Origin of the sequence: Ferrovibrio terrae, assembly GCF_007197755.1 — a bacterium.
Lineage (GTDB): Bacteria > Pseudomonadota > Alphaproteobacteria > Ferrovibrionales > Ferrovibrionaceae > Ferrovibrio > Ferrovibrio terrae.
Map to the genome: position 1 here is coordinate 625,474 of NZ_CP041636.1, position 57,671 is coordinate 683,144.

Here is a 57,671-nt window from a genome sequence, read left to right on the forward strand (position 1 = left end):
GCACCTCACCCCACGAAATCTCGGTGGCCGGCAGCATGTAGCGCAAGTCGACAAAACGGGAGAGGTCAGGGCCGAGCTTCCCTGCAGTGTGGTCGCGCCAATGCGGATTGCTCTCGATCGACACCATAGTCGCGGAATGTCCGCTCTTTTCCAAGGCTTGTAATGCGGCAGCGATCACCACGGTCGAACACCCGCTGCCATATTCCAGGACCAGCCCCGGCTTCTTTGCCAGCACCAGCCGATACAACGTGCTCAAATCATCCCAGTGCGGCGGCAGCGCGCCACCCTTCAGGTCAACCAGCCGCTCGGCCAAACCGAGATCCTGGAAAAGCCGTTTGCCTGCGGTTACTTCGTCGGCGTTGCGGCGAATCGCCAGATAACGCCCCACAGTCTCAACGGCATGAAGAAGGATATCAGCTCCGCGTTGCAGACCGGCGATCACGCGATCAGCGAAATGGCGTTCAGCGAACTTGACCGGCATTGCATATCCTCTGGTTATCGCCCGGCGGCGAATTCAATGATCGATTCGGCGCGGCGGGCCCAGGTGTATTTCGCATGGAACTCCCGGTGCGCTTCATGGCCCAGCGTGTCACGCAATCCGCGGTCTGCCAGAAGCAACCGCAGAGCCGACTCCCATGCCGCAATGTCTGCAGGCGGCACCAGCAGGCAGTTTCTACGATCCGACAGCACTTCATGTAGTACCGGCAGATCGGAAACGATGAATGCCTTCCCGGCGGCCATGTATTCAAAGATTTTCAACGGCGACATCCATTCGGTCGTGACATGGCCGCCAGGCACCGAGGCATCAGCCTGGTAGGGCGCTAGCAGAATATCGCAGCCCAGCCGTATGGCGGCAGCTTCCACCGGCGGCATGAAGCCGGTCAACGTAACATTTGGCAGATCCGCCGCGACACAGCGCCAATGCGCGACATCCTTCGGTGTTCCGCCGATCAGGTGGAAATCCGCTTCGGGGATACGCTGCGCCAGTGCGAAAATCACCTCGACACCGCGCCCGGCATAGAGATGACCAACATAGCCGATCTGCGGGCGATCCACAGGCCCGAGCCGCCTCGGCACGAGATCATCGACCGAGCTAGCGGCGTCATGAGCGATCAGGATGGCTGTCTTTTTCGCATCCACCTCGGCACGCAGATATCCAGCCAGAGGTTTTGAGATCGTGACAAGGCGGCGCAGAACTCGTCGTTTCAGTGCCGCGTCAATGAACAAACGGTCTGTCGACGGATACAGGCGCAGCGGCTGATGACTCTCGAATGCCACCGGCAATCCCAGCAGCGCCGCCGCGCTGCAGGCCTTCGGATGACGCCCGATCACCAGATCGACGCTTTGCACCCGGCAGGCGATGGCTGCGGCAATACTGCCGATGCTGTTACTGCCCGGGATCCCTGGCTGGGCGTAATACCGTAACCCGAAGCCTGAGCGCACGCCAAAATGCGCGGCCACACCGGCGGCATCGTCAGCCTCGCTCCACGGCGTTGGGCCGGTACCGCGATAGACCCACAAGGTCACGTCATGCCCCAGGTCGCTCAGGGCAGCGGCCATGTTCACGACATGGACGCTGTTCGCCTGGTCAGACGGGATACGCGAGTTGGAGAGATAAGCAATGCGCATCGATCAGGATGCCGGTGTAACCCGGTACAGATGCGGGTGAAGCGCCGTAAACGCGGTCGGGTTTCCGGCCGGCATAGCTCCAACAATCGTCTTGTAGCGTTCGCCCACAATCGACGGCTTGAGTTCCTGTAGCTTGTTCCGGTTCAGTGGTGAGAGGATTTCTCGGCCAAGTAACTGCTGCTTCCAATAACTGAGACGACGACGCCAGACCAGTGGCGTCAACGAGCCCGAAGCGCCCTCATGCAGGCGGCGGCCAGCAAGCTCGGAAATAGCGTCGATGACCTGCGGGGTGGCATCGCGATCATACGAGAAGAAATCATGAAGGATGCCGGCAAGTGACGGCGGGGGCTGTTGCCAGTCCCTGTTGGCCACGAAGGCTACAGCCTCGTCTTCGTGCTCTACTCTGTGACTGCAGGCAATTGGAATCCAAGGGCAGAAATTCTCTTCCGTCGGGATCGGAGTATAGGCAAGCGACGCATGCCCGAGCATCGCGGCTTCAAGCCCGGTGGTCGAATGATTGTGAATCATCAATTCTGCCGCAAGAATCCAGTAATGTGCGGAATCCTCGTAGACCGCGTGAACATTCGGCATGTCGGCGAATGTGCGGCGGTAGACCTCGATATTCTCCTCGGGATGCGGTCGCACCACCACAGTTTTCTCGATTTCGGTCGCAAGCCGCCGGATCAGGGCGATATTTAGGGCCAGCCGCTGATCGTCATAGGCCAGACGCTCGTCAAGCCCGCGCACCGGGAGCCGTAGTTGCGGATCACGGCTTCGCGGCCGTTGATGTTGTTCGAGTATTTGGAATTCGTGTTGAACAGGATGAATTCGCCATATTTGCGACGAATGCCATCCACCTTCTCGTGGTACAACGAATGATAATATGGCTTCAGCAGGTCGAAACGCGGATGTCCGGTGATGCGGATACGATCCGGATTATACTGCTTGCGTTTGGCGCGCAGATGGGCGTCCTGCGCCACTCCCCACAACAAGATCAGATCCATCTGCGGCAGGAAGTCGTCCGGCATCCGGTTGTCCAGCATGTGGAAGTCGCGGAAATCAACGCCGTTCTCTTCATCAAGGCTGACCACAAGACAGCCGGCCTGCTTAAGCTGCCGGTATACCGGCTCGGATGTGCCGCGATGGAAGCCCTTGTCGAGATAGATGACATTACCCATCCGGACCGAGGCATCCAGGATAAAATCCTTGGTTCCGAAATAAACGGTAAAGCCTTTTCGCGCCAGCGCCGTCGACAGCATCAGCTTGGAATTCAGCTCTCTGGCTGTGGTTTCCAGCGGAATAGCGACGTTGGTGAACTGTCTTTGCATTCTCAATTCTCTATGCTCTGGTCGAATCCTGAATGGTCATTAACGCGATCTGCCGATATCCGGCATGCGCTGTGTCGACGGCAATCATGTCGCCCGCAGGTGACCAGCGCGGATGCAGGTCGCAGCGCGTCTCGCCGGAAAGGCCGGGCGGACTATAGAAAGCTGCCAGCTGTCTGATTGTCCTGTCCTGAAGATCGCCGATGAGGAGGCGTCGCTCGGAAACGTGGTCCGGCAGCGTATCGGTGACCAGCCAGCGACCATTCTTGGCGATACTGGGATGGCCGTCCTCATGCGGGAGGAAGTCGCCCCAGAAGGCAACCGGCGGCGTCTCATGTGCGTCGCGATGCAGATAATATCCTTCCGGACGATCAATCGGCGTGCCGTAGAGCAGGAGATGATCGTCGTCGGCCCACCAGTAGTGCGAAACATGACGGCTGTTGCTGACCGCGCGGATATCGCCGGAAGTATCCAAGGTCAGGGCCCGGCTGTGGCGACGGCCATTGCTATCCCGCCAGAGATGGAAGACCAGAAAACGGCTACCCGTGGGATTCCATTTCACATGATTGAAGTAATGTTCAGCGTTCCGCATCGAGTCGTGCGGAGCGAAGTGTACGGCTTGCGCCAGCGAAAACAAAAGACGGTCCTGGCCGCTCGCCATATCGATGATCCAGAGGCCATCTGCTTCCGGAGCCGGCTGGCCGGCGGTCGGGTCCGCCTCGGGTTGATAGCCATAGCCGGGACGCAAGCGCTGCAGGCGCGAGAAATTCAGCGCAATCCCGATGCGGCCATCCTGCGTGATATCGTAGACTGGCCGTGCCATCTGCTGCTGCACGCTGCCGTTTGCGCCATCCAGCACCAGGCCACGCTGGATATTGCCGCTGATGCCGTTGCAGAACACCAGACCATCCTGGCCCGGCAGCCATTGTAGCCTGCTGCCCTGCTGCCAGCACCAGGTCGCCGTCTTTCCGAGCCGGACGAAGTCTGCTGCGCTGCCGGTGTCGAGGCGGAAATAGCCGATTTCAGCCTCAACACGGGCTGGCACTGCACCGAGCGGAACCGCATGCGCCAGAAGTTTTTGCTGCGTCTGGTCAAAGGGGCACAGATCGTAATATCCGAAAAAACTGTGCTTATGCGGTATGCCGCACAGATGCAGCGCGGCTGCCGCATCCGCGTTCACGCGTTGGCGACGCCGCGCATTGCGTCGCAGGGCCAGCCTTGCACCCTGAAGCCGCCGCAGGGCCGGCGCCGGAAGAGCGGCAGCGATGATCTGCCTGATACTAATGACCCGCTCCTGTCGGCGTGGTGATACGCAGCCATTGATTGCCGAGGTCGGCCACGTCGGCATCGGCTGCACCGAAGATCCGCAACGCCGCTTGCGCCTCACCGGCATCGACGCCGGCAAATTTCTCCAGCGCATAGCTGTCGAGTAGGGCGGCAGCATCCAGCCCCTCGCCATTCGCCTGCGATGCTTTCCGGCGTTTGCACCAGTAGTCGAGGCGATATTTGACCGAGAACAGCATGTCCTTGGCTGATCTGTCCGGCCAGGCCGTTACACCCTGCAGCACATCCAGCACGATCGCGGTGGCATTGGCGCTGCCACCCATCGCCGGGCCAATCAGCCCCTCCAGCCGCTTGCGGGCCGCGGCTGAGTTGGCCTGCATCTCGGCAGCGCCTGGGCGGGACATTCCGCGCACCACCGAAATCAGCTGCTCGACCTCTTCGGTCTGTACGCTGACCTGATTTGGCAACCTCACATCGTACAGATCGGAGCGCACCGGGCAGTAGGCGACGATATTGCACCCCAGCAGCGCTGCCTCGATCGCCGTGGTGCAGCCGTTATGGATCGTAGCGTCCGCCACCATCGACCAGGCCGTCGCAGTATGGCTTTTCGACACCATGACGTTGCTATGCCTGGCTGCCATGGCATCCCACGGGTCCGGACTTTCCGACGGATGCGGCCGAATGACGATCTGGTGATCAGGGAAAGCATCCGGCAGCCGCTCGACCATGGCGTGGAAGCTTTCGTACAGCCGGTCGGTGTGATCCATATACCCGACCTTGAAGTCCAGCGCCTTGCCGGTCAGGTTGGAACGTCGCAGCAGTCCATCGCGAAACGACTGGCGGTCCATATGATACGGGTTCGAATGGCTGAAGCGCGAATTCACCAAGATGATGCGTCGGCCGACATCGATATCCTGAATCTGGTGTATCGCACGGTATTCCGGCGCCAGGATGTCGATACGAGGATTGCCTGCTGGAATCAGATGGCCATCGAGATCGGGGTATCGCCGAAGCAACGATGCGCGATCGCCCTCGCCGCGCGTGAAGAAGCGATAGCATTCCTTGATGTGCGAATACGGAACACGCTCGTCGACATAGAAATCATCATTCTTCACTACCAGGGCTTCTTCATCCCATGCCGTGACGGCGAAGCCCAAGCGGCGCGCCACCGGCAGGATTGATCCCATGCCCTTGCCCACGTCATTCTCGATCAGGATGCCGCGAGGGAAAAGCGGCATATTCTCGTGGAAATATTTCGCGAATCCGATCCAGACCTCGTAGCCGCGACGAATCGCCTGGCTAGCGAAGTATAGCTTAGCATTGAACTCGCGGCTTTTGATCTCGATGGGGAGAAGTATGATGTTCTTCTGAATCATCCGCCAACCATGTTCTGCGCGGACCGCCACCAGGCGATGGCCTTGTCCGCCATGAATGCTTCCGCGCGCGGCATTGCATCCGTCGCGCCACCGATATGAGGCGTGATCAGCACCGGATAGCCCGCCTCCGCCTGCGCCCGCAGGCGGCGCGAGGCCTCCTGCTGTCCACCTGTTTCCTCGTTGAGAACATCTAGACCGACGCCACCGATTCGCCTTTGCTCTATCAGGTGGGCAAGTGCGGCTTCATCGACTACGTCGCCTCGCGCGGTATTGATCAGGATCGCGTCTGGCAGCATGCGGCCGAGCAGATCCTTACCAATCAGGCCACGGGTTTCGCCTGTAGCGGGCAGATGAATCGAAATGATGTCGCAGCTGGCAAAGATATCGGCCAGTGTCTTGCGCTCGATGCCATCGGGCAGAGGCTGATCACGGATATCGTTGGCCCAAACCGACATGCCGAAGGCAAGGCCGTAGCGCCCCATGATCTCACCCAGCCGGCCATATCCCACAATGCCAAGCCGCCGCCCCCGCATTTCGCGACCGAGGAAACGATAGCGATCCCACTCTCCGCGATTGACGCTGGCCGCCGCCGGTGGAATGTGCCGCATCAGGCTGATCGCCAGGCCCCAGGCCAGTTCGGCGGTGGAATGAATACTGCGCAGAAATGCCTCCTCGCCTTTCAGTGAGAGAATGGCTATATCGCGGCGCTGCGCAGCTTCAAGGTCAATATGGGTCAGTCCGGTCGTAGAGGTAGCGACGAAACGCAGTTGCGTCGTTCTGGCCAGTAAATCTGCATCGATCCTGTGATGCAGCCGGATCAGCAGGCCGACGGCATCCGCCGCCGCATCGGCCAGTGCATCAGCTGATGCCAATTTCTGCACCAGAAAATGCTCCGACAGCCGTGCCTCCGCATCGGCGGGGAAACCGTCGGGCTCGGTGATCAGCAGCTTGGGCTGGTTCTCCATCTACACCATGCCATGCGCCTGGGTCCGGACCGCATGATCCCTCCAGGCGCCGCCGACAAACAATTCGCACCACAGGGCGACATTCACCCATTGCCAGACGAAGAAGCTGTTGTTGGCGCCATTCTGGACGAAAACGCGGAAACGATCCCGCAACCGGTCAACATCGAACAATCCGCTGTCGAGCAGCCAGGGACTTTCCAGACAATCTTCGACGAAACCCGCGCCGGCCCCCCGCAGCCAGCCGGTCTGCGGCGCGACCACGGCGCGTTTCTCGGACCAGATCGAGGTCATCGAGGGGTGGCGGCGCTGGGCAATATCGCGCAGCGGACGTTTCGACATGCCGCCGGCGATCTTGGCGAGGCCGGGAATGCGGAATGCCGCTTCCACAAGGCGGTGATCGAGGAACGGCACGCGCAGCTCGATGCTATGCGCCATAGAGAGGCGATCATTCATCCGCAGAACGCGCGGCAGCTTGCGCTGGGTGATGTCGACGAACAGGGCCTGGTTCACCGCATCATCCAACGCCGGCACCCGCCAATGCCAGGCTTGCCCGGCATCGCGCAGGGATTGCGACAGCACATCCCGAGCCAGCGGCGAAGTGCCATCTTGATACAACCCCTCCGACAGCCAGCCCTGCAGTGACTGGCTGCCATCCGTCAGGCCGCGGTAATAGGCATAGCCGGCAAACATTTCATCTAGGCCTTGCCCTTCCAACTGCACGGTCAGGCCCGCCGCCCGGATTTTTTCGTGCAGATTGTGATAGGCTAGCGTCGCGATGCCGCCGATCGGTGCCTCCTGGTGACTGAGCGCCACGCGTGCCGTACTGCGCAGCATATCCGGCCCTTCGGCCGTCTCGAGTGGCAACCAGCGCGTGCCGGATATCACCTCGCGCGCATAGCCACGTTCGTCATATCGTGAATCACTGAAGCCCGCGGTGGCCGCATGCAACTTCTGTCCTGGAGCAGCAAGCTGGTCGACCATACTGGCGAGCAGCAGGGAATCGAGGCCACCTGAAATATTGACGCCGAGCGGCACGTCAGAGCGCAGACGATAGCGCACCGCGTCGACCATCAGAGCCTCGAGCTCATCACTCTCGAGCGGCGCGGCACCAGCCGTTTCGACGATCTGCTTGAGATCCCAGAATGCGTTGATACTGCTGGTACCGTCCGGGCGGCAATACATGTAGCAGCCGGCCGGCAGCTGTCGGATTCCCCGGAAGAATGTGCGATCATGCTGCTCGTAGATGCCATAGGCCAGATAGTCGGACCAGGTTTCCGCATCTGGCGTGACGGCATGTCCGGCCGTCAGGATGGCCTTGATCTCGCTGGCAAAAACCAGAGTGCCGTCAACATATCCGTAATTGAGCGGCTTGATGCCAAGACGGTCGCGCGCCAGCAGCAGTTCCTGCCGCTCGCCGTCCCAGAGGGCAAACGAGAACATCCCGATAAACCGCTCCAGGCACGCAACGCCCCAACGCGCATAAGCGGCGAGAATGACCTCGGTATCGCTGGAAGAGCGGAATGAATAATCGCCGAGTTCCCGCCGGAGCTCGCGGTAATTGTAGATTTCGCCGTTGAAAACGATCCAGTTACGGCCGTCGGCCGAGGCCATCGGCTGGTGCCCCAGTGCGGAAACATCAATGATGGCCAGACGGTTGTGGCCCAGGCAAAGTGGTCCCTCGGCAATCTCGACCCAGCCCGTATCGTCCGGTCCGCGATGCTGCTGCACCGCCAGGGCACGCCTGGTGGTCTGCAGGCTCGCCTGCCGTCCCAACATGCCGAAAATGCCACACATGTCTATATCGGCTCAGTTTGGATAGTGGAGGCGTTTCTGCACGGATATTTTACAGGTCGCCAGAATGTCGGCGATCTGACGGCCGGCAGTGCCGTCGCCGAACAGCTCGTCCGGCACATACTTCCCATGCGTGATTTGCGCCCGCGCGGCAGCCTCGATGGCGACCGCATTATAATCGGCATGCATTACATTGGCGCCGTGCTCTCGCGTCTGCTGGCGCGATCCGACATTGACCACAGGTACGCCCAGCAACGACCCCTCGCGTAGAGCGGATGAGGAATTTCCGATCATGCAGACAGAGTTATCGATCAGGCGGATGAAGTCCTCCGACGAGAAGTTCTTGTAGAAGGTAACTTTCTCGCCACCCTGGTTCTCATGGAAAACGCGCAGGCGCTTGGATATGGCATCCGAACCGGCGTCGATATTCGGCCACATCCATATCGTGCGCATGCCTAGGGCACGCACCGCGTGCAGAGTTTCATCAATCTGCTTGTTGGCCTCGGTATTCTCGGTCGTCACCGGATGCTGCAGCACCACGATATAAGGTTCGCTCCACCCATTCTGATAGCCGACGCCGGCATTGCGCGCCCAGAAGGTCTGATCGATGCTGCGATCTTTCATGCCGGTCACGAGATCCAGCGCAGGGCAGCCGGTCATGTAAATCGTGGCGGGATCCTCGCCCATTCGGATCAGGTTTTCGCGCGCCTTGTCGGTGGCCGGGAAATGGATATGCGCCAGCTTGGTGATGGCGTGACGCACACTCTCGTCAATCGAGCCTGTCGTCTCGCCACCCTGTGTATGAGCCAGTGGAATATTCATGTAGCTGGCCGTCACGGCGGTGGCCAAAGTCTCGTAGCGGTCGGCGACGGTCAGAACGATATCTGGCGTGATATGCATGAACAGGCTCGACAGTTCGATCATGCCCAGCGCGGTCGACTTGACCATATTAGCCGTGGTGTCGCCTTCCAGTGCCATGTACACGACAGCTTCCTCGCGGAAGCCATCGGCGCGGATCAGGTCGATCACCCGACCAAACCGCTCCAGCAATGCGGAGGCGCCGACAACCAGCTGCAACTGCAAATCAGGATGCTCACGAACCGCCGTCAGCACGGATTTGATGCGAGCGTAATTCGCTCGGCTGTTGACGACAATACAGACCTTTCTCACGCGCTTGCTCCGGGTTCATCAGCGTGTGCCTCGATCTGGTTCCATCGAAGCAGATAGCGGCTATCGGCATCCGTGAGCAGCCGGCAACCTACGATTTTGTCGATGGCATCCGGTGCGATACCGGTGCCAGGCTTCTTTAAAGTCAGCATATCACGACGCAGTACTGTGCCAGCCGGCTGATCGGCTTTCAGCGCGAGACTCTTGCCGAAAATCTCTCGTGTCGGCCGCATCTGTGCGGCCAGGGCGTCCTTATCGACCGGATTGGCGTCCATTTCCACCAAGCAATCCCGGAAAGTGACGATCCGGGCGAAATCAGCAAAAGTAACGGATGCCACGGTATCGGGACCGAAACTGCGATGGTCAAATGTGACGTGTAGCTCGACCAGATCCGCGCCGCGCGCGATCGCCGCCATTGCCGGCTCCGGCCGCCCGGAATGATCCGACAGGCCGATCGGGCAAGGAAATGCCGATTTCATCCGCGCCAACACGTTGAGGCCGACATCGGGCATCGCCGTGGGGTATTTCGTCGTGCACTGGAAGAGTGCGATCGCATTACCACGGCTGCTCCAGCGCTCATGAACTGCCGTGATCTCCTCATAACCGCTCATGCCCGTGGAGATCAGCATGGGCTTGCCCGTCCCGCTCATGCGTTCGAGCAGGTCATTGGTCACAATCTCGCCCGACCCTATTTTCCATGCCGGCACGCCAAGACCTTCCAGCAGGTCGACGGCCTCTACCGAGAAGGCGGAGGACAGAAATACCAACTTCCTATCGCGCGCGTGCTGCGCCAGTCCTCGCCATTGTTCCGGGGTGAATTCCATGCGGCGCCAGTAGTCATAACGCGTGACGTCCTGGCGAGAGAATTTCAGTCGGAAGGGCTCGTCCAGCGTCGATTCCGCCGCCGCGATATGGGTCTGGAATTTGATCGCATCAGCACCGACATCGGATGCCGCATCGATGAAGGCATGCGCGGCACCCAGTGAACCATCATGTGCCTGCGCCACCTCGGCAATCAGGAAAGCGCGGCCTCCACCGATTTCGCGCTTATCGATATGAAAGCGTTTAGCTGTCATTTCTACCTTTCCTAGCCGGCATGAATGAGTTCGACCAGTTTGTCTGCCATGGCCTTCGCGGCATCGCCCCGGTTCACCGAAAGCTCCTGCGCCACCAGTGCGCGGCGCCGGTCGCGGCGGCCGTCATCTTCACGCTGCACGAGATCCGCTAGGGTATCGACCAGATCCTGCCGGCTGTTCACGCGGTTCGCCGCATCAGCTGAACCCACTCTGCGTAGATGGGTCAGATCGAGATCGGAGATATCGAGATCGAAATACTTGTTATGCCAGCGTCCGAAGGCGACATCGATCACCATGCAATCGAAAATCGCCGCCTCAATCATCTGCGTGGATGATGCCTGCACACAGATCGTGCTGTGGCGAAAAATATTGGCAAGCTTCTGACCGTCCTTGTCATCCAGGAAATAGCTGTTGCCGCCCCCGGAGGGTATATCGACATGCCAGCGATCCGACGGCAGGTAGCGCTCGAAGACCCGCATCAGGTCACGTCGTTCGGCCTCGAATTCGAAATATACAGGATGCAGGCGGAACAGTAGGGCGGTTCCTGCCGGCAGGTCGCCTCTGGTCAATGCATCCAGCAGCGTTTCCGTGATGGCAAGGTTGCCCTCATGGTGCGCAGGGTATCCGATCGAGACATAGACCACTGACCGCGTGTCGGCCGCCAGATCGAACTCCCGCAGGAACTGGGCGCGCTCGATACCAGGATCCCTGAAATAATGGTCCCAGACCGGTGCGCCGACGATATGCACCTGATCCGGCCGCATATCGAGATAAGCCACGGCCTCTTCGGCAGTACGATCACTCCACACCAGCATATGGGCCGGCGCCACCGGCGGATATCCCTTGGTCGAGGTCTTGTCCCAGCTCTGCACCACAACAGCAGTCGGGCAGCCCTGCGCCGCCGCTTCGGCCATCACCATTCCGTCCACGCCGAGCCCGGCCGACGCAGTGACCAGCAGCACCGGCTGCGTCTCGCTATAGAGGTCTGCATGCGGCCGGAAAGGGCAAGTCCAGAGCCACATCTGCTGCAGCAAGCGCCGGAGAGTGCGGCTGCGGCAGGCCAGGTTGGCGATCGCCCAGACCGCCAGCATATGCGGGCGGTTGGCGCGACGCAGGTATTCCGCCCTGACCAGCACACCGGATTCGTTTGCGCCACCGCGGTTGCCATAGGTCAGTTCCGCGATTGCGGCCAAACGGTCGCGCAGATAGCCGCGCCAACCGCCGGTGAAGCCAACATACAGATCATCCGACCGCACCTTGCTGGTCGGGAACCGCAACGCCTCAACGCGCACCGTACCCGACACGCGCTGCCGCAATTCCGTCAAATAAACCTTCGGCACCAACAGGATGATGTCGGCCGCTTCCGCAATCCGCTCGACAATGCCGGTGGCTACCATCAGCCGGATATCCAGCGGCCTATACAGGCTGAGGATCACAGACTTGCGCAAGCCGTAGTCCCACTCAGGTCGGTTAGCGTCAAATCACCACGACCTTCTTTTTCTCGATCAGGAATTCCGCGTATTCGAAATCTTCCGGTCCATCCACGTCATGCGCATAGGCGGAATCCACGACAAAGCTGCCGCAGTTCGGGCCAAAGCATGGGGTGCCTGCCATCAGGGATTCCGAGCGGAATGCCAGTATATTGCCGTAGCGATAATGCATCGGCTTGAGCTGCTTGTTGTAGGCGAGCTTGCGCTCTTCCCAGAATCGGAAATAAACCCGGCCCTCCTTGATGATCCGCTGATTTAGCGCATGCATGTTATGCGGCAGATGGGCCAGCGACTGCGCCGTATCAAGCGTCGGATCATCCAGCAGAATACGCACGATTTCGTTGATATGCTCGGGCAGAACGAATGGCGACGTCGGCTGCAAAAGCACAACGATCTCTGGCATCGCACCATCGGCATCGGCGATCGTCTGCAGCACATGCCGCACGGCATCATCGGTCGGGGCCGCGTCGGTGGCAATTTCCGACGGGCGGTCGATTACCTCAACAGATCGGGACAGGCAGAAATCCTTGATTGCAGGATGATCGGTCGAACAGACCAGGCGGTGTACGGTTTTCGGCATTACGGCCTGAGCAACAGCGATACAGTAATCTATCAGCGGCCGACCGGCGAGCGGTGCGAGATTCTTCAGCGGGACGGATTTCGAGCCTCCGCGCGCCGGGATCACGCCAAGCACACCACCCTGTATAATCTTGTTCATCGTCATCCTTCCCGCATCGCCAGGATCACCCGAGCGCGGCATCATGTCCGGCAACCTTCGCTCAATAGCAGATCGCCTTTTGCGGCGAGAAATCGTAACTCACCAGCACTGGCACGATCTTGCCCGACGCCGCACCATCACCGTACAGGCCATCAGACTCGTAGCGGCCATGCGCCATTTGCTGGCGGACAGCCTGCTCGATCTCGGCCGCGTCGTATCCGACATCAACGACATTGCGTCCGCGGGCGCGGCCAGTCTGGCGCGAGCCGATATTGACGCAAGGCGTACCCAGATAGGCCGCTTCGCGAATTCCGCTCGACGAATTGCCGACAATGCAGGCGGCGTTCTTCAGCAGGGGGCCAAACAGTTCAATCGGCAGGCTTTTGAAAAAATGCGCATATTTGGGTTGGTATTTTTCGCGATAAACGCGGATGCCTTTCGATATACCGTCCGAGCCGGCATCCATATTGGGCCAAATCCAGAAGGTAGGAATCTGCAGGCTGTGCATTGCCTTCACCGTCTCGCCGATATGCGCAAGGTTATCGGCATATTCGGTCGTCACCGGATGCTGGATCACGATAGCATATTTACCGGGCTCGACCGAGATCGTGCCGCCCGCTCCGGCAATACCCTGATAGGCGACAACGGAGCTTAGGTCGTCCAGATCGATCTCGGCCAGGACGTCGAAACTTGTCGAACCGACGGTGTAGACTGCTTCCGGCCGCTCACCCATGCGAACGATACGTTCCGCCGCCTCTTCTGAGGCCGGAAAATGCAAATGCGCCATCTTGGTGATGGCATGGCGGATCGACTCATCAATCGAGCCACTCACTTCACCGCCCTCGATATGCGCAACCGGGATGTTCATATAGGTCGCGGCCATGGTGATGGCGAGGCACTCGTAGCGGTCGGCAATGACAAGCACGACATCCGGCCGCAGGTTATCGAAGGCATTGGCGAATTCCGTAACGGCCAGGCCGGCTGATTTCGCCATCGTCAGCGGCGTCTCGCCCTCGATCAGGAAATGGATCACATGGTCGACATTGAAGTCATCGACATAGTCCGTCTCCAGAATGCGGCCATATTTTTCAAGAATAATGCTACCTCCCAGAATCACCTGCAGTTCAAGACCGGGGTGTTTTTTGATTTCGCGCATGACGTGCTTCATTTTGGCGTAATTGCCACGCGCCGTGATGACTACACAGATTTTTCTGGTCATGCTCTCAAATCCACCCACTGCAAAACCGCATCCTCGTCGATATCGCGGCTGGCGACCTTGCCTATCACCGTCTCTACTTGATCAGGCGCGATCCCGGTGCCCGGGCGCTTCGCCGCCAGCATCTCCGGCGTGATGGTCTCACCAGCACGGATCGGCCGCGCGGCTACCAGCGACTTCCGAGCCCATTCGATGCTCGCCTGTTCGCCAGGTGTTACGGTCTTGCGGGCAGCGCCCAGCGCCGCCTCAACCGCACGCAGCTGCGTGATGAAGTCGGCGAGATCATGCGGCCCGCAGGATACTTTCCAGTCCTGCGCGTTCGGGACATTGAAGTCGATCGAGATATGCTTCTCGATGATCTTGGCACCACGCGCCACCGCAGCCAGCGGAATATGGAAACCAGCGGTATGGTCAGAATACCCGATCACACCACCCAAGGTCTCACGATAAAGATCCAGCACCTTCAGATTCACGAATTCCGGCGGCGTGGGATATTGCGTCACGCAATGCAGGACCGCGATTTCCGAATTTCCGGTCTGCGTCATCACGCGCAACGAGGCCTCTACATCCTCCATCGTATGCATGCCGGTCGAGAAGATGACCGGTTTACCATAAGATGCGATCTTCCGCAGGTAACCCCAATTGCGCAATTCGCCGGAGCCAATCTTGAAGACTGCCGGATTCAGGCCGGCAAGATATTCAAGACTCGGCTCGTCATGCGCCGTGGAGAAGAAGATGATGCCCTTCTCGTCGCAATAGTCGCGCAGCCGGCGGAAATCCTCCCATTTTAGGGCACGCGGGCTCAGGCGGTCGCGCCACTCCTGACTGGCCTTGGAGATCATCGCCTCGGGATTGAATATCTGGAACTTCACGGCATCGGCTTTTGCCTCAGCCGCCAGATCGATCAGCTGTAGCGCCTTTTCATAATTCCCGAAATGGGCGACACCGGCCTCGGCGATGACGAAACAGGGTGCGTCACCGCCAACCTGGCGAGAATCGATCTTGAATTGGCTGGCGATCATCGATTACTTCCAGGTCGTTTTCGGCATGATGATGTCATGCCGGATATCGGACTTGTAATTGACAATCTGCTCCAGAATGCGCGCCAGCACATCCTGCGTCAGCAGGTTAGGCTGCAGCCCAAGCTCGCGCAGACCGCGATGGGCGGGATTGTAATAATGCTCTTCTTTTTCCACTCGTGGATTCGGTACATGGGCGATCTCAGCCTTGATGCCGACCGCCGCCGCCGCATCCCGCACCATATTGGCGAGGTCGTTCACAGCAAAGGTTTCGGTGAACTGGTTGAACACCCGCATCTCGCCTCTGGCTGCCGGCGTCTCGACCGCCAGGGTGACACATTGCATGGTGTCCTTGATATTCAGGTAGCCGCGCTTCTGGCCGCCCTGACCGTAGACGGTCATCGGAATGCCGGCCACGGCCTGCACCAGGAAACGGTTGAGTACCGTTCCAAAGATTTCGTCGTAATTCAGGAAAGTCGTCAGCCGGGCATCATCGCCCATCTCGTCCGTGAAGAGACCGTAAACTGGACCCTGCATTAGGTCGGTGACACGCAGGCCCCAAACCCGGACGTAGAAGTACAGCAGGTCGGTATCCTGAATCTTGGTGGTGTGATACAGCGACCCGGCTTGGCGCGGGAACAGCAGGCGGTCTTTGCGGCCCTTGTGTTCAATATCGATGAAACCTTCCTCGATATCGATATTGGGCGTGCCGTATTCGCCCATAGTGCCGAGCTTGACGATATGAATGTCAGGATTGGTCTCGCGCACCACATAGGCGAGGTTGAGCGTGCCGCTCAGGTTGTTCTGCAGCGTGAACAGCGCCTCCTTCTGGCCGAGCATCGAATAGGGCGCCGATGGCTGCTCGGCATAATGAACAACCGAGTCCGGGGCAAACGCCTCGAAACAGCCCTTTAGGAAACCGTAGTCGCAAATATCGCCCTCGCACACCTTGATCTGACGCCCGCTGCGCTCATGCCAGGCCTTGGCGCGCTGATGCATATTCTGCGTCTGGAACAGGGGCGGAATGTCCTGCCGGATGCAGGCCGTACGACGAAAATAGTTGTCGATGATCATGACCTCATGGCCACGCTGCGACAGCGCCATAGCAGTGGGCCAGCCGAGAAAGCCGTCGCCGCCAAGAATGATGACACGCATATCAAAAACCCCTTTGCATTCGGCAATTACAGTCGTGCGGACATCAGTCGAGCAGTCGGTACCGTTTGAAATAGTCCACGATGTCCCGCACGCTCATGCAGGTTTCCTCGTCAGAACGGTAGGCGTGTGGCGTCTTGGCCACCTCTTTGACCTGCGGCGTCGCAGTGATCGCCGGCCGGATCACGAAGAAATCGTCGTTCTCCCTGACGCGCGACCCCTCTTCCGAGCTGAGCAGCTCTTCAAACAGCTTTTCACCGGGGCGCTTGCCCGTGATCTTGACTGTGACCGAGCCGGGATCGCGGCCCAGCTGCGGGGCATAGATCTCGATGATACCCTGGATCATGTCCCGGATTGCCATGACCGGCATCTTGGTGACGAAGACTTCGCCACCTGTGGCCTGCTCAGCCGCCCGGATCAGCAGATCCACCGCTTCCACCGGGGTCATCACGAAGCGCGTCATGCCTTCGTCGGTGAGTGTGATCGGCTGGCTGGTGCGAATCTGGTTCATAAATGTGGGTACGGCAGAGCCGCTCGAACCCAGCACATTTCCAAAGCGCGTTGAGCAGAAGACCGGCTTGGTTTGCCCACCGTAATTCGCCGCAGAGATCAGGCGCTCCCCCATCAGCTTCGAGGTGCCCATCACATTGGTGGGATTGACCGCCTTATCCGAGCTCATGAAAACCACGCGCCTGACACCACAGGCGCGCGCCGCGTAAATCACGTTCTGCACGCCGACGATATTGGTGGCGACTATTTCATCGGGTGCTGCCTCGCCGAGATTGACATGCTTCAGAGCAGCACCGTGGAACACGACATCGACATCGCGAAAAGCCTGCAGCAGGCAGTCGCGGCTGCGTACATCGCCCAGCACCGGCAGAATCCGATCCAGCGCCGGCGAGAACTGGCCGAGTTCGTAGATTTTGCTTTCCGCATTGTCGAGCGCGATGATCCGCCCCACGCCCTTGGCCAGCAGGCGAGGCATCATCGCCTGCCCCACCGTGCCGCAGGCGCCGGTGATCAGAACAGTCTTTCCGGTCCAGATGTCCGGTGTGGCAGGGCTTTTCATACGTTTTTTCCATGCTACCGCAGGCCCGGTGAGCTTCCCCACCAGTCTTGCGAATCACGCTTCGATGTTACGATGCAAAATATTGAAAAATATAGTGTTTTTTGAAATTATACATGTTCACACCATGAACGTCAACCGATGGTTCAGACCACAAACACGGCCAGAGGCGGGTCATGCCGGATCGGCCAGATTGATCAGCAGCTGCTCCGCCGCCGGGGCCACATCGTCATAGCCGCCCGTCGCCGTGACCACACCATCCTGCAGCAGATGGACAAGGTCGGTATCCCGCGCACTGCTCAGCCGGTGCGTGATCAGCACGATGCTGATATCGGGCCTGGCCTTGCGCAACGCGACGAAGATCGACTTTTCCAGACTTTCCTCAAAGGTGGTCGTTGCCTCGTCAAGTACCAGGATTCCGGGCTCATTGACCAAGGCACGGGCGATGGCGATGCGCTTGGCCTGCCCTCCGGACAAGACCGAGCCAAGTCGGCCAACCGGCGTGTCCCAGCCCTCCGATGCCTGGGCCACGATGTCGCTCATGCCGGTGATCGCCGCTAGTTCATTCATCTTCGCTTCGTCGAAACTGGCGCGGTTCACCAGCACGTTTGAGCGGAGGGTACCCTCGAAGACCGAGGAATGCTGAGCGACATAGCCGATCTTCCTGCGCCACTGCGCCAAGTCGAACTGATTGATCGGCATCCCGTCGAATGTGATACGCCCTTCCCAAGGTTCGTACAGGCGAACCAACAGATCGATCAGCGTACTCTTGCCGGCGCCCGAGCCGCCGATGATGCAGGTAATCTTTCCTTTCGGGATACGCAGCGACAGATCGCGGATCACCGGGCGACTGGCGAAGCCGAAACTGACGCCTTCGAAGGTAATATCACCGGCACCCGCCGGGACCGGCTTGTCGCCGGCCGGCTGAGCGCGCGCCGCCAATTCAGCTTCGCCTAGCAATGCCGTAACACGCGCCATGGCAGCAGCCTTGTCGGCGATCTCGACGAGCTTGGTGGAAATCTGTTGTGCGGCCGCCAAGCAGCGCGAAAGCGCCAACGCGAAGAAAATGAAGACCGGAACGAGCGGACGCACCTCATCCGGGCCGACGATCAGGGAGTAGACGAACAGTCCGCTGACCGCCATCAGGATCAGCAACTGCGTCATCACAGAAGGAACCGTGCGCAGCAACTGCAGACGCAGATGCGCGTCATAGAATTGTTGGAGCAGCTTTTTCGCCTGGCGCAGGCGGGACAGGCCGATACCCAGAATCCGGTATTCCTTGATGGAGTGCGACAACTCCGAGAAGCGGCCGGTCATTTCTTCCTGCAGCTTGCGACGCTCCTTACCCAGCCGGCGTGCGCGCGGATCCAGGAACATGCGATTGGTCAGCATGAAGAAGCCACCGCCGATCACGAACAGGAACAGCAGCTTCCAATCTGCGAGCATCATAAAAACCAGGATGACGGCAGCATTCAGGATCGAAATCAAAATTTCGATGGCATAGCTGATCAGCCTTGCACAGGCCACGATCTCGGCACCCAGCGTATTCTGCACTGCACCGCGAGTGTAGGAACCGATGCTGGTCATGTCGTCTTCCAGTAGCCGCTTATAAATGCGCTCAGTCCATTCCGCGCGCAACCGGCCAACGAACACGGTTTCGATGGCGACCAACCCGACCGTACTGGCGGTACCCCCCAGGAAAACCACGACGAAAAAGGTGATGAAGTAGCGCGGATCCAGGCCACTGAAGAAGGCGAAAAACGAATTCGCCGGCAGACCTTCATTGGAGTCCGTCAGGATGGAACTGAGCAACGGAATCAATGCGGCAAGGCTGAGACCGCCGAGCAACGAATTGACCAGCATCAACGCGCCGAGCAATCCCGTGAGAGCCGGATGCCGTCGGGCGAAGTCGATGATAGGTGCGTATAGCTTCAAAACAGCCTCGATCAGACCGCCGTATCAGCCGGCGAGCAGGTTTTAGGACTTCTTCTCCACCAGGAAAAGATAGCGGAACTCCTCCGTCGGCGGTTTTTCCTTCTTTTTCCCGATCAGCCTGACCGTGCAATCGCTCGCCGGCTGGAACAGACCGGCGACATACTGCTCGACAGCTTCCTGACTGTTGCCAAGATCGACTGACAGATCACCTCGGAATTTTCCCAGTTTGCTGGGAATCTGGAAAAACATCTGCTTGCTGAACTTACCAGCCAGGTCCAGCACCATTTGCCGACCGGCCGCTTCCCCATACATACGGCAGAAGTGGTGATAGACGGACAGGCAAAGGATGACATCGAATTGCGGCAGCAGACGCGTGTTCTGCGGATCCAGACTCAGTCTGGAAAAGGCAACCCTGTCCTGGATCGACGGATCGACCAGGGTTCTTGCCTTGCTTATGGCCGGTTCGTTGATATCGACCCCGATGGAGAAAATCCCTTTGGTCGCCGCATTGCGCGTGTAGTAACCAATATCACAGGCGATATCGAGAAGATTACGGGAATCGGCGGCGAGATGAGACTCGATCATCTGCCAGTTCTGCAGATTCTCGCGTTTCTCCTGATAGAAAGAGATTTTCTTACCCTGCAGGGCACTCTTGATTTTCTTGATGATGGCTTTCACCTAAATCTCCGTGATTATCCTATCGATCCGCTTCGCCTACCAGCCGAGAATGGACGGCCGCTCCGCCCAGTCAATCTGGCTCCGTTGCAGCCGAAGCAGAAATTCGAGCGCAAGCTGCTCGGAAAGCGACATGACGCGGTCTCGCTGCTGCGCCGACAATGCCTCGATATCCGGGCGCATGATATCTTCGATTCCGGCGAGTAAATCCGGACAGCGCAACAGAACCTTGAAAAAGTCGACGCAGACCGGGCCTAGGTGGCTGAGTTCCCAGTCGACAATATAGTTGTTGCCGTCGCATATGATGATATTACCGATCGAAAAGTCGCCGTGTACCAGCGAGACCGGCAGCAGCTTGTCCGACAACGCCAGCAGGATCGCCGCCTGATGAATGCCGGCTCCGGTCAGCATTGCCGAAATCGCCGGTAGATCGATGCCGAGTTCGGCCGGAGTCTTCCAGGTCAGTCCGATGACGCGATACAATCCCCACAGCTTCGACAATGTATTGTGCATTATCGCAGGGGTGCGTTCATCCCCCCATGCCAGACCGATCCCTTCGATCAGGCGATCCGCCAGATAGTATGGTGGGCGATCCAGGTTTGCGCATAACAGCGGCGGCACGAAATCGACCCCAAGCGCCTCAAGGCGGCGGCGCGTGCTGTATTCGTTGCGCAACCCTTCCAGATTGCGCACGCCCTGTTCCATCAGCAGCTTCGCGCGGATACCGCGATCGACATAAAACAGGCTGACATTGTTGCGAATGGTGATCGCCTCCGCCGAAGCGCTGATGTCGTAGGATTTCGCCTGCAGACGGATCAACTGCCGCAGCTGGGTTTTCACCGCCTGCACGAATCTTCCCCGGCGCAGAAGCGCGAGCGTCGAGCGGCGCGCCGAACTGGCGAGGCGGTCGCGCCTGACCAGCCGCAGTTTTTCCGTCTCGACATAGGTCGACTGGCCGGCCTGGCCAAGGAGTTCCTGCTCGACAGCCGAGATCGAGCGGTTGAGATCCTCGATTGCGAAATACTTCAGCAGGGCACCGGCCATACGCCTACTCTCGTGCCCTAGCGGCAGAGCCATTCAAGGTAAAGACCGAGTGCCGTGCCAGGCGGATCGCATGAAGAGCATTACCCCGCTGGATGGCCCAACTGTATTCACCTATAAAGCTGTACTGACCCGAGGGAATTGCAGCACGAATTTCATCCACCGTATCGGTCCGGCCATCAACCAAAATCAGCCTGGGGCGGAAACCAGCCTGCAGGTGCCGCGATACATCCAGATAGGCAGGCTTGCCGGTGAATGTGGAGAATTTGCGATTCTTAGGCACATAAGGCGCATCGACATAGATGCATTCGGTGACGGCCAGAATCGGTTCGACGAAAGCGCCGCCGCGCTCCGCCTCCTCCACCTTGACCGGGCGCACTGCGCCGGCCGGGCCGATATGCGCTAGCGCCGCATTGACCGAGGCAACCCAGCGTTCATCCTGCTCATAGGATGTGTAACTTGCGCCGCTGCGCATGGCGTAGGCCGCGAAGGCGCAGCTGGTGCGTCCCGAGCCGAGCTCGATGATTGATTTCGGTCTATGCCGCTCAAGCAGGGCGATCAGGTCCTGCAGTTTCCAGTAATAACCGCTCCCGCCGCCCTGTGCGGCATCAAGCGTCTGCAGCGCCACAGCCATCCCCGGATGGTATGCCTCCACGACAGGACGGCATGCAAGTTCACGCCGTAGTGCTTTCGCGCCATGCAGTCGCCCGAGCAGCGAACGCAGCAGCGAAGGCCGGTTTTTTGGCGAAACACCCTGTGAGGCAGTCCGCGACATGCCTTATCCTCCGGCCCTTGCAGCGATGGCATTACGTGCCATTTCAATGGTTTTGATTTCAGTTTCGCGCCAGGCATCGATCGTGGAACCACCGATATGCGGCGTCAGCAAGACATTGTCATGCGACCTCGCATAAGCCAGGAACGGATGCCCGGGATATTTCTGCGTGAAACCAGGCTCGAACTCGCCCTCAAAAACATCGCAGGCCGCCCCAGCCAGATGGCCGCTCTGCAATGCCTCGAGCAACGCCTGCCATTCCACCAGCTCGCCACGAGCGGTGTTCACCAGATAGCTGCCGGGACGCATTGCCCCGATCACCTGGTAGCCGATCAGACCTTCGGTTTCTTTTTCATGCGGCACATGAATACTGAGCACGTCGCACCACTGCGCTAGCGCCATCAAATCGGTGGCGCGTTCGTAAACCGGTGAAACGACAAACGGATCGTAGTAGCGAACCTGCATCCCGAAAGCCGCGCCGTAGCCGGCAACCCGTCCGCCCAAGCGCCCCAGGCCGACAACACCGAGCCGCATGCGCGACAGCATGGCCGGGGCACCGAAGGGGCGGCGATCCCATGTGCCGGCAAGAGCGCCCTTGTGCGCGGCCAGCATGTTGCGCGTCAAAACGATGATCATGCCGAAAGTGAGTTCCGCCGTTGGTGTGATCCGGTCGAGGAAGTCCTGCGCGAATTTCAGGCAGGCCACCGCGACCGAGCGCGAACGGCAGTATTCGACATCGATATGGGGATGACCCGTGGTATTCGAAGCGACAACCTTCAACTGCGGACAGGCATCGATTTTCTCCCTGTCGACCTGAAAGCCGAGCGGCGCGAATAAAACCTCGGTCCGAGCAAGAACCGCTGCCGTGTCATGCGCCGGAGACTCCAGTACAGTGACATCAAAACAGCGATGCAAAAGATCCAGGGATTCCGGCTGGTACTTCAGGATCGAGTAATACAGGCCTCGTGGTTTGGCGCTACGGTCCGACATGCATCACGTCTTAATCGCAATGGCCTGTATATCGGCACCGTCAACCATGATTGCGCCGTAGATCGCGTAGGGCGCGCGCATGTAGATCGACCAGCTACCTTCGCGCAGCCTGTCCCACAATTCGCGCCGGCCAGGAATGCGGAAACCATGCTTCTCAAGTAGGGTCTGCAGATTCCGGCGGTTCATCAAGTTGAGATGGGAGATTGGATGGGTCAGCTTGTAGCGGCCGCGCCTCTGTTCGATCGGCACTGTCTGCGGCGTCAAGCCATTGCAGATGAAAATGCCGCCCTTGTCGAGCGCACCGGCAATGTCCTGCAGATAGCGGTTCAGATCGTTCACATGCTCGATGACTGACTGCGAGATTACGATATCGAACTTGCTGTCGAGGATTTCTTCGCGACTGCCAACCTTGAGTCCCATGCTGCGGCACAGATCGATACGGCTCTGCGACAGCTCTACACCGGCAGCTTCCAGCCCGAAGGTACGCGCCAGCTGCAGCATGTAACCATGGCCGCTGCCATAATCCAGCATCCGGATCGGGCCGTCCGTGCGGCGCGCCCCGGTCACCCGCCGGCCGCAAAGGGCGATGGCCAGCTGCAGGTCGCGAAACGTGCGGATCATCTTCGACGTGCGATGCGCCGACGACACCGTCGAACCCGGCGAACCGAGTTCGGTCGAGATATTGTCTGTGTAGGGTGCCTTGAAGCTGTTGTAGAAAGTCTCGTTCGCCGACGAGGTCAGCCGCGGATTAGTGGTGACGAAGCTGCAACTTGCACATTCGGAATAGTCGAACACGGTATCCGGGGTACAGCCGATCAGCTTCAGGTTTACCTTGCTGAGATCCGAAGCGAATTCCGAAAAGCGCAGGCGAAAGCGCGGCGAAAAGGATGTACCGCCGCAGACCGGACAAGCGATCGTTTCCCAGAATGCTGCAGCTGAGGTGCTCGTCATTGTCACTCCGGTCGGGCGGGCGCTGGCCGCGCAGTCCGCATCACACATTAATCAGGCGGGCGCTTTTTCAGCCACGACCCGATGGTTCCCTTGGCCGATCACGATCTCTCGCACCGACTCGGCCGACAGGCTGGCATCGATCATGGCCCGCTTGGCGGTATCGACATAAAGTTGCGCTGTGTCCTTCGCAAGCCTGCCGAGATAGCGATCCCGGTCACTGCCAGCAAGCGTCTCGCAGGAAGCCGCGATAGCCAGGAGCTTTACCAGGTCCTCGAGTTGGGCATCTGGGCTCTGTTCTTGGTCGAATGTATTCCCGGTCCAACGCATGATGTTGCACAAGTTATGGCCGTGCAGCTTGGGTAGGAAAGTTTGCCAGTCCGTCAGCAGCTGAACCGGGACAAAGAGATCATCCATGAAATGCTTGCGGTTGTTGGCCGGGAGACCGGCTGCCTGGATCGCGGCATCGACAAAAGCGGCACCCAGATCTGCCACTATCGGCCGCAATGCCTTGATCGCTTTCCAGCGCAGACCGCCAGCACCATAGACCAGCAGGAAGAGTTTACCGCCCGGCCGGAGCACGCGCACCAATTCGCCAAGCGCCCTATCAAAATCGGCCGTATGATGGATCACGCCGGCAGACCAGACGAAATCAAAGCTGGCATCGGCGAACGGCAACTGCAGGACTGACGCCTGCTGAAAAGAGATTTGCGGGAAGTCACGGGCGCGACGACGCGCTTCCGCCAGGCCGGAATCCGAAACATCGACCGCGGTGATCGCGCCAGCCCCATGCAGCGCCATCGCAACAGAGTAACGCCCGCTGCCGCAGCCGGCATCGAGACAGGTCTTGCCCTTCAGCCAATCGAGGTCGAAGTCGTTGGCCTGGGCCCGCTTTACGAAGAGTTCGACCGAAGCGCGATACTGCTCGTCCGACAGGCCCGCCCAAAGCGGACCGAACAGAGCCCCCGTCTCTCTTTCCAACTGGCTAACCACGAACGCCTCACGAACAAAAAATGTTATCGGGGCCGGATGATAGGGATCGGCTGGACAGAGGGCAAGCACGCGACATTCCCCCTTCCAACCATCGACGGAGCGGATTCAGAACAACGGAACAACTGAACCACCAAAATTTCGAATGCGGTATCTTGAGGAGTTTCCGGTAGCTTGGAGTTTTCGGGAAATCGCAGGAAACCCGACTTCAGATATATTATTATATATATTTATCAATAGCTTATATAAAGCTCGGCGATTCAGCGCAACAATACTCATCCGATCAACGCAAGCAACAGCTGTCGACAACTGCGTACCAGCGTTTCCAAAACTCCCGCTGAATTGGCGTCCGGGCTGTTGCTTGCCCCGCCGTTCGAATACTGGCTGGTTACGGTGCTTGCCTGCGCCATCGGCGTCTACGACAACATTCGTCAACTGTCGCTACAGACACAAAAGCTCCACGCCCTGCTGATTCGGGCCAGTTGTGACGCGGTCGGCCTCCGTAGCTGGCGCCGATTCTAGCGGCCATGGCGGCAACAGCGACTGACTTCTTAGTCAAACCTCCGCTGCAGCCAACGCTTCACACTGCGCGGCAAGTCGGTCGGCAGGGTAATGACTGCGATCATCAAGAACCGCGCCCATAGCAAGATCGATATCCCAGACAGCGTCCACCGCGGGTAGGAATTCTGGAAATGCTTCACGAAATAGTAGCTTGTACTGCGGGCCTTATGCCACTCAATGAATATTCGCGACACGTCGCTGGTACTCAGATGGTGCGTGATCGGCACATGGCCGGCATACCAGACTTGGCCGCCATGCTGGCCAACACGGATGCTGAGATCGAGATCGTCGGAGTGCAGGAACATATTGTCGTCCATACCGCCGAGCTGCTCGTAATGCGCACGGGCGATCATCATGAAAGCGCCGCTGACCGTGGGCACCTCGACAGGATGATTGACCGGCTCGCTCTCATGGCTGTTCAGGCGGGTGAAATACGGATGGTTCGGGAACAGCCGATCCAGCCGCAACAGCTCCACAAAGGCGCGCCAGGGCGACAGGATTTCACGGCGACCGCCGCGTTGTTCCCGACCATCGGGATGCTGCAGGCGGCCGCCAATCAGCCATGCCCGCGGCTGTGCGTCGAATACCTCCAGGATGGCGCCAAATGTGCCGGGTGCGAGCACGCAATCCGGATTGACGAAAGCCAGGCGATCCGCCGTCGCAACGGCCGCACCACGATTGCAGCCCGCGGCAAATCCGATATTGCGCAGGCTTTCGAGCAGGCGGATACGGGGCTCGGTGCCGGCCAGCTCGCGCAATCGCTGCCGCGAGGCCGCATCGATGCCGTTCACCACCAGGATGAGCTCGACCAGTTCCGGCTGGAGCAGCAGGCTCTCGATGCAGGCCCACAGGACCGGGCCAGTATAATAGACCACCGTGATCGACGAGACACTGCGGCCCATACGCAGTCTGCTAGGGGTGGGCTCAGCCGAAGAGGTGTCGGTCTTTTCCATGGCAGGTCAATAAGTCATTCGATACGGAAAGTCGATCTGGCTCAGCCGGCCGCATCGCGGATCTGGGCCTTGAGGTCTTCTGTCAGGGGAATCAGGCGCTCGATCCCGTTGTCGAGCGCACGACGCAGCAACGCCAATCCCTGACGTTTGACCTGCGGATCGGGCTGGCGGACATAGACGCCGCCCTCGAAATATAGACCCACAGGATCGTCAGGGTTGCGGTTACGCAGACGTTTTGCCCAGAGCAGCACGTCGCGCAGGTCGCCGGCATTGAAGCGCCAGGTCAGGTAGGCAATCGGCAGATCGCTGCGCTCGGGCGCCAGTGTCATCGCCAGATCCAGCCAGCGCGGCCAATGGCCCAGCGCCGCTTGGGCTTTTGGCTGCAATGGCGCGAAATCGGGATTCAGTGCGATTTGGCTGAGTACATTGCTGCCGGTGATCGGCACGACCGGATTGCGCGTCACTCCCATCCTGCTTTCCAGCGTCGCAAGCATCCAGGCAAGCCGCCGGTTTTCAGGCTCCATGCCTTCCGGAAATCCCGCGGCAGCGCGATCCTTCATCAGATTGAGTGCGGGATTTACAGTCGTCACCAGGATGCCGTCATTGCCGCGGAGATCGATTGTCTGCGGCGGTGCCCCCTGCGGCGCTTTCAGCCAGGCGCGCAGGCGATCGACACTGGCCATCTGCAGCCCGAGCGCCACAGTGGCGATGCAGAGCAATCCGGCCACCCCCGCGAAAGCAGCGCCGCCAGCATACTGCCATCGCGATGCCGGCGCGGCAGCGGGTCGCTTTTCATCGTGGCACAGCGCCACCATGGCAAGGGCGAACAGCGGCAACACGTAAGCCAGCTCCATCCAGACGCCAAGCGCTGCCAGCCATGCGGAACTGAAGACTGTGGCATAGGGGCGTTTCTCTGCCGGCGCGAGCCAGATGGCGATGGCGGGGATGGCCACTGCCAGCACGATACCCGGCAGGCCCGCAGCCAGTGCCGCCTCAGTCAGCAGATTGTGGCTATGGAAGAAATCGCGGTGAAGAAAATCCCAGCCCACCTCATCCCATAGCGGCGCCTGCACCTCGTTGACATACCGGGCAAAGGCCTCATCAATGCGGCCCCAACCAAGGCCGAAGACCCAGGTGTCCCAGCTCTCCTGCAGGCGCGCCATCACCATCTGCACGGTCAGCACGCGCGATCGCATCGAAGCGCCAAGCCCGCCCGCCAGGCCGGAGGCGATCAGGGCGAAAGGCAGCAGGGCAGCAATCAGCACGGCACCAAGGCCCAACCACCGCGAACGCAGCCAGGGCAGGCGATCGCCCCAGCGCCAGACGATGCCACACAGGATCGCTGAAGACGCAAAAATGAAGATAAAGGTCAGGCTGCGCGCGGCGACGAGAGAAACCACTGCGGCACCCAACACCAGCGCCACGCGCCACGTCCAGTATCGCCCACCGCGATGCGCCAGCAGCATCCAGGGCAGCGCCAGTGCCGGCCATGAGGTGGTGATGAAAAGAAAGGGGGTATGGCCACTGAACTGGCCGACCGACAGTAATGCAAAGCACAGATATATCACCGCGCAGGCTTCGATCAGCCGCCGCCACCAGAAAGCCGATTCCGCCACTATGCCGGCCAGGATCATCCAGAGCGCCAGATCGACATACCACAACACGCCGAGCCCGGATTGCGGCGTGCCGAACAGCGCGGTCAGCGGCACGCCGCGCGCAAAGCCCACGGCAAGCGACCACACCGCCATGGCGATGGCTGGCGCTGCCAGCCACAGCAGGCGGACAGCAGGCGGACGGCCGGCAATGGTGCACAATGCGAGGACTGCAGCCGCCAGCGCGGCGAAAGCATGCGCCCCCAGGATAATGGGCTCTGCCCGTTCCGAGACGCCGGACTCGAATACCGACAGCATGGCATAGGGCAGCAGCAGGGCCGGCACGAAAGCAACGGCGGGCAGAGCGCGCAACAGTTGGCTGTCCCTCAACAACATGATCAGGAGCCGGGCGGTACCGCCAGCGGCTGGCGCGCCAGATCGGGCCACAGGTCCGCCCAGCAGCAGGTATGGTCGGCACGCGGCACGACGCTTACCGCACCATCGTTCAGCCCGGCCCGACGCGCATAGGCCTGGGTCAGGGTGGGTGGCACTATGGTGTCGCGCTGGCCGACAAAATGCCGCTGCGGGATAGCGCGGAGGGCCGCCATGCTGTCGGCTGGATTCAGCGAATAGCGCAAAGGAGAGTCACCAAAGTGGCTGGTCCAGGCGCGATGATCCAGCACGCCGGCCACCGTCACAAAACCGGCGACATCCTGGCGCCGTGCTGCCAGCAGTGCCGCCATGGTGCCGCCACCGGAATAACCGTACAGAATGACACTTCGCAGCCCGCGCGCCGCCATGAACTGGTTGATCGCCATATCCATCGCGCCCACCGCCTCTGGAGCGAATCGCGCCGAGGTCCAGTAAGCCGGCTCGCAACCTCGCCCCTTGTAGCCGCCGGTATACTGGCAGGGTCGCGCCAGATACAGCACGTTGGATGCCGGATGCTTCACCGCCATCTGCAGGGCGACCGGATGCTCCGGCGTCGGATCAGGTGAGATTTCGGTGCGGGTGATATAGGAGACGCCATCGCCCTCGATGAAAACGGCCAAGGACGGATCGGCCGGATTGCCGATACGGGCGTAACCAGCCAGGTCGAAGCGGTCGGTGCGGAAACCCAGCTTCTGCCAGCCGGCCGCGATCCCATCGGCATAGGCCCCGCGACTGACGAAAGGGTTCAGATCCGGCGCACACCCCGCCAGTACCAGCCCAAAAAGTAAGAGGGCCAGGCTTTGCAGCCCGACCCTCTCGTTACGCGAAGACTGTACTTGCAAGCGCTTGCTTAGAAGCGCATGCGCACGCGACCCGAGATGGTCCAGACGTCGAGGTCGGTGCGACCCAGCGAGTCATAGGTGCCTTCGAGATTGCCGCTGAACGGGCCGGCCGAGAAGAAGTCCACGCCCAGACCGACCTTGCCGCCGGTATCGTCGTCGTTGGTGAAGGTGCCGTTGCCGATGGCGAGCGCATCCGGATGCTCGAAGTCGTATTCGCCGATCAGCTTGAAGTACGGCATCATCGTGCCCATCGCGTAGCCGACCTTACCACCGGCATAGAGGCGACCCAGCTTGATGGTGTTGCTGGCATTCACCTGGCCATTCGACTCGGTGAAGGCATCAGCCTCTTCCTCGAGATACATCACGCCGACCTGCGGCATCATGACGATCTTGCCCGAGGTATAGGTACCGTTCAGCGAGCCATTCAGCATCCAGCGGGTGGCATCGTAGCTGCCCGAGACGGTGTTGTTGGTGCGCTTCGCGTCGTAGCTCAGCCAGCTATAGGCGCCGCTCAGGCTGGCGCTCCACCGGTTGGTCAGCTGGAAGCCCAGGTAGGGCGCGATGCCGAAACCTTCGCTCTGCACATTGCCGCGACCGGTCAGCGTATTGGTATCGACATCGACATTCTCGTAGATGCCACCCACGCCGATGACCAAGCGGTCGCTCAGCTTGTAGTCCAGGCCGAGCACGGTGTTGATCGCAGTGCCATCCGCGGCAGCGCCGACCTGGCCGTTGTCGATCGTGCTGTAGGCGCCCTGCAGCCAGACGCCGAACGGCTTGTCCGCCGCGCCGGCGTTGCGGCCGGTATCGCGCGAATTCAGGTAGGTAGTCTGGTTCGGCGCGCGATTGCCGCTGTCAGTCAGACTGAAAGTGCTGCCGCTCGGAGAGAAACCACCAATGCCACCGCTCAGGGCGCCGCCGATGGCGCCGCTGATCAGGCTGGCGGTCTGCGCCGAGGCGATCGGCGCGGCGATCGCGGTCACGACCTGGGCCGAGCCCGAACCCGAATTGCTGACGTCGCTGGCTGCAAAGGCAGAGCCCGACACCATCATCCCGAGGCCCATCAGGCCCAGTGTAATTTTACGCAGCATGCAGAGCTCCTGCCACTAATTATGTTTAGCGCCCCCCCAAGGAACCCCTGGTGGCAATTTCAACCATATTTCTCCGGGAGCGGGCCAAGTTTGTCAATCCGTTTCGCTAGTTCCGAGGAAGCGGTCGACAACTCCCAGGGTGTGTTACCCGGAAGCCACAGTCGGCCCCAGACCCGCATACAAGTGCACTTTGAAACCATCAAAATATATACACTTTATTAATGTATTACATATTGCCAGCCCTTCGGTTGACCGCACACCGGCAGCCGCTTACTACGGCGTCCCGCCACCACTGGCTGGATAGGGCCCGATGCACTCCCCGACGCTGCGAGACATGACGCGTTTTGCTGCCTATGCCGCTTTCGCGGATGTGGACGCCAGCATCCGCCGCACTCTGCTCGGACCGCTCTGGTCGACTATGGGCCTCGCCCTGGTCATCCTCTGCCTGGGCCTGTTCTTTGGTACCGTGCTGAAGCAGCAGTTGCCCGATTTCGAAATCTATATCCCTTTCCTGGCGGCCGGCCTGATCGCCTGGACCTTCCTGGCCCAGTGCCTGCACCAGAGCGCCAGCCTGGTGTGGAGCTTCCTGAACACGTTACGCCATAACCGGATTCCCCTGCTCGTTCCGGTCCTGCGGGTCATCCTCCGGAATGTCCTGGTCCTGGCGCTCAATATCGTGACGGCGCTGATTGCCGCCTGGATATATTCCGGCAGTGTCGCGGTGCAGGCTTGGCCGCTGGCCCTGGGATTGATCCTGTTCGTCGCCAATACCTTCTGGATCAGCTACCTGGCGGCGTTGGCCAGCGCGCGCTTCCGCGACCTGCCCCAACTGATCGCCTGGGCCATCCACCTCGCGTTCTTCCTGACGCCGATCCTGTGGGTCGAATACAATCTCGGCCGCTTCGAATACTTAGTATCTTTCAATCCCTTCGCCTGGTTGATTGCGTTGGTGCGCCAACCACTGCTGGGTCAGCCGGTCACCGTGGATGTCTGGCTCGCAGCAACGGCTCTGGCGGCAGTTGGCAGCGCAGTCTGTCTATGGCTGACTCATCGCACCGCCAAACGGCTGCCGTACTGGATCTAGAGGATGGCCGAACTCCTTCTGCACGGTGTCAGCGTCGACTTCCCGCTCTTCTTTGCGGGCGACCGGTCCTTCAAATGGAACCTCTTCAGCTGGATGTCCCGCCGCACTGCCGACCGGCATCGTTCCACCGTGACGGCGCTGACCGATATCTCGCTCAGAGTGAGCGGTGGCATGCGGCTGGCGCTGCTGGGCGGTAATGCGGCTGGCAAAACCACGCTCCTCAGGGTTATGGGCGGTCTGCTAACGCCCTCCAGAGGGGAGTTGGCGCTGACTGGCCGCCCGATCAGCGTGCTGGGGACCGGCATTGGCATCGATCCCGGCTTCACTGCCCGGCAAACCCTGATCGGTCAGGGCCTTCTCATGGGCTTTTCGCCAGCCGATTGTCGCAGCCGTATGGAACGAGCCACCGAATTCGGCGAATTGGCCGACATCCTCGACCAGCCCCTGCATACCCTGGCGCAGGGGCACCAGGTCCGGCTCGGCCTGAGCATCGCCGTCGCCTACGACGCGGAAATTCTGCTGATCGATGAAATGCTGGAACATTTGCCGCCCGCAGTGGTCGAGCGGCTTTGCCACTACATCGATCACGGCATGTCGCCCGGGTCGATCGTCGTGCTGGCCGAAAGGTCCAAACCGTTGCTCGAACGTATCTGCACAACAGCCCTTGTTCTGCATCAGGGCCGCCTTATCGACCAGGGACCGCTGACCGAGATTGCCGCACGGCACCAGGCGCAGATGATCGGCTGAGCGGCGCGTTGCTGGCATGTCGGCCAGGTGATACTTTCTGGTGCGCCTCACATGGATGAACCCACTTGCCGCCAGCCGTGACCGCAGACCAGACGATCGACGCGGCGGATCCAGCCGTTACAGTGGTGATCGTCAACTTCAACGCAGGCCCGCATCTGACGGCCGTGCTGACCGGCCTGCGCAATCAGAGCTATCCGGCATTCCGAGCCATCATCGTCGACAACGCATCCTCCGACGGTTCCATCGCCGCGGCGCGCCCTGCCGTGCGGGATGATGCACGTTTCGACTTCATCGAATCCAGGAGCAACATCGGTTTTGCAGCAGCCAACAATCTGGCCGCGAACGGGACCGATACGCCCTGGCTGGCGCTGCTCAATCCCGATGCGGTCCCGACCACCGATTGGCTTGAACAACTGATGGCGGCCACAGACCGTCATCCCGATGCGGTGATGTTCGGTTCGACACAGCTCAACATGGCCAATCCCGAGATACTGGACGGGGCGGGTGATCGCTACTTTGCGGCAGGCATTCCATGGCGCGGAGGCTATGGCTGGCCGCGCACTGCCCTCCCGCCTGAAGGCGAAGTCTTTTCGCCCTGCGCTGCTGCGGCCCTGTACCGCACTGACATTTTCCGTGCCGCCAGCGGATTCGAAGAGAGCTTCTTCTGTTACATCGAAGACGTTGACCTGGCCTTTCGCCTCCGGTTGCGTGGCCATCGCTGCATCCAGGTGCCCGCTGCGATCGTCCATCATGCCGGCAGCGCAACAAGCGGTGGCGCAAACTCGGCTTTCGCGCGCTATCACGGCACGCGAAATATGATCTGGTGCTTTGTCCGCAACATGCCAGCACCTCTGTTCTACCCGCTGCTGCCGTTCCATATCGGCACCCTGTTGGTCTTGTGGTTGCGGGCATGCTGGAGCGGCATGAACCAGCCGGTCGGGCGCGGCATCATCGATGCCGTTCGCGGACTCGCCGTAGCCTTGGCCCAGCGGAGCCGCATTCAGACCGCGCGGAAAGCCAGCACGGCACAGATCGCAGGATGGCTGACCTGGAACCCGGCCATCTATCTGCGGCGATCGCCGGCCAGCCTGCGCTAAACGCGATTCACGTCCAGGAAAGTCAGATAATCCTGATAGGCACGCGCCAGTCCGTCACGCAGCGTGACTCGCGGCTCCCACCCCATGGCCGCGATACGGCTGGCATCCATCACCTTGCGCGGCATGCCATCAGGCTTGTCGAGATTGTGGGCGAACCTGCCAGTCCACCCTACCACTTCGGCCACCAGCTGTGACAGTTCTAGAATGCTGGTCTCGATACCAGTACCAACATTGATATGTTCGTAATCGGAATAACGGCGCGTCAGAAATACCACGGCATCGGCCATATCATCGACGTCAAGGAATTCCCGCACCGGCTTGCCAGTTCCCCAGATCTCTACCGTCTCTGCGCGATCGATCTTCGCCTTGTGGAATTTCGCCAGCAGCGCTGCAACTACATGACCCTGCAGCGGATCGTAATTATCGCCACGGCCATAAAGGTTGTTCGGTGCCACGCTGATAAAGTCCGCACCATACTGCTTGCGATAGGCTTGGCAGAGTTTAATTCCGGCAATCTTGGCCAGCGCATACCATTCATTCGTGGGCTCGAGCGGGCCCGTCATAAGCTGGTCTTCAGTGATCGGTTGTGCGGCTAGACGTGGGTAGATACAGGATGATGCCAAGAAGACCAGCTTTTCGACATCGGCGCGATACGCAGCTTCGACTATATTCGTTTCAATCGCCATGTTGTTGTAGATGAATTCCGCTGGCCGCGTTGAATTCGCGTGAATGCCGCCGACCGTAGCCGCGGCAATGAACACCACCTGCGGCTTCGTGTTCCCAAGCCAGCGCTCGACGGCCTCCTGACGCCGAAGGTCGACCTGCTGCCGATCGACGGTCAGAATCTCGCAGTTCTCGGAAGCCAGCCGTCTGCACAGCGCCGAACCCGCCATGCCGCGATGGCCAGCGACCCAGATACGCTTACCTGCAAGTTCGAAAATCTCTGGCGATGTCATGACCGATTTCAAACCCTGCCCTAATAACCTTGGCGAAGCCGCCGCCATATCCGGCCAACGCTATCCCGAAAGCCGGTTATCTCGTCGAGATGATCCCTGATATATGCGTCCAAAATCTGGAACTCTCCGAAACGGAACGTTACATCCGTCATGCCATGCTTGCCGGCTAAATAGGCGTGGGCGGCAAGATGCAAGACAGCGCGGTCCGCCTGTTCACGCTGGCTGGCCGCCTTGCGATAGCGTGACGTCGTTTCAGTCACAGCCGCGAAATCGCCCTTGCGGCTGAGCCGCAGCCACAAATCCCAATCTTCCAGCGCATCAAGGCGCTCATCAAACGGCCTGTCCTGACCCAGCGCTGATCGGCGGAACAGCACTGACTGAATCGGCAGGTAGTTCCGCATCCAAAGCGCGGCGCGCGAGAAGGGCACCACGCCACGCTGGCGAATCGAGACATCCCGAGCCGCATCATCGGCGCCGCGCACTCTGATCTCCTCCCAGAAACCATAGGCCGCGACGGTCTCAGGCGCCGCCGTCAGCGCGGCCTGTAGTTGCGCCACATGCTCCGGCAGAAGTTCGTCATCATCGTCCAGGAAACCCAGGAAAGGCGTTTCGATTGCCGCATAGCCGGCATTCCCGGTCGCCGAGCGCCCAGCTTTCGGCTGCACCAGGATGCGCAGCCGGCGATCAGCAAAGCTGGTCAACTGCGGCGATGGATCGACACCGTCACCCACAACGATCGCCTGCGCATCACCGGCGGACTGGTTAAGCACCGAGGCAACGGCCCTCTGCAAACCACGCGGCCGTGCACCCGTAGTCCGGATGACAATGCTGGCGCTCATCCCGGTTGCCGCATCATCGGTTCTGCAGGCCCTCCGGCTCGTACACCACGATCCGGCTGCCCGCTGTATCGATACCGAATTTGACTTCGATCAGCTTTGGCAATGCCTGCCGCACCGCCTCCTGCCGGCCCGGCGGCACATAGAACAGCATGAAGCCGCCCCCGCCGGCGCCCAGCAGCTTGCCGCCGAGTGCACCAGCCGCCATACCGGCGTCGTAAATCTGATCGAGATCACGATTGGTGATACTGTCGGCTAAACCCCGTTTCAATTGCCATGATTGATGCAGAAGCCGGCCGATATCGTCGAAATCGCTCTGGCTGGCCAGAATCCCAACCGCCTGATCGACCAACTCAACCATCTGCCGCACCTGTGCCGCCTTCGCATCAAGGGACGCAATTTTCTTCGCAGCTACCTCGGAGGCGATGCGCGAAAATCCGGTGAAGAACAGCATTAGACTTCCGAGCAGTTCATCACGGCGATCCCGCGTCATCACGAGGGGAAGCACGCTGAAGCTTTCGTCAGGTGCAAAATTGATCCTGCCAAAACCACCGAAAGCAGCCCAAACCTGATCCTGCGAACCGACATTCTCCTGAATGACATTCTGCTCGATGCGAATAGCTTCCTGCGCCAGATGGCTCTTGGAAATGATTCGACCAGACAGCGCATAAAGTGCGTTCAGTAACCCGACGGTGAAAGACGAACTCGATCCCAGGCCTGATCGCGCCGGCAGATCGCCGTCATGATGTATTTCCATGCCACGTTCGATCCCCATGTCCAGCAAGACATTGCGCACGGCTGGGTGCTGGATTTCATTGACCTCATGAACTGTCTCGACTTTCGAATAAACCACGCGGTGCCGATGCTCGAAGAAAGGGGGCAGTTCGCGCAGCGAAATATAGCAATATTTATCGATAGCAAATCCCAGCACGCTGCCGCCATGCTGACGATACCAATGTGGATAATCGGACCCGCCGCCAAAAAGCGAGATTCGGAATGGCGTACGGCTAATAATCACACTGCTCTCCCAAACATGGCCTGTCTGACAACGCTTCCGGCGATCGCAAGGCTTTCAGGCGTGCCGATATCTATGAACGGCCCTGACGCACGAAACGCGTGCAGAGTCCGGGGGGGGAGTTTCTCGAGAAAATCTCTCTCCAGCGAAATCGCCGTGCCGGCCGACAGTTGGTCCAGCAATTGATCAGACAGCAGATACACCCCGCCGTTCACCATCCCACCGCCATGATGCGTCGCGTCTTTCTCAAGAAAGGCCGTGATGCGCTCTTCGTGGTTAATGTCTAACCGACCGTAACGACCAGCATCGTCTACTTCGACATAGACCAGCGTTCCCGCCATAACTTGCGGGTCGAAGGAAGCGGCCAGCCGCGGCAGGTCGAAGCCCAACCAGGTATCGCCATTGACGACAAGAAGGCGGTCCCCGCGTAGCCGGGATCGGGCATAACGCAGAGCTCCACCGGTTCCGAGCGGATGCGGCTCAACAATGCAGTCCACCGAGAGCGCTGGCTTGCAGACCTTCAGATGTGACAGGACGCTATCCGCCATATGACCGAGACAGAGCAGAACCCGTTCCACTCCGGCCAGCGCAAATGCATCAAGCAGATGATCAAGAAAAGCCCGGCCAGCGACAGGGGCGAGTATCTTCGGCCGGTCATCAAGCACACCACGCAGCCGGGTTCCCAATCCGCCGGCCAGTACAGCGACATTGAGGCCGGCCAGCACGGCCGGCTTGACTGCAGACATCAGGCTGCCTTCTCCACACCCTCAAGCAGTTTGCGGCGCAGGCGATGGCTCGCCATTTCTTCAATATGATGTCGGGTATCCCAGCCGAAGCGCTGTGTTACCATGTCGAGATAACGGGGATGTGCAAAGTAGGCATGGAAGGCCTCATCGCGAAAATGCAGCACCTCTGCCGCGGAGACCTTCTCGGTAGGCAGCGGCTGGCAGTCGTAGGAATGCTGCGAGAAACCTGACCAGTTTTCCGGCAACGCCCAACCGTTCGTCACCGCCTGGTGATAGAGCTGGGAACCAGGATAGGCCATAGCCGAATAGAAGTTGGCGAATTCGCAATTCAACTCTTGGGCCAGTTCAAGCGTTTCGCGCATCGTGGCCACATCATCATCGGGAAGGCCGAAGATAAAGTTGCCGATGACACTAATGCCGGCCGACTGGATCTGTCGCACGATGTTGATGATGTCCTCATGGCGCAACGCCTTCTGCGCGCCATCGCGCACATGCTTTGAGCCGGACTCTATGCCCAGCGCCAGCCAGCGGAAACCTGCCTTGCGCAGCTTTTCCAGCATATGCGGCTTGACGGTATCGACACGGGCATAAGCCCAGATGTTCAGCTCGAACTTGCGCTCGATCAGCAGATCGCAGATTGCCGTCACATGACGTTCATTCAGCACGAACATCTCGTCGACGAATTTATAGGTCTTCACGCCGTAAGTGTCATGCAGATGTGCAATTTCGGCAACCACGTGCTCCGGCTTGCGCATGCGGTACCGGTTGGTATCGAAAGGTGCATTGATGCAGCAGAAGGTGCATTTATAGGGGCAGCCTAGCGAGGTGTAGATCGAGGCATAGGGCTTGCGCGACTCCAGGTCACCAAAGCACTGCCAGTTATGCGCCCGGTATTTCTCCATCGGCAGCATGTCCCAGACATTGCCGTGCAGATCGGCGTCCAGATCCTTGATCAGTTCCGCCGGCTTGTTGATCATGATCTTGTCGTCCGAATACCAGACTAGGCCAGGAACAGTGGAAAGATCTGCTTCATCACCGAGCTTGAGCTGTTCGATCAGGGCCACCACCGTATCCGGCCCCTCGCCCTTGCAGACGTAGTCAACCGGCTCTTCGGCCAATGTCCGCTCGGGCAAAGCGGAGACATGGCCGCCAACGATCAGGATCGGCATATCCGGAACAATCACCTTGATCGCTTCGCAGGCATCCCGCGCGCCCACCATCTGCTGGGTCGAGGCCGATGGCTGATGGCCGAACACCACCATGCAGGTAAGGCGAGGATTCAGTTCACGCACCTGCTCAGCCACCCGCTCCGGCCCCATCTCTTCTGCCTCAGAATCCAGAATGCGGATGGCATAGCCGCGATCACGGGCATAACCGGCAATCAGGCGGCACCACAGGGGCGGCTCGATGGCCGTCAGGGTGCCTCCCAGATTCTGGTAAATCTTGTCACGCCCGCCGGGATTGATCAGAAGCAGATCAAGATGTTCGGACGGAGCCGTATTCGCCAATGCCATTGTCTTTTCCATATTACCGCGAGGGTACAGCCCTCAACGCCACACGCGGACGTATATACTAGCGCCCGCCCCCGGAGCCGACAATCCCGGTTTTGGCCGTCGCGAAATACCTTAAACGTTGCCGTACAGGCTGTTGCGGATCATGCGATAGCCCTTGATCAGCTCCTGAATCCCGGCATCCAGGCTGAAAGCGGGCTGGAAGCCAGTGGCCTCGATCTTGGCATTCGAAACGATATAATCGCGCTTGTCCGGGTCTTCGCCGACGGGTGCCTCGGGGAAGACGAAGGCCGGCAGATGCCGCTTGATGCGCTCGCACAGCTCCTGCTTGGACAGATTGGCGTCGGACAGACCGACGTTATAAGCCTGATCGCGCATCGTCTCGAAATTGCTCATGCCGTGCAGGAAGGCGCGGGTGACATCGCGCACATGGATGAAATTCCGCTTGAAATGCGGCTCGAACAGAACCACGGCACGGTCGAAAACGGCGCGATAGACGAAATCATTGACCAGCAGGTCCAGGCGCAGGCGCGGCGCCATACCGAACACAGTCGCCAGCCGGAAGCTGATGGCATTGCCGCGCTCCAGTGCTGCCTGTTCGGCCTCGACCTTAGTGCGGCCATAGAGTGAGATTGGCCGCAATGGCGTCTCTTCGGTGCAGAACTTGTCCTTCTCGCCGATGCCGTAGCCCGAATTGGTGATCGGCATCAGGATACGCTGATCCTTCGACAGGTTGCGCGTCAGCGTCACCACGGCGTCGCGATTGATACCGATAGCGCCGGGCTGATCTATACTGCACAGCGGAGCGCCGACCAACGCAGCCAGAGGAATCACGTAGTCCGCGTTCTTGATCAAAGGCCTGAGCACGGCTTCGTCGCGCGCATCGCCGCGCTGCACATCGAAATCGGGGTTGACGCACAGGTGATTCAGCGGCGACTGCCTGAACATGAAGTTGTCCAAAACGGTGACGCGATAGCCCGCATTCAGCAGTTCGGGCACCATGATGGAGCCGAGATATCCGGCACCACCGGTAACGAGGACAGAAGGTTTTGCCATGGAGGTATACCCCGATGATCAGGCGATGTTGTGCAGAGCGCTGTGCAAGCGCTCCAACTGCTGCGTCAAATCCTGCGGATGATTGCCGACGAAGAAGCCACGATTATGAGCGATATCGGCGTTCGTCACATCACCGACGATCTCGTAGTCGTAATACTTCATCACGCTGTGCCGCAGGAAATTGCCGCCGGTGATGATGCGATAGCCGATATCGGCATCACGTAGCGCGCCGAACACCCGTTCGCGATCCGCATTGTGGGCCGGATTGAGAATTAGCGTGAAAGAGAAGGCCGAGCTCTTGCCGTTCTCGCGCTGGATGATGAACCGCTCATCCTTGCCGAACAGCTCCTGGAACAAAGCCCAGTTCTTGCGGCGCTGCGCGGTCATCGCCGGCAATTTCTTGATCTGCTCGCGACCGATGGCGCCAGACAGTTCCAGCGGGCGTACATTGTAGCCCGGCAGGATGAAGTTATATGCCTCGTAGAACTCACTGCCCTTGCGGTCGAAAATTTTCGTGTCCGGCGGCAGATCACGGGTCCAGCCATGCGCACGGATCGACCGGCACAGATGCGCCAGCTCCGTGTCGTCGGTCAGGATCATCCCACCTTCCATCGTGGAGATATGGTGGGAGAAGAAGAAGCTAAAGGTATTCAGATGGCCGAAGGTGCCGGTGAACTTGCCGTTCAGCGTTGCATCCATAGACTCACAGTTGTCTTCCAGCAGATAGAGGCCATGCGCATCGGCAAAGGCCCGCATGACGTCCAGCGCAGCGGGATTACCCAGGATGCTGACGGCAACGATAGCGCGGGTGCGCGGCGTCAAAGCCTGCTCCAGCTTGCTGACATCGACATTCAGTGTCTGTAAGTCAATGTCGATGAAACGCAACTTCAAGCCATACTGCTGCAACGGATGGTATGTGGTCGCCCAGGAAATCGCCGGCACAATCACTTCATCGCCACGCTGCAATGGGCGGTCCTGCTTGTAGAACAGGGCGGCGGTAGAAACCAGATTCGCGGAGGAGCCGGAATTCACCATGACACCGTGCTTCATGCCGAAATAATCGGCGAATTCACGCTCCAGCGCTCTCACATTCTCGCCCATCGTGAAATAGCCGCTGGCGATAACGCGCTGCATCGCATCGAGTTCTTCCTGACCCCAGGACGATGCCGCCAATTCGTAAAACATATGAAGTTGTATCCTGTTCTTGGAAGATCAGAAGGGGCCGCGGAACTGCACTTGGTAGGCCAGCCTGGCCAATTCGGGCGACGGCTCCCATGCAGCAGCATCCGGACGAACCATGGCATGTGCCGCCGATGCGATCGTTGCCGGATTCGGATAGAAAAGCTGTTCCAGCGTCGGCGACGTCGGGCAGGTGGTCGGCGCAAACCCCATACGCTGCACGATGGCACCACGGGTCGCGCGCGCTTCGGCAACCCGCGCCAGGATTTCTGCACTGGCACCGCACATGGTCCAGCCGTTGTCGACGACCAGCAGCCTGCCGGTACGCGCCACCGACTGGACGACGGTCTCGCTATCCAACGGCGAAAGTGTAATCGGGTCGATCACTTCGGCATGGATGCCCTGCTCCTTCAGCAGTTCCTGTGCACGCAGACATTCCACCAGCATGTTTGAAATGCCGACGATGGTCAGGTCAGTGCCGGTCTGCACCACGCGCGCTTTGCCCAGCTCGACCGTATACGGTTGCTCCGGCACATAGGCCTCCAGCCCGTAGAGCAGACGGTGTTCCATGAAGATCACGGGGTTGTCGTCACGGATCGCTGCGATCAGACAGCCTTTCGCGTCATGGGCGTTGCTCGGAGCAACAACCTTGAGACCAGGCACATGCATAAACATCGCATGCAAGCCCTGACTATGCTGCGCACCCTGCCCCCAGGACTTACCAATCATGCAACGCACCACTAGCGGCACCTTCACAGCTCCGCCGTACATATAATGTGATTTTGCCGCCATATTGACGAGCTGGTTCATGCCCAGCATCAGAAAGTCCATACGGATATGCACATGGATCGGCCGCATGCCGGCCATCGCCGCACCGATTGCGACGCCGGTCATGGCATCTTCCGACAGCGGCGTAGTGAATACCCGGTCGGCACCAAAGCGCTGCAGGAGGCCGCGCGTAGAGCCCTGGATTGCCTTGTGGTCGTCGACGTCCAGTCCCATCACGAAGACAGATGGATCGCGATCCATCTCCAGCGCGACCGCTTCGGCGAGCGCATCGACATATCGCAGCAGGCGTTCAGGCGTAGACATTGGCGTATAGCTCTTCAGCAGGCGGGAAAGCGGAGCTTTCAGCAAAATCGACGGCATCAGCGATCACGGCTTCGACTTCGGCATCGATGCCGGCCCGCTCGGCAGCCGGCAGCATGTTGCCGACACGCGCAACCTGATCATTGGCCATCCACGCCTCGGCTTCCGAACGCGGACGATAGCCCTGGTCGAAATCCTCGGCGGGGCCGACATGTTCGCGCCAGCGATAAAGCTTGCACTCGATAAAGGTCGGCCCTTCGCCGCGCCGCATACGTTCCACCGCCTGGGCAGCGGCCTCGCGCATGGCAAAAACATCACCATCGGGAATCTGCACCACCGGCATGCCGAAAGCCGCCACACGGGCGCAGATGTCTTCGCTGGACCAGCGCTTCGACAGCGGCTCATGAATGGCATAGCCGTTGTTTTCGCAGACAAACAGCACCGGCAGGCGATGCAACATTGCGAAGTTCAGGCTTTCGTAGAAACAGCCCTCTTCGGTGGCGCCATCTCCGAAGAAGACGGCACAGACCCGGCCCTTGCCTTCACGCTTGAGCATCAGGCCCTGACCGGTCGCGATCGGGATATTGGTCCCGACCACAGCCGAAGAACCCAGCACATTGGCTTCGGGTGAGATGATATGCATCGAGCCGCCCTTGCCGCGGCAGCACCCCGTCACCTTGCCATACATCTCCGCCATCATCGCGGCGACGTTGCCGCCCTTAGCGAGATAGACCGCGTGGCTGCGATAGGTTCCGGAGGCGACATCTTCAGGCTTCAGTACGTCACAGACGGCGGCAGAGCTTGCTTCCTGGCCGATGGCCAGATGAACGGGACTCTTGATCTTGTCCGAAGGATAGATGCGCGCCGTCTCTTCTTCGACGCGGCGAATGAGACGCAGCTTGCGATACAGGGCAGCGAGTTGGGATGACGACAAGCCATGCCCGGCATGCTCATGCTCGGGCGATGCTGTGTTACGCGGATCAGCCGCCATCGAAGTTATTCCTATCGCCTCAAAAAACGAGTAATACGCAATTTTCTTTCACCTCGGGTAGATGGCGTGATAAAGACTCGTCGGTGCAGTCGCAAGCCTTTCAATCCATTCTCTCCGTGCCCAATATCCGCATCTGCAGCGGTCCGCTGACCGCGGCAGATGGGTTGGCCACTCTTCCGTCCTCGACCGCGACCTGGCCGAGAATCACCCTGATTACCCCGACGCTGAATCGCCTGTCATTCCTTAGAGACCTTATAAAGAACATACAGGATCAGGGCTACAGCAACCTGGAACATATCGTGGTTGACGGAGGCTCGACCGACGGCACTGCCGAATACGTGGCGCAGCAAGGCCATATCACTTTCATTCCAGGACCGGACCGCAACTCCCACCATGCCATGAACAAGGGCATTGCGGCAGCGACAGGGGAAGTGGTGGGTTTTGCCAATACTGATGACCGGCTGCCGCCAGGCGCTCTGGCCAATGTCGGCGCCTATTTCGCCATGCCGCAGGCAAGCGATGTGCTGAATGGCCGCTGCTTCCTGGTCCCGCTGGAGAATCCGCAGGACAGTCAGTCACCCGCTTTCGAGCTACAGCATATGTCAGGCGAGCGCGGCCTGTTCGACGAACTTATGTTCGGTGCCCCAGGCTTCAATTCGTGGTTTTTCCGCCGCAGCCTGCTGACGCGTGACGACCTGATGGCCGGTCCGGGCCAGACTTTCGATGAAAGCCTGATCATTGCGGCTGACCGGGCATGGCTGCTCCGGCTGTTCCTTACCGGCCACCGGCCACACCGGCTGATGGTGCCCACCTATATTTACCAGCTGCACAGCGCCTCGGCGACACTGGATCCTGCCGCGCAGCAGGCGGATGGCATCCTGACCGAACACCGGCGTCTGGCTATCCATCTTCTGCCTCTAGCTCGCCGCCAGCCCCCCGGCCACGCACATGCCCTATCGGACTGGATCGCCCACGAATCCTGGCAACTGCTGCGTCGCCATCTGCGCAGCGGCCGTGTGGCCGCTGCGATCGACCTGCTGATTCGGTCCATCGGGCAGAACCCGGCCTTTCCGCTCTCCCTACTGCGCGCCCGCCGCCGCCGCCGCCGGCTGGCCGCCCTTGCCGCCGCCCTGCCGGAGAGCGGCAGCAACGTGGACAGCCAAGCCGCAGCTGCCTAATTTGGTCACTGACCATAACTGCCGGATTCGCAGGCATGTTTTCTTATAGTCGGACTATTCTGCATTCCCGTCGGGTAATCCTGGCGCTGGCGCGACAGGCCCTCCTGTCCCGCTTCGCCGGTACCGGTGCCGGCATGCTGTGGACAGTGTTTCAGCCTCTGGCCATGGTGGCTGCCTACTGGCTGGTTTTCACCTATGGCTTCCGTGTCACCGCACCGGACGGCCAGCCGTTTGCCGTCTATTTCGTCACCGGCCTGCTGCCTTGGACCTTCCTGTCAGAGGCGCTGGCGGCTGCGACTGGCACGGTCACCCGCAACAGTTTCCTGGTGCGCAAAATTCAGTTCCCCAGCGAAGTCCTGCCGCTGGTCGAAATCCTCGGCGCCAGTTTCCCGCATGTGATTTTCTTCGTGCTGACGCTGTTGGTGCTGCTGGGACATGGCATCCTGCCCGGCATCTGGATCTGGCAACTGCTCTATGCATATTTCGCACTGGCCGCCTTCGCCCTGGGGCTTGGCCTGGCTCTGAGTGCGTTCAATGTTTTCCATCGCGACGTGGCCCAATCCATCACGCCGGTCCTGAACGTGTGGTTCTGGCTTACCCCCATCGTATGGAGCCTGGACATGCTGCCGCCGACATGGCGCAGTCTGGCAGCCCTCAACCCGATGACGCATATTGTGGAGGCCTACCGCGCGGCGCTGCTTTACGGCCATCCCGTCTGGCAGCCTACGTTGCATGTCATTGCTTTCTGGCTGATCACCCTGACACTGCTTTTCTGTGGATATCGCAGCTTCATGCGCCTGAAGAGCGAGTTCGCCGATGTTGTGTGACGGCATCCGATGAGCAATCCCGCGATCCAGATTCGGAACCTGGCCAAGAAATTCCGGCTTTACGACACGCCGGGCCAGCGTCTGCGCGAGGCGCTGCATCCGTTCCGTCGCACGCTACATCGCGAATTCTGGGCCTTGCGGGACGTTTCCTTCGAAGTGGAAAAAGGCACCACGCTGGGAATCCTGGGCCGCAACGGTTCAGGTAAGTCAACCCTGCTGAAGGTCATCGCCGGCGTCATGCAGCCCAGCCAGGGCGAGGTACTCACTCATGGTCGCGTCGCCGCACTGCTGGAGCTCGGCGCTGGCTTCAACCCGGATCTGACCGGTCGTCAGAATGCCGTCTTGCAGCTGCAGATCGCCAACGAGGATTCGGCGCGGATAGCCACCAAGCTGGAGGAGATCGAGCAGTTCGCCGATATCGGTGACTTCTTCGACCAACCCGTGCGGGTCTATTCCTCGGGCATGTTCGTCCGCGTCGCCTTTGCCGCCGCCATCAGCGTCGAGCCAGACATCCTGATCGTCGACGAGGCTCTGGCCGTCGGTGACGCGAAGTTTCAGCAGAAATGTTATGAGCGGCTCAGGGCCATGCGTGATCACGGCATGACTATATTAATTGCATCGCATGACACACAGTCGATCATACGCATGTGCGATCGCGCCATTGTTCTCGAGGGCAGCCGTCTGTACACCATCGGGACACCGCGCGCCGCCGCCGATGAGTATTTCGCACTGATGTTCGGCCGCAAGAACATCACGGTGGTGCAAAAGGAAGCCGCCGGTCGCAATACGACAACGGAAGCGTACGACTTTCAGAGTTTTGCGGAAGCTTCCTCACACTCTACGGGCGTCGAGGACAGGCCACACTACAATAAAGATGAATTCCGTTACGGCCCTCGCACTGTAGAGGTGATCGACTATCTGCTGACCGCAGATGGCATATCCTATCCACCCAGCATCAATGACGGCGCCACTGCTTCGCTCGCGATCAAACTAAGATCTACGGCCGATATAAGCGATCTCATGTGCGGGATCGGCATCAAGACACTCGACGGCACGTTGCTTTATGGCATCAACTCATCCATGCAGGACGGGCATTACTTCAGCCTGATGGCAGGCGAGGTCACAACCGTCCGCTTCGACTTGCATTTCGCACTAAATTCAGGCGAATATTTCATTGATATCGGCTGTGGTCAGAGGACATCCCAGGGAGTAGAGGCTCTGGACCGCAGAAATGCTGCAATCCATATCAAGGTAATCAGTTCGCAGAGATTCGACGGCTCGGTGAATCTCAGGGGCAGCTCGCACCAAATTACTCATCCCGCACCCAGAACGATTCCCGAGTAAAGGACAGGCCTTCCATGACCGGGGCTCGCCTAGAATTCTTTGATACTGACGATGATCTGACAGCCAAGGCCGCAGCCCAATGGCCCGCGGGTTGCGAAATCCTTCTTGATGGCAGCGACGCCGAGAAGGCAATCACATTGGCAGGCCTGCTGCAGGCCAGGCACTATACTGTCGCCGTCACACCTGCCCTCGCCGCGCACGGTGCCGGCAGTATCGGCAAGGCCCGGTCGCCGCACGCCAGCGATCACGTGATTGTTGTTGCGGCAAGCGGCACTGCTGTAACGCACGCGCTCTGGGCCTATCGCGAACTTTCTGACCTGAAGGTTTTTGCGCCGCGATCCGACCACTTTTGGGACCGCCGCTTCTTCTTCGTCATCTGCCCGCCCAAGACCGGCGGCCATATGCTGATGAATTTCCTTGGCCGCATCGGTTTCAAACCCCATCTGCCGATCTCGGGAATGCTTTCGGACGGTCGTATATATTATGCCAACGGCATCGACCAGCATGCTGAATTTTCCCTCGACCCCTATCATGCACCTGATTACCGGATGCAGGCCTTGGCAAGTACCGTATGCCTGTTTCTTGTACGGGATCCGCGTGACGTCGCCGTCTCACTCGCACATTTCCTGCACGCCCCGCCGCAGCAGTTCCACGACAATAAGAATCTTCCTCCGCTGTACAGTTCGTGGCACCCATATTTTTCCACCATGCCGGACCAGTATGAACGCCTTCTGCGCGTCATAGAAGGTGGCGACGGGTGGCCGGACTTGAAACACTTCCTGGCCCCGTTCGAACCTTGGTCCAGTCAGCCCAACACCGTCATGCTTCGTTATGAAGATCTTGTCGGGGAAGCTGGTGGCGGTACCACCGAACGCCAGCAGATGGCTGTCTGGCAGTTCCAACTCGCCTGCCACTTCCCGGGCACCACAGCCTCTCTCTGTCAGAAGCTCTACGATACCGGTTCCGCCACATACCGGGCCGGACGGATCGGGTCCCATCTCGAAGAGTTCCAGCAAGCACATATAGATGCCTATCGAAAACTTGCTCCTTCGCCATTTACCGCGGATGGTTACGGGCGGAAGGCAACGCTGCTGAAGCCATTCCGCCTTGCATTGCCTTCGTATGCCTTTGCAATGCGCCTGACGAATGCCGTCCGGACCCGGCTAGCCTTGGATGTCGCAGGTGACGTTGTCTGTGACATTGATGGCGATATCGCCGTCATCTGCCAGATGGCTGGGGATTCATCAAAGAGAATTGAAGTTGCTTCACCGTCGCCCATACAGGCTGCCCACAACAGTCTACCAAAGGCGGTTGAGCAGATCACAACCTTCCTTGAAGAAAATGGTTTCCTGCTTTATTCACAGACGAAAACAGCCAGACAGGAAACAATAGTTCTGTCTGCACCGACTGCAGCGGTGCAATACGCGAGACCAACGCCGATTTCCCGGAACGATGAATATAATATTATCGGCTATGGCAACGCGTATCTGGCCATTGCGGCTTCACTGGGCGATATCGATATCACGGCACTGGGGACAGGATATTTCCGCAAGCTTATCGGCAGCCGGCTGATCGTTCAGGCTGACAGCCTCAATACTCTGTTATCCGAACTGCGGATCGACCTTCCCGTCGCACATCCGGAACGGGAAGCACCAAAGCAATTGGAAGTTCCCAAGGTCATTGAGAGTGACACTTTCGGCTTCAACCTGGTTTCATATAATGAAAAGATTCTTGCCGTCGCGTTGCGGGCTGGTGACATCGACCTGCGCGACCTCGGCGTGCGTCAGAAACTGACCCGAGATTCCCTTCTGTTCAGCTTCAGTAGCCTTTCCGAAGCCCGGGAAATCCTGCGACTGCGCCACCAGGTAGATCGGCTCACCGCCGTCATGAACCATCTTGTCGCAGCAACAACCGATACACTGCCGCCGCATGCCAATGCACCCAAGCTCCTTATAGAAAACTACAAAGGCTTCAATCTGGTGGCCCTGGGGCAAGAAGTCTTTGCCGTATCGACGGCGGCCGGGCCGACCAATCTGACGGATCAGGCGGAACGGACAGCCCTGCAGGCCAGCAAACGGCTGTTTACCGCCCCCAATCTTTCTGCCGCTTTCAGTGCTGTAGATCGCGCAACAACCAAACTATAAACTACGGCCAGTTGTGAAATTTACTGCCCCTACCGGCCCGATGGATTACAGTCGCGTCATGCAGCAATCTGCCAGCCCCATCGCGATGCAGGACTTGCCAGAGCTTGTTGGCGACCACCGGTCGTACAACCTCGTCCGGCTTGGCAGCCGCTTTGCCGCCGTGCCGCAGGCTTTGGGCCCGGTCGACCTGGCCGAACCGACGGCGCGCATCAACCCGTATGTATTGTGGGCAGACGATGAAGCCTCGGCACGCCAGGCCATTGATCGCGATGGTGCCTGGAAGCATTTCGATCCGCTGTACTCAGTCACCCCTCTGGATGCCTTCGGGATTCCCGAGGTTATCGAAATCGAGCCGATCCACACCTGCAACCTGCGCTGCATCATGTGCCATGTCAGCTATGAGCGGATCACCAAGAAACGACTGGATATCGGCTTCCTGAAGAACCTTCAGGGCCTGCAGGGAAAATGGGCAAAGCTCGGCCATCTTTATGAACCTGTCGCCCATCCCCAGTTTGCCGAAATCGTCCATGGCCTGACCGATCTGGGCATGGACATCGACTTGGTGACCAACGGCACCTTGTTCACCGATGCCCTGATCGAGAAAATTTCCGACTGCAATTTCCGGAACGTGACCATCTCATTTGACGGGGCCCGCGCCACCACTTACGAGCGGATCAGGCAACGCGGAAACTTCCGGCAGGCCGTCGACCGCATTCTGGCATTCAAAAAAGCCATCCTGGCGCGCCGGCCGGATACCTATTTCCAGATCAACTACACCGTTCTCCGATCGAATATCGATGAAATCGTCGAAGCAATGGAATTCTGGGACGCACATGGTTTCGACCATATCGGTTTCATCAACATGGTGATCCGCGACGAGGCCGAGATCCTGAAACAGGAAGCGGTTCAGCCGGCACTGGATTCCCTCGAGGCCGCTCTGGATGCAGCAACGCGTCTGGTGATCGACGAAAAGCGGCGCATCACGCTGTCCGCACCCTATTTCCGGCACAGCCATCTGCGTACGGAATTCGCCGGTAACTTTCCGCAGCCCGGCGTGGTGATGTCGGATAATCCGCATGCACGTCTGCCCGTCACTCCATCCACACATTTTCAGAACGGCCCGTATCCTGGAATGCAGGTTGACTGCCGCTCGCCCTTCAAATTTGCTCGCATAAATTATGATGGCGATGTGCTGCTCTGCCATCAGTTCTCGGTCGGGAATATCCTGAAGGCACCTCTGCTCGAACTCTGGCAGAATGCGACCGCCGATTACGTGCGCAGCATGGTAAAGGGTGACGTTTCCGTCTGTGAGGCCTGCGAGTATTTCCGCTTCTGCATCCAGGCCAACGATGTCGATTCCCGACGTGACTTCGTGTCGAACAATGCCATCCGGATTCTGAAGGAAAGCTGGCCCTACAATTTCCTTACCTGGAGCGGCCAGTATTATGCCGCGCCCCAATGGCTACGCCTGACGGCCACGGATCTGGCTGATCGCCAACGGCATGGCACACTCGGCATCGTTCTCGCAGACAGTCAGGAAGATGCCGAGGCAGCGGTGGCTGATGTCTTTCCGCCACTTGACCACAGTCCACCACCTTTCTGGAAAATAGAAGAATATCGCGACCACAATCTTTTCGCCTGCCATGACCGGCTCGTTGCCATCCCCGTATCGCTCGGGCCACTCAATGTCCGGAAAATGTACGGATTCACCCTCGATTTCCGCTACTGGCCGTATCAGCGCCATGCGATTATCGGATCGTCGATCGTGAAGGTGAAACGCCTGATCGACAAAAAGGCGAAGCTCGGACTGCCAGCACCGCGCTGGCGTTGAAACCGGTTCAGCGCTTCGTCATGCCCGGCCTACAAAACCGCACACGCAGATACGGGCGCACATATTCAAAGCGCACGAAGCCAAGCTGCATGGCCAATTCGCCCGGCGCCACGTCGCCGCGTTTCAGGTAACGCCGATAGATGCTCCGCGCTATGCGATAGGCAAGCGAATCCCGGCCGAAATTCATCCCCCCGTCATTGTCAGCCCCGGCCAGCACGACAGGCGCCGCCAGCTGTGACTGAGCCGTCTCGATGACGTCTTGGAAGGGAGCGGGAGGGCCAGAAAATGCAGAGGCCTCCGCAATGAACCGGTTCCAGTTCGGCGAAACTAGTGAAAGAACGAGTGCCTCGTCCGGTGAAACATAGTCGGACAGTTCAAGCAGCGGGTCGTTTTTGTCCAGATAGTAGAGGCTGCCGGTTTCTTCCTCGGCAAAATAGAAGGCTGCTGCAGAGGCGCGCAACTGATGCGCCAAGATCGGCAAGGTGAGGCTCGCAGCCTGCAGCATACCAGTCGATTGCGGCAACGACGCTATCCGCAGCATCTCGACTGGCGCACCAACCGCGAGGAGCTCTCTCTGTGCACCGCCTGCCGGAGCCTTGCTCTCCAGCAGGATTGGCCGTCGATCATACGTAACAATGTCGGTTTCGTGTCGGCCAGGCTTTGCCAGGCGTTTGACCAGGGCAGCGACGGACGAGATATCCGCCATGTCCGGCTCTGCCACAACGACGAACTTCGACTGAAGTTGCGGGATGACGTTCCCGATTGCCATCGAACTGTAGGCCATGATGCCTGCCTGCGGTACCGTCAGCAGCAGACTGGCCAGACCGGTCAAAGGCGAGGAGCGGCAATCCAGCACCGTATCGACGACCACAATCTCGACCTCGGGACAGGTTTGCCTAAGGTCGGCAAGCGAGCGGTAAATCTGTTCGCTGGCACTGATGCCGGCACCACACACTATCAGCGCTATCTTTGAGACCTGCGAACTGAGCTGCCGCAGCCCGAAGAAGCGCTCACCTGTCATTGTGAGGCAGCGGGACAGTGCATACCGCTCACGGCGCGCCAGTTCGCCTTCAATATCGAAGAACTGGACATGCCGCCTGGAAGACGCCGGTGCATCTCCCATTACATGCAGAAGCGTACCCAGTATCGGCGTCCACGCCTTCTCATTGGCGATGTTCCGGAGCATCGCCAATGCCGCCTTATGCCGTAACGGCTGCGTCGACAGGAGATACTGTGCATATCCGATACGGAAATGGATATTGCCTTCATCCAGTGCCAGGGCTGCGTCAAAATCGGCTTCGGCCGCAGGATCGTTCCCGAGAGCCCGCGCCCTGTAATAATGCAGCGACGCAATGATCAGGTCGCGAACCGCATCCAGGGCTTTCAGCGAACCTCCGAAAGCTTCCAGCCGCAAATCGTTACAAACCTGGCCATTAAAGTGGGAAGGATGGAAGTCATACGGCAGCAGATCGTCCTCAGCCTTGAGGTACAGCGTACCCGCCTGACGCAGCGCCAGCGTGGTTTCCAGCAGACGCCCGGCCTGCTGCCGCTCCGCCGTCGCCCCGAAATGATAAAGCGCACGAATGAGATTGAACCGCGGCGCCAGCGCTTCGGGCTGCATGGCAATGGCGCGGCCCCATGCCTCGATCGCCGCCTGCAGCAGGGCCGGCTGTGTGTTGCCGGCATTGATTAACCTGGCATATTCGATCAGATTCTCGCGGCCGGCATCGTTGAAACCGCCATAATCATCGATATTCGCGGCCAGTTTCAGATTGCTCTCAAGCAGTGTGGCGAGAGTTTCCGGATCACCATCGGCCGGTAGCCAGCCCTTCACGACGCATCCGCGCTTCTGCATCTGCGGCGCGGCGGTGCGGACCTGTCGCCCACTCATGCCGATAGCCGATTTTATTGCCGGCAGGGCGGCACAGAAGCGCATATACTGCGAACTCACGCGCGCGGGAGCAAAGGCCTCGCATACGGCGCGGCGTGTCAGCGCGGCGCGTCCGACGTAGTCTTCGGGATGTTTGGCGCAGTGGCGAAGGAAAGACGCCAGCTCGCTAGCCAGGCCGGACCAATCACCGAAATTGTATTTCAGCAGGGCCGCATTCTCGGGCAGATAAAGATGCACGGCCGAATCAGCCTGCACCAGACTCCAGGTTCCGAGACTAAGAGATTCCAGTGCACGCGTCGGCATCGTGCCGGAATGGCGAACAAAGCTCAGCGTCAGCTTGCTCCGGCGCGTCAGACTCTCGTATTCCGCAGGGCTGACGAAACCGTTGAGCAACATGCATTTCAGCTCGCCCTGCGCGGTAAGGCGCGTGATCAATTCGTTCTTGTCGTTGTGATAGTCCGACAAGACCGTGCCGGTCATCAGGATATCAATCGGACGCTCTGCGTAACCGGGAATATCCGACGCCCTGTCGAAAATGGTGAAAGCCTTTGGATAGGTGAGCACCTGGCTATCAGGAATTGCTCTGCGCAACCGCGCCCATTCCGTATGATCCAGTGTGAGAACCGTGTCGAACTGCCGGAGCCAGGGGATGACTTCCTGGCCATGAATGTCGAAATCGGAAGTATGCGCGATCTTGTGGAAGGGGGCCTCGGCAAGATTACGGGGCAGAACGTGCCACTCCGCCATTTCACTGACCAGGAAATCCGGTTTTGCCACGCGACGATAGAAATGATGGATGCTGGCATCGACACGGTTGGCGATGCCGTCGCCGCGCGGTGCATGGAACCAGACATTCGAAATCTCGAACCGCGGATCGGCGCTTGCACCGGCGAAGAGGCAGTGCGGCCCTCCACGATGATGCGGCAGAAAGCCAAGGACGCGTATCCGATCCTTTTCTAGTATCGCAGCCAGCTTGCTTGCGGCATCTGAAGCGGGCGCCTGCTGCAGCATCCGCGCAGCTTCATCGTCCTGCCCGTCGATCCAGAGCGCCAGAGCATGAAACAGCCGCGCCTCCGGCGCGTCCACGGCAGCCAGAGCCTGAAGTGCGGCAGCTCCGCCGCCAATCAGGCCGAATGCAGCTGCATCATAAAGATCACGTCCGGAAGACCGTGCTGCGGCAACAAGATTGCCGCCCGCAATATCGCGCGCGAATGACATCGCTGCCTGCCCCCACAGCAGAATGCTGAAACTAACCCCTATGTACTATTTAGAATTTATATAACTTGTACATATCCATCAATGGCTAACAACTTCAATTGGCACTACTTCCGATTTCAGTTTCCCACTTCGGACTGACGCTTTTGCGGCATCACTGTTAGGCGCCAAAAAACGACCAGAGCCGCAAAAGCGCCTTGAACAGGGCTGTGTAATAAAGGCCACGCCCGTCAAACCGGCTGACATATTCAGTGACATTCGTCAGCAGTACAAAAATAGTCGGAGTGAAGGCCGTCAGGATTGCTCGCCATCAAGACATCCGCCGCGCTCTGGTATCTTCAAGCAGTTGAATATTCACGGAGCGCTGCACGATATATTTCGGCCGGTGCTTAACCTCTTCATAAATCCGTCCGACATACTGACCGATCACACCAACCGATATGAGTTGTACGCCGCCGAGGAACAAGATCGAGATCAGAATGCTGGGTGTGCCGAGCGGGAAATCCTGTCCGAACACCGTCAACGCCGCAAGAACATACACCACGCCGAGGAAAGCGATCAGACTGATCGCCAATCCCAGGATCAGCGTCAGATCGAGCAAGAAGGTAGAGAAGCCGATCAGGCCGTTGAAGCCGATTTTCAGCGAGCCGATATAGCGATTATAGTGTCCCGCGCCATGTGCGCGGGCGTCGCGATCATACTCCACGAAAGCCTGGGAAAACCCGACGAATGCGACCAGGCCGCGGAGGAAGCCGTGCACCTCCTTGAGACCGCGCAGCTCTTCCACCACGCGCCGGCTCATGATCCGGAAATCACCCGTGTTGCGCGGGATACGGACATCGCCGACGGCGTTTAGCACCTTGTAGCCCAACCACGCCACCAGCAGCTTCAGGGCCGTTTCACCGTTCCGCTTCCTGCGCTTCGCATAAACCACATCGTAACCCTCCTGCATCTTGGCATGGAGGTCGGCGATCAGTTCGGGCGGATCCTGCAGGTCAACATCGATCACGGTGCAGGTATCGCCGGAACAGAGCTCGATACCAGCAGCCACCGCAGCAGGCTGGCCGAAACGGCGGCTGAACACCAGAAGTCGAATATTGGGGTTTTCGGCGATGGCTTGGGCAATCACGTCTTCCGTACGATCCGGCGATGGATCAAGACAGAAAAGAATCTCGTAAGTGCCGATTTTTTCCAGCACCGGCACTACCCGCTCCAAGAAGGGACGAATGTTGCCTTCTTCCTTGTAGACGGGCACGACGACGCTAATCGCAGGCCCTGCCGTGCCGGGGATTCTGGTCTGGGGGGTGGCCATCGTCGTTTCCATCGTGTCAGGCCAGCTTGTAACCGGCGGCCGTGGCATCCCGATAGAACATCGCCACCGTCTCTTGCGAATACTGGGTCAGGTCTTTTCCGACCAGCGCCAGCTTGGCGATAATATCCGAAGTTGCAGTGATGATATGGCATCCACAGGCATCGGCCTGAAACAAATTCAGCAGCTCGCGCGGGCTGGCCCAGAGAAGTTCGGCATTTGGATTGGACTTCAGGATAGCGACCGCTTCCGTCATCAGCGGCACCGGATCCACGCCGGTATCGGCAACGCGGCCGGCAAAAACCGAAACGATGGTGCGCGCTTTTGGGCTGACGGCCTCGGCAACGGCCCGCACCTGATCAAGTGGCATCATGGCCGTAACGTTCAGCGAGAAGCCTTCCGTCGAAAGTTTCCGGATCAGCGGCACGGTCGACTCGCCCTTGGTGTTCATGATCGGAATCTTGATATAGGTATCCCCTCCCCAGGCCGCGATGATGCGCGCTTCACGCTCCATGCCGGCGAGGTCGTCGGAAAATACCTCGAAGGAAATCGGCAGGTCGGGGATAGCTGCTATGGCTTCCCGGGCAAAGGCTTCATAATCGGCAATGCCTGCCTTCCGCATCAGCGTGGGGTTGGTGGTGAAACCGCTGACCCGCTTCTCCTGATAGGCCTGTCGCATTGGACCGATCTCGGCGCCATCCATGAAAAGCTTGATCTTGAATTTCTTGAGCATGTGTCTATCCGTGGATGAATCGTGTGGTCAGGCCGGCCGCGGCCGTGCCCGGAACGAGGCGAATGTGTGAAGGGAAAACGGGAACCTGTCCTGCCGGATATCCTGAAAATCCCGCAGCAGTTTTTCATACCCGTCCGCAGGTCGGATAAAATTGCCACGATCATGACGCAGGAAGAAACTACTAAGTGGCTTACCATCGGAGAAAATAGGTTCCGCAACCAGTAACTGGCCGGTAGGCTTCAGCACGCGCCGCACGCTGGCCAGGCAATCCATGGCAAGTTGGTCATCCATATGATGAAGAACGCCGACAAAGGTGGCGACATCGAAGCTGTGATCTGGAAACGGCAATGAGCGGGCATCATGGGCTATGTACTTGCCATGCGGATAATGCGCCGCAGCCCAGTTGATATACTGGGGAACAATATCGACGCCGGTATAGGCGTTGCGCTTCATGTCGATAAAGTTCGCGCCGCAAGTGCCTGTGCCGCAGCCGACATCCAGAATTGACAAGCCTCCCCCTGCCAACTCCGGAGCAAAATGCGTGCGTAGAGTGGAAAAGGTATTGCCGATTTTTTGCTGAAGCACAAAAACTGCAGGAATATCGAGTATTTTACTGATTTTTCTAGTAATACCCATCGCCATTGGCCGTAAGACCCCTTCCCCGTGACCGGGAATTTCTACCCGTTTCCCGTACCTCACGCAAACAGCCATCGTCCGTCATTCGCCCCGGGAAAGATCCGGTGCGTTTGCTTTAATCGCCGTGCCTCAAAAGCCAGTTCACCACAAAGCAGGCACATATTCACCCTTGCGGCCCACTATACAGCAAAATACGGTAGCCTCTGGAATCCCGAGGACAGGACCATGAACAGCGAGGCACCGCCGCAGCGTTTTGCGAGAGCAGAGTTGTTGCCTATTGTAAGGCGTTTGCCCCGCCTCCCGCTGCGGAATGCTCTGCTGACAACGGCCCACCTTCTTGCTGTGACCGCAGTCGTCGCCCTTGCGATTCAGACCCCGGCGTTATCCTGGCAAGCTCCCCTGATAATCATCCTGGTTGGCACGGCACAATACTGGCTGCTGGTCGCCGTTCACGAGGCCATTCATCAAGGCCTCCTCCCCTGGCGCGGCGCGAACAATCTCCTTGGCCGCATTTGCGGCGCTCTGATCACCTTCAATTTTGCAGCCATGCGGCGCAGCCACTTGATTCATCACCAGTCCGTCGGCACGGCAAGCGATCCGGATGCTTATCTGTTCGAGGATGCGGCAATCCTGGAAAAAGCCGGTGGATCGGTCTGGTTGTGGTGCCTGCTGGCGCCAATCGACTCTGTCCGACGCAGCCTTGGCCGAACCGTGGCGGCCGATGCCGGAGCATTTCAGGTTCCACTTTGGGACAAATTCGAATTCCTGATCCTGTTAGCTCTCACACAGAGCTGCGTTCTCGGCTTTTTTATATGGAATGAGAACTGGTCGGGTTATTTCGCATTCTGGATCCTGCCCCTGGTTGTCATTCCCGGCATTCTCAATCGAACTCGGTCAGTCGGCGAGCATGGCGGCCTGATCGATGCCGGCAGGTCCGAAGCGGAGTTCTCTCGAACGAATGCAGGCGGAATATTCAACATCTTTGAACGTGCTTTCCTTGCCCCTTTCAATTTCAATTATCACCACGAGCATCATCTCTTCCCACAGGTGCCGTATTACCTTCTTCCCTCGCTTCACCGTGAATTTATGGCTAATTCTCATTATGAAACGCGCGAAAATGCATTATCGCCATCCTATATGGAATCGCTCGCAGGACTGCAAAAACAACTAAGAAGCGGAGCAACACGCTGAACACTACAGTAGAGAAAGCTCAACAGGTCGCCGCCCGTGAAAGCTTCCAACTTGAGCATGACAACCTTTGTGTGATTTGCGGCCAGCGCAGCCATGTTAATGTGATTGGCGCCGTCAAAGAACATGAATACGAAAATACGACGGCGATCGCCTTTCCAGTAATTCAGTGTCAATGCGGGCACGTCTACCTGTTCCCCCGCCCTTCAATATCCGAACTGGGGCGCATCTATCCGCCGACCTACTATGCCTTTGGCGATGACAGCGAAGAGCCGGACTCCTGGGTTTTGAGAGCTGTAGCCCGCGGCAGAGTCAAGGCGCTGGAAACGCGCCTTGTACCATTTCTGCCGCAAGTCGCAGGCCGTCCTTTGCGAATCCTGGATATTGGGTGTGGTGAAGGAAAATTCCTCGACGCCATTAAAACCCTCATCCCTGAAGCGCAGACATACGGGCTTGATAGTTCGTCATCCGCCCTGTCACGCGCCGAACGCAAGGGGCACAAGATAATCCACGGCTTTATCGGAGAAGTAGAGATTGAGCCGCAATTTTTCGATGCCGTCATCTGCCTCCATGTCATCGAGCATGTTGCCAGACCCGATCAGTTTCTCAATGAATGCCGCAACCTGTTGCAGCCGGCCGGTGTGATGCTTTTCGAGACCCCGACCATCGATACGCTGGCGTTTCGCGTCTTTCGTTCCGGTGTCTGGGGTGGATACCACGCGCCCAGACACTGGCATCTCTTCAGTGCCAGCAGCTTCGCACGTCTGGCAGGCAAAGCCGGCTTGGACGTGAAGCATAACGAAACATACCCAATTGGCACTTTCTGGGTGTGGACGTTTCATGTCCTTGCAATGAAGTGGCTCCCAAGAAGTATTGCGGATACCATCTTCCCGCCCAAAGTAATCGTCGGACGCCGCTTCTATGATTTTGCGCTTCTCGCTGCCACATCGATTCTGGACAGCCTGATAAAGC

The 57,671-nt window shown here is 59.1% G+C and carries 50 protein-coding genes (2 of these 50 only partly in view); 10 read left to right on the forward strand and 40 right to left on the reverse strand.

What is annotated here, in order from left to right:
- From FNB15_RS02975 to FNB15_RS03105, 27 genes are all read right to left on the reverse strand, one after another.
- A protein-coding gene (locus FNB15_RS02975; RefSeq protein ID WP_144067282.1) for an O-methyltransferase crosses the window boundary here: on the reverse strand, nucleotides 1-481 show its 5' portion. It extends 350 nt beyond the left edge of the window; the window shows 481 of its 831 coding nt (coding positions 1-481); it begins with the start codon at nucleotides 479-481; its stop codon lies beyond the left edge, outside the window.
- 14 nt (nucleotides 482-495) lie between these two features.
- Complete coding sequence (locus FNB15_RS02980) at nucleotides 496-1,629, reverse strand: glycosyltransferase family 4 protein (protein ID WP_144067283.1); 1,134 nt, start codon at nucleotides 1,627-1,629, stop codon at nucleotides 496-498.
- A 3-nt stretch (nucleotides 1,630-1,632) separates the two neighbouring features.
- Entirely contained in the window at nucleotides 1,633-2,376 is a 744-nt protein-coding gene (locus tag FNB15_RS21430) for a glycosyltransferase family protein (protein WP_185973686.1), read from the reverse strand.
- Complete coding sequence (locus FNB15_RS21435; protein WP_144067285.1) at nucleotides 2,325-2,957, reverse strand: surface carbohydrate biosynthesis protein; 633 nt, start codon at nucleotides 2,955-2,957, stop codon at nucleotides 2,325-2,327. The genes FNB15_RS21430 and FNB15_RS21435 overlap by 52 nt, the downstream gene beginning before the upstream one ends.
- 10 nt (nucleotides 2,958-2,967) lie before the next feature.
- On the reverse strand, nucleotides 2,968-4,134 hold the full coding sequence (locus tag FNB15_RS02995) for a hypothetical protein (protein ID WP_144067286.1): 1,167 nt from the start codon (nucleotides 4,132-4,134) through the stop codon (nucleotides 2,968-2,970).
- 100 nt (nucleotides 4,135-4,234) lie between these two features.
- Nucleotides 4,235-5,614 carry a surface carbohydrate biosynthesis protein gene (locus FNB15_RS03000; protein WP_144067287.1) on the reverse strand — a complete coding sequence of 460 codons (1,380 nt, stop codon included), beginning with the start codon at nucleotides 5,612-5,614 and terminating at the stop codon, nucleotides 4,235-4,237.
- Nucleotides 5,611-6,579: an NAD(P)-dependent oxidoreductase gene (locus FNB15_RS03005; protein ID WP_144067288.1), complete on the reverse strand. Its 969-nt coding sequence runs from the start codon at nucleotides 6,577-6,579 to the stop codon at nucleotides 5,611-5,613. The genes FNB15_RS03000 and FNB15_RS03005 overlap by 4 nt, the downstream gene beginning before the upstream one ends.
- Nucleotides 6,580-8,373, reverse strand: coding sequence for an asparagine synthase (glutamine-hydrolyzing) (gene asnB / locus FNB15_RS03010; protein ID WP_144067289.1), 1,794 nt, complete (start codon nucleotides 8,371-8,373; stop codon nucleotides 6,580-6,582).
- Between the two features lie 12 nt (nucleotides 8,374-8,385).
- Nucleotides 8,386-9,540, reverse strand: coding sequence for a UDP-N-acetylglucosamine 2-epimerase (neuC, locus tag FNB15_RS03015; protein ID WP_144067290.1), 1,155 nt, complete (start codon nucleotides 9,538-9,540; stop codon nucleotides 8,386-8,388).
- The gene (locus FNB15_RS03020; RefSeq protein WP_144067291.1) at nucleotides 9,537-10,613 is read right to left on the reverse strand and encodes an N-acetylneuraminate synthase family protein; all 1,077 of its coding nucleotides are present in this window, start codon (nucleotides 10,611-10,613) and stop codon (nucleotides 9,537-9,539) included. Before FNB15_RS03020 ends, neuC (FNB15_RS03015) begins: the two co-directional genes overlap by 4 nt.
- Before the next feature lie 11 nt (nucleotides 10,614-10,624).
- Nucleotides 10,625-12,061: a hypothetical protein gene (locus FNB15_RS03025; RefSeq protein ID WP_144067292.1), complete on the reverse strand. Its 1,437-nt coding sequence runs from the start codon at nucleotides 12,059-12,061 to the stop codon at nucleotides 10,625-10,627.
- A 28-nt stretch (nucleotides 12,062-12,089) separates the two neighbouring features.
- The gene (locus FNB15_RS03030; protein ID WP_144067293.1) at nucleotides 12,090-12,866 is read right to left on the reverse strand and encodes an acylneuraminate cytidylyltransferase family protein; all 777 of its coding nucleotides are present in this window, start codon (nucleotides 12,864-12,866) and stop codon (nucleotides 12,090-12,092) included.
- 16 nt (nucleotides 12,867-12,882) lie between these two features.
- Nucleotides 12,883-14,058, reverse strand: coding sequence for a UDP-N-acetylglucosamine 2-epimerase (gene neuC / locus FNB15_RS03035; RefSeq protein ID WP_221932735.1), 1,176 nt, complete (start codon nucleotides 14,056-14,058; stop codon nucleotides 12,883-12,885).
- Nucleotides 14,037-15,059: an N-acetylneuraminate synthase family protein gene (locus tag FNB15_RS03040; protein WP_144067295.1), complete on the reverse strand. Its 1,023-nt coding sequence runs from the start codon at nucleotides 15,057-15,059 to the stop codon at nucleotides 14,037-14,039. Before FNB15_RS03040 ends, neuC (FNB15_RS03035) begins: the two co-directional genes overlap by 22 nt.
- A gap of 3 nt (nucleotides 15,060-15,062) precedes the next feature.
- Nucleotides 15,063-16,211, reverse strand: a complete 1,149-nt coding sequence (locus FNB15_RS03045) for an NAD-dependent epimerase/dehydratase family protein (RefSeq protein ID WP_144067296.1) — start codon at nucleotides 16,209-16,211, stop codon at nucleotides 15,063-15,065.
- 43 nt (nucleotides 16,212-16,254) lie between these two features.
- On the reverse strand, nucleotides 16,255-17,277 hold the full coding sequence (locus tag FNB15_RS03050) for an SDR family NAD(P)-dependent oxidoreductase (RefSeq protein WP_144067297.1): 1,023 nt from the start codon (nucleotides 17,275-17,277) through the stop codon (nucleotides 16,255-16,257).
- A gap of 171 nt (nucleotides 17,278-17,448) precedes the next feature.
- Entirely contained in the window at nucleotides 17,449-19,137 is a 1,689-nt protein-coding gene (locus FNB15_RS03055) for an ABC transporter ATP-binding protein (RefSeq protein WP_246068844.1), read from the reverse strand.
- A gap of 114 nt (nucleotides 19,138-19,251) precedes the next feature.
- Nucleotides 19,252-19,887 (reverse strand): class I SAM-dependent methyltransferase, encoded by a 636-nt coding sequence (locus FNB15_RS03060; RefSeq protein WP_144067299.1) that lies wholly within the window; start codon nucleotides 19,885-19,887, stop codon nucleotides 19,252-19,254.
- A gap of 36 nt (nucleotides 19,888-19,923) precedes the next feature.
- Nucleotides 19,924-20,928: a phosphotransferase gene (locus FNB15_RS03065; RefSeq protein WP_221932736.1), complete on the reverse strand. Its 1,005-nt coding sequence runs from the start codon at nucleotides 20,926-20,928 to the stop codon at nucleotides 19,924-19,926.
- Between the two features lie 4 nt (nucleotides 20,929-20,932).
- Nucleotides 20,933-21,700: a hypothetical protein gene (locus tag FNB15_RS03070; RefSeq protein WP_144067300.1), complete on the reverse strand. Its 768-nt coding sequence runs from the start codon at nucleotides 21,698-21,700 to the stop codon at nucleotides 20,933-20,935.
- Nucleotides 21,701-21,703: 3 nt separating this feature from the next.
- Nucleotides 21,704-22,687 (reverse strand): NAD(P)-dependent oxidoreductase, encoded by a 984-nt coding sequence (locus FNB15_RS03075; protein WP_144067301.1) that lies wholly within the window; start codon nucleotides 22,685-22,687, stop codon nucleotides 21,704-21,706.
- Between the two features lie 3 nt (nucleotides 22,688-22,690).
- Nucleotides 22,691-23,638 (reverse strand): class I SAM-dependent methyltransferase, encoded by a 948-nt coding sequence (locus FNB15_RS03080; protein ID WP_185973688.1) that lies wholly within the window; start codon nucleotides 23,636-23,638, stop codon nucleotides 22,691-22,693.
- Nucleotides 23,639-23,689: 51 nt separating this feature from the next.
- Nucleotides 23,690-24,697, reverse strand: a complete 1,008-nt coding sequence (locus FNB15_RS03085; protein WP_185973689.1) for a class I SAM-dependent methyltransferase — start codon at nucleotides 24,695-24,697, stop codon at nucleotides 23,690-23,692.
- Between the two features lie 479 nt (nucleotides 24,698-25,176).
- Nucleotides 25,177-26,088: a glycosyltransferase gene (locus FNB15_RS03090; RefSeq protein ID WP_185973690.1), complete on the reverse strand. Its 912-nt coding sequence runs from the start codon at nucleotides 26,086-26,088 to the stop codon at nucleotides 25,177-25,179.
- 92 nt (nucleotides 26,089-26,180) lie between these two features.
- On the reverse strand, nucleotides 26,181-28,103 hold the full coding sequence (locus FNB15_RS03095; RefSeq protein WP_144067305.1) for a hypothetical protein: 1,923 nt from the start codon (nucleotides 28,101-28,103) through the stop codon (nucleotides 26,181-26,183).
- 26 nt (nucleotides 28,104-28,129) lie between these two features.
- A complete protein-coding gene (locus tag FNB15_RS03100) occupies nucleotides 28,130-29,005 on the reverse strand; it encodes an alpha/beta fold hydrolase (protein ID WP_144067306.1) in 876 nt (291 codons plus the stop codon).
- 8 nt (nucleotides 29,006-29,013) lie between these two features.
- Nucleotides 29,014-30,096, reverse strand: coding sequence for an autotransporter outer membrane beta-barrel domain-containing protein (locus tag FNB15_RS03105; RefSeq protein WP_144067307.1), 1,083 nt, complete (start codon nucleotides 30,094-30,096; stop codon nucleotides 29,014-29,016).
- A 334-nt stretch (nucleotides 30,097-30,430) separates the two neighbouring features.
- Here FNB15_RS03105 and FNB15_RS03110 point away from each other — a divergent pair, with 334 nt between their 5' ends.
- From FNB15_RS03110 to FNB15_RS03120, 3 genes are all read left to right on the forward strand, one after another.
- Entirely contained in the window at nucleotides 30,431-31,180 is a 750-nt protein-coding gene (locus tag FNB15_RS03110) for an ABC transporter permease (protein ID WP_144067308.1), read from the forward strand.
- Between the two features lie 3 nt (nucleotides 31,181-31,183).
- Entirely contained in the window at nucleotides 31,184-31,927 is a 744-nt protein-coding gene (locus tag FNB15_RS03115; RefSeq protein WP_144067309.1) for an ABC transporter ATP-binding protein, read from the forward strand.
- A 77-nt stretch (nucleotides 31,928-32,004) separates the two neighbouring features.
- Nucleotides 32,005-33,024, forward strand: coding sequence for a glycosyltransferase family 2 protein (locus FNB15_RS03120; protein WP_185973691.1), 1,020 nt, complete (start codon nucleotides 32,005-32,007; stop codon nucleotides 33,022-33,024).
- Here FNB15_RS03120 and FNB15_RS03125 read toward each other — a convergent pair.
- The 9 genes from FNB15_RS03125 to FNB15_RS03165 all read right to left on the reverse strand — a co-directional run bounded on the left by FNB15_RS03125 (nucleotide 33,021) and on the right by FNB15_RS03165 (nucleotide 42,403).
- Nucleotides 33,021-33,980, reverse strand: a complete 960-nt coding sequence (locus tag FNB15_RS03125; RefSeq protein ID WP_144067311.1) for a GDP-L-fucose synthase family protein — start codon at nucleotides 33,978-33,980, stop codon at nucleotides 33,021-33,023. The two genes, FNB15_RS03120 and FNB15_RS03125, sit on opposite strands and share 4 nt — an antisense overlap.
- Before the next feature lie 20 nt (nucleotides 33,981-34,000).
- Entirely contained in the window at nucleotides 34,001-34,819 is an 819-nt protein-coding gene (locus FNB15_RS03130; RefSeq protein ID WP_144067312.1) for a glycosyltransferase, read from the reverse strand.
- 13 nt (nucleotides 34,820-34,832) lie between these two features.
- The gene (locus tag FNB15_RS03135; protein WP_144067313.1) at nucleotides 34,833-35,834 is read right to left on the reverse strand and encodes a GHMP family kinase ATP-binding protein; all 1,002 of its coding nucleotides are present in this window, start codon (nucleotides 35,832-35,834) and stop codon (nucleotides 34,833-34,835) included.
- Nucleotides 35,831-36,577, reverse strand: coding sequence for a sugar phosphate nucleotidyltransferase (locus FNB15_RS03140; protein ID WP_144067314.1), 747 nt, complete (start codon nucleotides 36,575-36,577; stop codon nucleotides 35,831-35,833). Before FNB15_RS03140 ends, FNB15_RS03135 begins: the two co-directional genes overlap by 4 nt.
- Nucleotides 36,577-38,091, reverse strand: a complete 1,515-nt coding sequence (locus FNB15_RS03145) for a B12-binding domain-containing radical SAM protein (RefSeq protein WP_144067315.1) — start codon at nucleotides 38,089-38,091, stop codon at nucleotides 36,577-36,579. Before FNB15_RS03145 ends, FNB15_RS03140 begins: the two co-directional genes overlap by 1 nt.
- 111 nt (nucleotides 38,092-38,202) lie before the next feature.
- Nucleotides 38,203-39,144 carry an NAD-dependent epimerase/dehydratase family protein gene (locus FNB15_RS03150; protein ID WP_144067316.1) on the reverse strand — a complete coding sequence of 314 codons (942 nt, stop codon included), beginning with the start codon at nucleotides 39,142-39,144 and terminating at the stop codon, nucleotides 38,203-38,205.
- Nucleotides 39,145-39,162: 18 nt separating this feature from the next.
- The gene (locus FNB15_RS03155) at nucleotides 39,163-40,329 is read right to left on the reverse strand and encodes a DegT/DnrJ/EryC1/StrS family aminotransferase (protein ID WP_144067317.1); all 1,167 of its coding nucleotides are present in this window, start codon (nucleotides 40,327-40,329) and stop codon (nucleotides 39,163-39,165) included.
- A gap of 27 nt (nucleotides 40,330-40,356) precedes the next feature.
- Entirely contained in the window at nucleotides 40,357-41,472 is a 1,116-nt protein-coding gene (locus FNB15_RS03160) for an alpha-ketoacid dehydrogenase subunit beta (RefSeq protein WP_246068774.1), read from the reverse strand.
- Entirely contained in the window at nucleotides 41,402-42,403 is a 1,002-nt protein-coding gene (locus FNB15_RS03165; RefSeq protein WP_144067319.1) for a thiamine pyrophosphate-dependent dehydrogenase E1 component subunit alpha, read from the reverse strand. The genes FNB15_RS03160 and FNB15_RS03165 overlap by 71 nt, the downstream gene beginning before the upstream one ends.
- Between FNB15_RS03165 and FNB15_RS03170 the strand changes: the two genes are divergently transcribed.
- From FNB15_RS03170 to FNB15_RS03190, 5 genes are read left to right on the forward strand one after another with little or no spacing between them, the layout of a single operon-like run.
- Nucleotides 42,376-43,581: a glycosyltransferase gene (locus FNB15_RS03170; protein WP_185973692.1), complete on the forward strand. Its 1,206-nt coding sequence runs from the start codon at nucleotides 42,376-42,378 to the stop codon at nucleotides 43,579-43,581. The genes FNB15_RS03165 and FNB15_RS03170 overlap by 28 nt on opposite strands.
- A gap of 35 nt (nucleotides 43,582-43,616) precedes the next feature.
- Nucleotides 43,617-44,408 (forward strand): ABC transporter permease, encoded by a 792-nt coding sequence (locus tag FNB15_RS20910; protein ID WP_185973693.1) that lies wholly within the window; start codon nucleotides 43,617-43,619, stop codon nucleotides 44,406-44,408.
- 9 nt (nucleotides 44,409-44,417) lie between these two features.
- Nucleotides 44,418-45,752, forward strand: coding sequence for an ABC transporter ATP-binding protein (locus tag FNB15_RS03180; protein ID WP_144067322.1), 1,335 nt, complete (start codon nucleotides 44,418-44,420; stop codon nucleotides 45,750-45,752).
- Nucleotides 45,753-45,766: 14 nt separating this feature from the next.
- Nucleotides 45,767-47,896 carry a hypothetical protein gene (locus FNB15_RS03185; protein ID WP_144067323.1) on the forward strand — a complete coding sequence of 710 codons (2,130 nt, stop codon included), beginning with the start codon at nucleotides 45,767-45,769 and terminating at the stop codon, nucleotides 47,894-47,896.
- A 58-nt stretch (nucleotides 47,897-47,954) separates the two neighbouring features.
- The gene (locus FNB15_RS03190; protein WP_185973694.1) at nucleotides 47,955-49,727 is read left to right on the forward strand and encodes a radical SAM protein; all 1,773 of its coding nucleotides are present in this window, start codon (nucleotides 47,955-47,957) and stop codon (nucleotides 49,725-49,727) included.
- Between the two features lie 7 nt (nucleotides 49,728-49,734).
- Here FNB15_RS03190 and FNB15_RS03195 read toward each other — a convergent pair whose 3' ends face one another.
- The 4 genes from FNB15_RS03195 to FNB15_RS03210 form a co-directional block, all read right to left on the reverse strand.
- The gene (locus tag FNB15_RS03195) at nucleotides 49,735-52,836 is read right to left on the reverse strand and encodes a tetratricopeptide repeat protein (protein WP_144067325.1); all 3,102 of its coding nucleotides are present in this window, start codon (nucleotides 52,834-52,836) and stop codon (nucleotides 49,735-49,737) included.
- A gap of 307 nt (nucleotides 52,837-53,143) precedes the next feature.
- A complete protein-coding gene (locus FNB15_RS03200) occupies nucleotides 53,144-54,145 on the reverse strand; it encodes a glycosyltransferase family 2 protein (protein ID WP_144067326.1) in 1,002 nt (333 codons plus the stop codon).
- Between the two features lie 16 nt (nucleotides 54,146-54,161).
- Complete coding sequence (locus tag FNB15_RS03205) at nucleotides 54,162-54,875, reverse strand: transaldolase (RefSeq protein ID WP_144067327.1); 714 nt, start codon at nucleotides 54,873-54,875, stop codon at nucleotides 54,162-54,164.
- A gap of 27 nt (nucleotides 54,876-54,902) precedes the next feature.
- Nucleotides 54,903-55,517: a class I SAM-dependent methyltransferase gene (locus FNB15_RS03210; RefSeq protein WP_185973695.1), complete on the reverse strand. Its 615-nt coding sequence runs from the start codon at nucleotides 55,515-55,517 to the stop codon at nucleotides 54,903-54,905.
- 219 nt (nucleotides 55,518-55,736) lie between these two features.
- Here FNB15_RS03210 and FNB15_RS03215 point away from each other — a divergent pair, with 219 nt between their 5' ends.
- On the forward strand, nucleotides 55,737-56,702 hold the full coding sequence (locus tag FNB15_RS03215) for a fatty acid desaturase family protein (RefSeq protein ID WP_144067329.1): 966 nt from the start codon (nucleotides 55,737-55,739) through the stop codon (nucleotides 56,700-56,702).
- 71 nt (nucleotides 56,703-56,773) lie between these two features.
- Nucleotides 56,774-57,671, forward strand: partial view of a class I SAM-dependent methyltransferase gene (locus FNB15_RS03220; protein ID WP_185973696.1) — the 5' portion only. The gene runs 65 nt beyond the window's last position; only the first 898 of its 963 coding nucleotides appear in the window; the start codon lies at nucleotides 56,774-56,776; the stop codon falls past the right edge of the window.

Excerpts from the sequence above, each read along its gene's own strand:
- FNB15_RS21435 (WP_144067285.1), bottom strand. The coding sequence starts at position 2,957 with ATGCAAAGACAGTTCACCAACGTCGCTATTCCGCTGGAAACCACAGCC.
- FNB15_RS02980 (WP_144067283.1), bottom strand. The coding sequence starts at position 1,629 with ATGCGCATTGCTTATCTCTCCAACTCGCGTATCCCGTCTGACCAGGCG.
- FNB15_RS03105 (WP_144067307.1), bottom strand. The coding sequence starts at position 30,096 with ATGCTGCGTAAAATTACACTGGGCCTGATGGGCCTCGGGATGATGGTG.
- FNB15_RS20910 (WP_185973693.1), top strand. The coding sequence starts at position 43,617 with ATGTTTTCTTATAGTCGGACTATTCTGCATTCCCGTCGGGTAATCCTG.
- FNB15_RS03195 (WP_144067325.1), bottom strand. The coding sequence starts at position 52,836 with ATGTCATTCGCGCGCGATATTGCGGGCGGCAATCTTGTTGCCGCAGCA.
- FNB15_RS03210 (WP_185973695.1), bottom strand. The coding sequence starts at position 55,517 with ATGGCGATGGGTATTACTAGAAAAATCAGTAAAATACTCGATATTCCT.
- FNB15_RS03205 (WP_144067327.1), bottom strand. The coding sequence starts at position 54,875 with ATGCTCAAGAAATTCAAGATCAAGCTTTTCATGGATGGCGCCGAGATC.
- FNB15_RS03145 (WP_144067315.1), bottom strand. The coding sequence starts at position 38,091 with ATGGCATTGGCGAATACGGCTCCGTCCGAACATCTTGATCTGCTTCTG.
- FNB15_RS03070 (WP_144067300.1), bottom strand. The coding sequence starts at position 21,700 with ATGTCGCGGACTGCCTCACAGGGTGTTTCGCCAAAAAACCGGCCTTCG.
- FNB15_RS03125 (WP_144067311.1), bottom strand. The coding sequence starts at position 33,980 with ATGACATCGCCAGAGATTTTCGAACTTGCAGGTAAGCGTATCTGGGTC.
- FNB15_RS03055 (WP_246068844.1), bottom strand. The coding sequence starts at position 19,137 with ATGCTGGTCAATTCGTTGCTCGGCGGTCTCAGCCTTGCCGCATTGATT.
- FNB15_RS03040 (WP_144067295.1), bottom strand. The coding sequence starts at position 15,059 with ATGATCGCCAGCCAATTCAAGATCGATTCTCGCCAGGTTGGCGGTGAC.
- FNB15_RS03140 (WP_144067314.1), bottom strand. The coding sequence starts at position 36,577 with ATGTCTGCAGTCAAGCCGGCCGTGCTGGCCGGCCTCAATGTCGCTGTA.
- FNB15_RS03030 (WP_144067293.1), bottom strand. The coding sequence starts at position 12,866 with ATGATGCCGCGCTCGGGTGATCCTGGCGATGCGGGAAGGATGACGATG.
- FNB15_RS03155 (WP_144067317.1), bottom strand. The coding sequence starts at position 40,329 with ATGTTTTACGAATTGGCGGCATCGTCCTGGGGTCAGGAAGAACTCGAT.
- FNB15_RS03090 (WP_185973690.1), bottom strand. The coding sequence starts at position 26,088 with ATGGGCCGCAGTGTCTCGTCGATCACGGTGGTCTATTATACTGGCCCG.
- FNB15_RS03170 (WP_185973692.1), top strand. The coding sequence starts at position 42,376 with ATGCTGTGTTACGCGGATCAGCCGCCATCGAAGTTATTCCTATCGCCT.
- FNB15_RS03130 (WP_144067312.1), bottom strand. The coding sequence starts at position 34,819 with ATGAGCGCCAGCATTGTCATCCGGACTACGGGTGCACGGCCGCGTGGT.
- FNB15_RS03110 (WP_144067308.1), top strand. The coding sequence starts at position 30,431 with ATGACGCGTTTTGCTGCCTATGCCGCTTTCGCGGATGTGGACGCCAGC.
- FNB15_RS03185 (WP_144067323.1), top strand. The coding sequence starts at position 45,767 with ATGACCGGGGCTCGCCTAGAATTCTTTGATACTGACGATGATCTGACA.
- FNB15_RS03005 (WP_144067288.1), bottom strand. The coding sequence starts at position 6,579 with ATGGAGAACCAGCCCAAGCTGCTGATCACCGAGCCCGACGGTTTCCCC.
- asnB (WP_144067289.1), bottom strand. The coding sequence starts at position 8,373 with ATGTGTGGCATTTTCGGCATGTTGGGACGGCAGGCGAGCCTGCAGACC.
- FNB15_RS03075 (WP_144067301.1), bottom strand. The coding sequence starts at position 22,687 with ATGTCGGACCGTAGCGCCAAACCACGAGGCCTGTATTACTCGATCCTG.
- FNB15_RS03190 (WP_185973694.1), top strand. The coding sequence starts at position 47,955 with ATGCAGCAATCTGCCAGCCCCATCGCGATGCAGGACTTGCCAGAGCTT.
- FNB15_RS03000 (WP_144067287.1), bottom strand. The coding sequence starts at position 5,614 with ATGATTCAGAAGAACATCATACTTCTCCCCATCGAGATCAAAAGCCGC.
- FNB15_RS03045 (WP_144067296.1), bottom strand. The coding sequence starts at position 16,211 with ATGCGTGTCATCATTCTTGGCGGCGACGGCTTTCTCGGCTGGCCCACT.
- FNB15_RS03080 (WP_185973688.1), bottom strand. The coding sequence starts at position 23,638 with ATGACGAGCACCTCAGCTGCAGCATTCTGGGAAACGATCGCTTGTCCG.
- FNB15_RS03200 (WP_144067326.1), bottom strand. The coding sequence starts at position 54,145 with ATGGCCACCCCCCAGACCAGAATCCCCGGCACGGCAGGGCCTGCGATT.
- FNB15_RS03050 (WP_144067297.1), bottom strand. The coding sequence starts at position 17,277 with ATGAAAAGCCCTGCCACACCGGACATCTGGACCGGAAAGACTGTTCTG.
- FNB15_RS03020 (WP_144067291.1), bottom strand. The coding sequence starts at position 10,613 with ATGACAGCTAAACGCTTTCATATCGATAAGCGCGAAATCGGTGGAGGC.
- FNB15_RS03160 (WP_246068774.1), bottom strand. The coding sequence starts at position 41,472 with ATGCCGTCGATTTTGCTGAAAGCTCCGCTTTCCCGCCTGCTGAAGAGC.
- FNB15_RS03165 (WP_144067319.1), bottom strand. The coding sequence starts at position 42,403 with ATGGCGGCTGATCCGCGTAACACAGCATCGCCCGAGCATGAGCATGCC.
- FNB15_RS03180 (WP_144067322.1), top strand. The coding sequence starts at position 44,418 with ATGAGCAATCCCGCGATCCAGATTCGGAACCTGGCCAAGAAATTCCGG.
- FNB15_RS03115 (WP_144067309.1), top strand. The coding sequence starts at position 31,184 with ATGGCCGAACTCCTTCTGCACGGTGTCAGCGTCGACTTCCCGCTCTTC.
- FNB15_RS03215 (WP_144067329.1), top strand. The coding sequence starts at position 55,737 with ATGAACAGCGAGGCACCGCCGCAGCGTTTTGCGAGAGCAGAGTTGTTG.
- FNB15_RS03065 (WP_221932736.1), bottom strand. The coding sequence starts at position 20,928 with ATGGCCGGTGCCCTGCTGAAGTATTTCGCAATCGAGGATCTCAACCGC.
- FNB15_RS03150 (WP_144067316.1), bottom strand. The coding sequence starts at position 39,144 with ATGGCAAAACCTTCTGTCCTCGTTACCGGTGGTGCCGGATATCTCGGC.